This is a genomic window from Maribacter arenosus, from assembly GCF_014610845.1.
GTDB lineage: Bacteria > Bacteroidota > Bacteroidia > Flavobacteriales > Flavobacteriaceae > Maribacter_A > Maribacter_A arenosus.
Window position 1 is genome coordinate 115,343 of record NZ_JABTCG010000006.1, and the last position, 57,671, is coordinate 173,013.

The 57,671-nt window shown below is 39.8% G+C and carries 54 protein-coding genes and 1 riboswitch (2 of these 55 running past the window's edge); of the genes, 47 read left to right on the plus strand and 7 right to left on the minus strand.

The features are described from left to right. The 17 genes from HPE63_RS16405 to HPE63_RS16485 all read left to right on the plus strand — a co-directional run. Window positions 1-189: the end of a sulfate adenylyltransferase subunit 1 gene (locus HPE63_RS16405; protein WP_188315393.1), read on the plus strand. Its footprint begins 1,059 nt before the window's first position; 189 of the gene's 1,248 nt are visible here — the last part of the coding sequence; its start codon lies beyond the left edge, outside the window; it ends in the stop codon at window positions 187-189. A gap of 137 nt (window positions 190-326) precedes the next feature. Then, a complete protein-coding gene (locus HPE63_RS16410; protein WP_188315394.1) occupies window positions 327-2,417 on the plus strand; it encodes a nitrite/sulfite reductase in 2,091 nt (696 codons plus the stop codon). Then, window positions 2,410-3,240 carry a uroporphyrinogen-III C-methyltransferase gene (gene cobA, locus HPE63_RS16415; RefSeq protein WP_188315395.1) on the plus strand — a complete coding sequence of 277 codons (831 nt, stop codon included), beginning with the start codon at window positions 2,410-2,412 and terminating at the stop codon, window positions 3,238-3,240. The genes HPE63_RS16410 and cobA overlap by 8 nt, the downstream gene beginning before the upstream one ends. Before the next feature lie 95 nt (window positions 3,241-3,335). Further along, a complete protein-coding gene (locus tag HPE63_RS16420; RefSeq protein ID WP_188315396.1) occupies window positions 3,336-3,935 on the plus strand; it encodes a precorrin-2 dehydrogenase/sirohydrochlorin ferrochelatase family protein in 600 nt (199 codons plus the stop codon). 76 nt (window positions 3,936-4,011) lie between these two features. Next, window positions 4,012-4,130, plus strand: a riboswitch (SAM riboswitch). A gap of 202 nt (window positions 4,131-4,332) precedes the next feature. Next, the gene (locus HPE63_RS16425) at window positions 4,333-5,337 is read left to right on the plus strand and encodes a homocysteine S-methyltransferase family protein (protein WP_188315397.1); all 1,005 of its coding nucleotides are present in this window, start codon (window positions 4,333-4,335) and stop codon (window positions 5,335-5,337) included. A gap of 9 nt (window positions 5,338-5,346) precedes the next feature. Next, window positions 5,347-5,688: a four helix bundle protein gene (locus HPE63_RS16430; protein ID WP_188315398.1), complete on the plus strand. Its 342-nt coding sequence runs from the start codon at window positions 5,347-5,349 to the stop codon at window positions 5,686-5,688. A 66-nt stretch (window positions 5,689-5,754) separates the two neighbouring features. Beyond that, window positions 5,755-6,036: an antibiotic biosynthesis monooxygenase family protein gene (locus HPE63_RS16435; RefSeq protein WP_188315399.1), complete on the plus strand. Its 282-nt coding sequence runs from the start codon at window positions 5,755-5,757 to the stop codon at window positions 6,034-6,036. Next, window positions 6,037-8,727, plus strand: a complete 2,691-nt coding sequence (gene metH / locus HPE63_RS16440) for a methionine synthase (protein WP_188315400.1) — start codon at window positions 6,037-6,039, stop codon at window positions 8,725-8,727. Window positions 8,728-8,857: 130 nt separating this feature from the next. Further along, window positions 8,858-9,811, plus strand: coding sequence for a methylenetetrahydrofolate reductase [NAD(P)H] (gene metF / locus HPE63_RS16445; protein ID WP_188315401.1), 954 nt, complete (start codon window positions 8,858-8,860; stop codon window positions 9,809-9,811). Window positions 9,812-9,912: 101 nt separating this feature from the next. Continuing rightward, complete coding sequence (locus HPE63_RS16450; protein ID WP_188315402.1) at window positions 9,913-11,016, plus strand: acyloxyacyl hydrolase; 1,104 nt, start codon at window positions 9,913-9,915, stop codon at window positions 11,014-11,016. 16 nt (window positions 11,017-11,032) lie between these two features. Next, a complete protein-coding gene (locus HPE63_RS16455; RefSeq protein WP_188315403.1) occupies window positions 11,033-11,827 on the plus strand; it encodes a head GIN domain-containing protein in 795 nt (264 codons plus the stop codon). 39 nt (window positions 11,828-11,866) lie between these two features. After that, window positions 11,867-12,988 (plus strand): serine hydrolase domain-containing protein, encoded by a 1,122-nt coding sequence (locus HPE63_RS16460; protein WP_188315404.1) that lies wholly within the window; start codon window positions 11,867-11,869, stop codon window positions 12,986-12,988. A 291-nt stretch (window positions 12,989-13,279) separates the two neighbouring features. Further along, complete coding sequence (locus HPE63_RS16465) at window positions 13,280-14,107, plus strand: prephenate dehydratase (protein ID WP_188315446.1); 828 nt, start codon at window positions 13,280-13,282, stop codon at window positions 14,105-14,107. Then, window positions 14,104-15,249 (plus strand): pyridoxal phosphate-dependent aminotransferase, encoded by a 1,146-nt coding sequence (locus HPE63_RS16470; protein WP_188315405.1) that lies wholly within the window; start codon window positions 14,104-14,106, stop codon window positions 15,247-15,249. Before HPE63_RS16465 ends, HPE63_RS16470 begins: the two co-directional genes overlap by 4 nt. A gap of 143 nt (window positions 15,250-15,392) precedes the next feature. Next, complete coding sequence (locus HPE63_RS16475; RefSeq protein WP_188315406.1) at window positions 15,393-16,250, plus strand: prephenate dehydrogenase; 858 nt, start codon at window positions 15,393-15,395, stop codon at window positions 16,248-16,250. A 13-nt stretch (window positions 16,251-16,263) separates the two neighbouring features. Then, window positions 16,264-17,346, plus strand: a complete 1,083-nt coding sequence (locus tag HPE63_RS16480; protein ID WP_188315407.1) for a bifunctional 3-deoxy-7-phosphoheptulonate synthase/chorismate mutase type II — start codon at window positions 16,264-16,266, stop codon at window positions 17,344-17,346. A 96-nt stretch (window positions 17,347-17,442) separates the two neighbouring features. Next, complete coding sequence (locus tag HPE63_RS16485; protein ID WP_188315408.1) at window positions 17,443-18,117, plus strand: head GIN domain-containing protein; 675 nt, start codon at window positions 17,443-17,445, stop codon at window positions 18,115-18,117. A 143-nt stretch (window positions 18,118-18,260) separates the two neighbouring features. Here HPE63_RS16485 and HPE63_RS16490 read toward each other — a convergent pair whose 3' ends face one another. After that, window positions 18,261-18,701 (minus strand): hypothetical protein, encoded by a 441-nt coding sequence (locus tag HPE63_RS16490; RefSeq protein WP_188315409.1) that lies wholly within the window; start codon window positions 18,699-18,701, stop codon window positions 18,261-18,263. Between the two features lie 106 nt (window positions 18,702-18,807). Here HPE63_RS16490 and rsgA point away from each other — a divergent pair, with 106 nt between their 5' ends. The 12 genes from rsgA (at window position 18,808) to HPE63_RS16550 (ending at window position 31,817) form a co-directional block, all read left to right on the plus strand. After that, window positions 18,808-19,758, plus strand: a complete 951-nt coding sequence (gene rsgA / locus HPE63_RS16495) for a ribosome small subunit-dependent GTPase A (protein ID WP_188315410.1) — start codon at window positions 18,808-18,810, stop codon at window positions 19,756-19,758. A gap of 33 nt (window positions 19,759-19,791) precedes the next feature. Beyond that, on the plus strand, window positions 19,792-20,244 hold the full coding sequence (gene dtd, locus HPE63_RS16500; protein ID WP_188315411.1) for a D-aminoacyl-tRNA deacylase: 453 nt from the start codon (window positions 19,792-19,794) through the stop codon (window positions 20,242-20,244). Between the two features lie 81 nt (window positions 20,245-20,325). Continuing rightward, window positions 20,326-22,242 carry a DUF3857 domain-containing transglutaminase family protein gene (locus tag HPE63_RS16505; RefSeq protein WP_188315412.1) on the plus strand — a complete coding sequence of 639 codons (1,917 nt, stop codon included), beginning with the start codon at window positions 20,326-20,328 and terminating at the stop codon, window positions 22,240-22,242. Between the two features lie 13 nt (window positions 22,243-22,255). Further along, a complete protein-coding gene (locus HPE63_RS16510) occupies window positions 22,256-24,313 on the plus strand; it encodes a DUF3857 domain-containing protein (RefSeq protein WP_188315413.1) in 2,058 nt (685 codons plus the stop codon). Continuing rightward, window positions 24,279-24,605, plus strand: coding sequence for a nucleotide pyrophosphohydrolase (locus HPE63_RS16515; protein ID WP_188315414.1), 327 nt, complete (start codon window positions 24,279-24,281; stop codon window positions 24,603-24,605). The genes HPE63_RS16510 and HPE63_RS16515 overlap by 35 nt, the downstream gene beginning before the upstream one ends. Window positions 24,606-24,641: 36 nt before the next feature. Beyond that, a complete protein-coding gene (locus HPE63_RS16520; RefSeq protein ID WP_188315415.1) occupies window positions 24,642-25,871 on the plus strand; it encodes a 3-phosphoshikimate 1-carboxyvinyltransferase in 1,230 nt (409 codons plus the stop codon). Window positions 25,872-25,969: 98 nt separating this feature from the next. Continuing rightward, on the plus strand, window positions 25,970-27,019 hold the full coding sequence (gene queA / locus HPE63_RS16525; protein WP_188315416.1) for a tRNA preQ1(34) S-adenosylmethionine ribosyltransferase-isomerase QueA: 1,050 nt from the start codon (window positions 25,970-25,972) through the stop codon (window positions 27,017-27,019). A gap of 105 nt (window positions 27,020-27,124) precedes the next feature. After that, a complete protein-coding gene (gene rlmN / locus HPE63_RS16530) occupies window positions 27,125-28,171 on the plus strand; it encodes a 23S rRNA (adenine(2503)-C(2))-methyltransferase RlmN (protein WP_188315417.1) in 1,047 nt (348 codons plus the stop codon). Between the two features lie 93 nt (window positions 28,172-28,264). Further along, window positions 28,265-29,242: a polyprenyl synthetase family protein gene (locus tag HPE63_RS16535; protein WP_188315418.1), complete on the plus strand. Its 978-nt coding sequence runs from the start codon at window positions 28,265-28,267 to the stop codon at window positions 29,240-29,242. Between the two features lie 114 nt (window positions 29,243-29,356). Further along, the gene (locus tag HPE63_RS16540) at window positions 29,357-29,920 is read left to right on the plus strand and encodes an RNA polymerase sigma factor (protein ID WP_188315419.1); all 564 of its coding nucleotides are present in this window, start codon (window positions 29,357-29,359) and stop codon (window positions 29,918-29,920) included. Further along, complete coding sequence (locus tag HPE63_RS16545; RefSeq protein ID WP_188315420.1) at window positions 29,907-30,650, plus strand: hypothetical protein; 744 nt, start codon at window positions 29,907-29,909, stop codon at window positions 30,648-30,650. Before HPE63_RS16540 ends, HPE63_RS16545 begins: the two co-directional genes overlap by 14 nt. A gap of 81 nt (window positions 30,651-30,731) precedes the next feature. Beyond that, a complete protein-coding gene (locus HPE63_RS16550; protein ID WP_188315421.1) occupies window positions 30,732-31,817 on the plus strand; it encodes a porin family protein in 1,086 nt (361 codons plus the stop codon). A 59-nt stretch (window positions 31,818-31,876) separates the two neighbouring features. Here the strand turns inward: HPE63_RS16550 and HPE63_RS16555 are convergent, their stop codons facing one another. Then, window positions 31,877-32,125 carry a zinc-ribbon domain-containing protein gene (locus tag HPE63_RS16555; protein ID WP_188315422.1) on the minus strand — a complete coding sequence of 83 codons (249 nt, stop codon included), beginning with the start codon at window positions 32,123-32,125 and terminating at the stop codon, window positions 31,877-31,879. Window positions 32,126-32,191: 66 nt separating this feature from the next. Between HPE63_RS16555 and dnaG the strand changes: the two genes are divergently transcribed. Then, window positions 32,192-34,171 (plus strand): DNA primase, encoded by a 1,980-nt coding sequence (gene dnaG / locus HPE63_RS16560; RefSeq protein WP_188315447.1) that lies wholly within the window; start codon window positions 32,192-32,194, stop codon window positions 34,169-34,171. A gap of 94 nt (window positions 34,172-34,265) precedes the next feature. Here dnaG and HPE63_RS16565 read toward each other — a convergent pair whose 3' ends face one another. Continuing rightward, window positions 34,266-34,895, minus strand: a complete 630-nt coding sequence (locus HPE63_RS16565) for a response regulator (protein ID WP_188315423.1) — start codon at window positions 34,893-34,895, stop codon at window positions 34,266-34,268. Between the two features lie 157 nt (window positions 34,896-35,052). Continuing rightward, window positions 35,053-35,841, minus strand: a complete 789-nt coding sequence (gene nadE / locus HPE63_RS16570; protein ID WP_188315424.1) for an NAD(+) synthase — start codon at window positions 35,839-35,841, stop codon at window positions 35,053-35,055. 216 nt (window positions 35,842-36,057) lie between these two features. Between nadE and gldB the strand changes: the two genes are divergently transcribed. From gldB to HPE63_RS16585, 3 genes are all read left to right on the plus strand, one after another. Next, a complete protein-coding gene (gene gldB, locus HPE63_RS16575) occupies window positions 36,058-37,014 on the plus strand; it encodes a gliding motility lipoprotein GldB (RefSeq protein WP_188315425.1) in 957 nt (318 codons plus the stop codon). Next, the gene (gldC, locus tag HPE63_RS16580; protein ID WP_188315426.1) at window positions 37,015-37,350 is read left to right on the plus strand and encodes a gliding motility protein GldC; all 336 of its coding nucleotides are present in this window, start codon (window positions 37,015-37,017) and stop codon (window positions 37,348-37,350) included. Between the two features lie 200 nt (window positions 37,351-37,550). Then, window positions 37,551-38,897, plus strand: a complete 1,347-nt coding sequence (locus HPE63_RS16585) for an ATP-dependent 6-phosphofructokinase (RefSeq protein ID WP_188315427.1) — start codon at window positions 37,551-37,553, stop codon at window positions 38,895-38,897. A gap of 159 nt (window positions 38,898-39,056) precedes the next feature. On the opposite strand, the gene HPE63_RS16590 is transcribed toward HPE63_RS16585, so the two are convergent. After that, the gene (locus HPE63_RS16590; RefSeq protein ID WP_188315428.1) at window positions 39,057-40,673 is read right to left on the minus strand and encodes an alkaline phosphatase D family protein; all 1,617 of its coding nucleotides are present in this window, start codon (window positions 40,671-40,673) and stop codon (window positions 39,057-39,059) included. Between the two features lie 88 nt (window positions 40,674-40,761). On the opposite strand from HPE63_RS16590, the gene HPE63_RS16595 reads away from it, so the two are divergent. Beyond that, a complete protein-coding gene (locus HPE63_RS16595) occupies window positions 40,762-41,136 on the plus strand; it encodes a GTPase (RefSeq protein WP_188315429.1) in 375 nt (124 codons plus the stop codon). Between the two features lie 4 nt (window positions 41,137-41,140). Here HPE63_RS16595 and yihA read toward each other — a convergent pair whose 3' ends face one another. Beyond that, window positions 41,141-41,755 (minus strand): ribosome biogenesis GTP-binding protein YihA/YsxC, encoded by a 615-nt coding sequence (gene yihA / locus HPE63_RS16600; RefSeq protein WP_188315430.1) that lies wholly within the window; start codon window positions 41,753-41,755, stop codon window positions 41,141-41,143. An 11-nt stretch (window positions 41,756-41,766) separates the two neighbouring features. Then, the gene (locus tag HPE63_RS16605; RefSeq protein ID WP_188315431.1) at window positions 41,767-42,531 is read right to left on the minus strand and encodes an alpha/beta fold hydrolase; all 765 of its coding nucleotides are present in this window, start codon (window positions 42,529-42,531) and stop codon (window positions 41,767-41,769) included. A 260-nt stretch (window positions 42,532-42,791) separates the two neighbouring features. Between HPE63_RS16605 and HPE63_RS16610 the strand changes: the two genes are divergently transcribed. The 13 genes in view from HPE63_RS16610 to ftsZ are tightly spaced (at most 48 nt apart) and all read left to right on the plus strand, a layout consistent with a single transcriptional unit that may run on beyond the window. Then, entirely contained in the window at window positions 42,792-43,265 is a 474-nt protein-coding gene (locus HPE63_RS16610) for a division/cell wall cluster transcriptional repressor MraZ (RefSeq protein WP_188315432.1), read from the plus strand. Then, window positions 43,255-44,148 (plus strand): 16S rRNA (cytosine(1402)-N(4))-methyltransferase RsmH, encoded by an 894-nt coding sequence (gene rsmH, locus HPE63_RS16615; RefSeq protein WP_188315433.1) that lies wholly within the window; start codon window positions 43,255-43,257, stop codon window positions 44,146-44,148. The genes HPE63_RS16610 and rsmH overlap by 11 nt, the downstream gene beginning before the upstream one ends. Window positions 44,149-44,156: 8 nt before the next feature. After that, entirely contained in the window at window positions 44,157-44,477 is a 321-nt protein-coding gene (locus tag HPE63_RS16620; protein ID WP_188315434.1) for an FtsL-like putative cell division protein, read from the plus strand. Then, the gene (locus HPE63_RS16625; protein WP_188315435.1) at window positions 44,477-46,483 is read left to right on the plus strand and encodes a penicillin-binding protein; all 2,007 of its coding nucleotides are present in this window, start codon (window positions 44,477-44,479) and stop codon (window positions 46,481-46,483) included. Before HPE63_RS16620 ends, HPE63_RS16625 begins: the two co-directional genes overlap by 1 nt. Beyond that, on the plus strand, window positions 46,480-47,943 hold the full coding sequence (locus tag HPE63_RS16630; RefSeq protein WP_188315436.1) for a UDP-N-acetylmuramoyl-L-alanyl-D-glutamate--2,6-diaminopimelate ligase: 1,464 nt from the start codon (window positions 46,480-46,482) through the stop codon (window positions 47,941-47,943). Before HPE63_RS16625 ends, HPE63_RS16630 begins: the two co-directional genes overlap by 4 nt. A 21-nt stretch (window positions 47,944-47,964) precedes the next feature. After that, complete coding sequence (gene mraY / locus HPE63_RS16635) at window positions 47,965-49,185, plus strand: phospho-N-acetylmuramoyl-pentapeptide-transferase (RefSeq protein WP_188315437.1); 1,221 nt, start codon at window positions 47,965-47,967, stop codon at window positions 49,183-49,185. Next, complete coding sequence (gene murD, locus HPE63_RS16640) at window positions 49,186-50,520, plus strand: UDP-N-acetylmuramoyl-L-alanine--D-glutamate ligase (RefSeq protein WP_188315438.1); 1,335 nt, start codon at window positions 49,186-49,188, stop codon at window positions 50,518-50,520. A gap of 2 nt (window positions 50,521-50,522) precedes the next feature. After that, window positions 50,523-51,722: an FtsW/RodA/SpoVE family cell cycle protein gene (locus HPE63_RS16645; RefSeq protein WP_188315439.1), complete on the plus strand. Its 1,200-nt coding sequence runs from the start codon at window positions 50,523-50,525 to the stop codon at window positions 51,720-51,722. Continuing rightward, window positions 51,709-52,800 (plus strand): undecaprenyldiphospho-muramoylpentapeptide beta-N-acetylglucosaminyltransferase, encoded by a 1,092-nt coding sequence (gene murG / locus HPE63_RS16650; protein ID WP_188315440.1) that lies wholly within the window; start codon window positions 51,709-51,711, stop codon window positions 52,798-52,800. The genes HPE63_RS16645 and murG overlap by 14 nt, the downstream gene beginning before the upstream one ends. Further along, window positions 52,801-54,153: a UDP-N-acetylmuramate--L-alanine ligase gene (gene murC / locus HPE63_RS16655; protein WP_188315441.1), complete on the plus strand. Its 1,353-nt coding sequence runs from the start codon at window positions 52,801-52,803 to the stop codon at window positions 54,151-54,153. Beyond that, window positions 54,143-54,862, plus strand: coding sequence for a cell division protein FtsQ/DivIB (locus tag HPE63_RS16660; RefSeq protein WP_188315442.1), 720 nt, complete (start codon window positions 54,143-54,145; stop codon window positions 54,860-54,862). Before murC ends, HPE63_RS16660 begins: the two co-directional genes overlap by 11 nt. 6 nt (window positions 54,863-54,868) lie before the next feature. Next, the gene (gene ftsA, locus HPE63_RS16665; protein WP_188315448.1) at window positions 54,869-56,191 is read left to right on the plus strand and encodes a cell division protein FtsA; all 1,323 of its coding nucleotides are present in this window, start codon (window positions 54,869-54,871) and stop codon (window positions 56,189-56,191) included. A gap of 48 nt (window positions 56,192-56,239) precedes the next feature. Continuing rightward, window positions 56,240-57,671, plus strand: partial view of a cell division protein FtsZ gene (ftsZ, locus tag HPE63_RS16670; RefSeq protein ID WP_188315443.1) — the 5' portion only. Its footprint extends 494 nt past the window's final position; only the first 1,432 of its 1,926 coding nucleotides appear in the window; the start codon lies at window positions 56,240-56,242; its stop codon lies off the right edge, out of view.

Here is a 57,671-nt window from a genome sequence, read left to right on the forward strand (position 1 = left end):
ATAAATCCTGATTATTCAGGTATCGAGGAAGATGTCGATGCCTTGAAAATCAATGATATTGCCCAAGTATCGTTTAAATTGAACAAACCCATTTATTTTGATTCGTTCAAGGACCACCGTACCAATGGCTCTTTTATTTTAATAGATACACAATCGAACAATACGGTAGGGGCAGGTTTTATAAACTGATTTGTTGGTAGTAATCCTATAATGGGCCAAAATCCATAATATAATATTGACATAATTACCTATTAAAACTATAGGGAAAATAGATTAATAAAGTCCGGCGTTACGTTAAAATTAGAATATTCAATTAAAGAAAAGATATGCGAAGTTTTAGAACAGAAATAGAAAATCCGATAGTAGAAAAGGATATTATAGAATTGGAGGCCAAAATCCGTCAGTTCAAGGAGGGCAAAATCGATGAGGAGAAATTCAGGAGTCTTCGTTTGGCGCGTGGTGTTTATGGGCAACGCCAATTCGGCGTACAAATGATTCGCATCAAATTACCTTATGGAAAAGTGACCACCAATCAACTTCGTAGGATTTGTGATGTTTCGGATGAATATTCTACCGGGCGTTTGCATATAACCACACGTCAGGATATACAAATACATTATGTTGATTTGGATAGAACGCCTGAGCTTTGGGCCCAATTGGAAAAGGATGAGGTAACTTTGCGTGAAGCATGTGGCAACACTATAAGGAATGTGACCGCAAGTGAAACGGCCGGAATCGATGTCGACGAACCCTTTGACGTTTCCCCTTATGCCCATGCGCTTTTTCGGTATTTTTTGCGTAATCCTATTAGTCAGGAAATGGGTAGAAAATTCAAGGTATCCTTTTCATCCAGTGATATCGACACCGGATTATCCTATATGCATGACCTTGGTTTTATAGCTAAAATTGAAAACGGGATTAAGGGCTTCAAGGTAATGCTCGGGGGTGGTTTAGGATCCCAACCTAGACATGCGGATGTGTTGTTCCCTTTTCTACCAACCCATAAGATAATTCCGATGATGGACGGTGTTATCCGTGTTTTCGATCGGTATGGGGAACGTAAAAGTAGGGCAAGGGCGAGATTGAAATTTTTGCTTAAAGACATCGGCTTGGATGGATTTAAAAAATTATTGGAAGAAGAACAGAAGGCCGTTCCTATTTCGACCTTTCCCATTGATGCCGATGCCTATCCAAAACCCACTATTTCAAGTAGCGATGTGCCCGAAGTTGAAATTGCGGACCAAATGGCCTTTGAGGCCTGGAAAGCGACCAGCTTGGTACCTCAAAAACAAGAGGGTTTTGTCGCTATAGGTATCAAAGTATTGTTGGGCGATTTTTATACCGATAAAGCCCGATTGTTGGCGGCATTGGTCGAAAAATATGCAGCTGGGGAAATACGTTTGTCCCTTCGACAGAACATCTTGATACCTTATGTACGTGAAGAATCGGTTCCATTTTTTTATAACGAACTATCCAAACTTGGGTTTGCACATATCGGGTATAACAAAGCGATTGATATAACCTCTTGCCCTGGCACGGACACCTGTAATCTCGGGATTGCCAGTAGTACGGGGATCGCACGTGAATTGGAAAGGGTGATCAAAGCGGAATACCCACAATATATCAACAACCCGGATGTGCTTATAAAAATAAGTGGCTGCATGAATGCCTGCGGACAGCATAATATGGCCAACATAGGTTTCCAGGGAATGTCTATTAAAACCAAGAATAAACTTGTGGCCCCGGCATTACAAGTTTTATTGGGTGGAGGGAATTTAGGAAATGGCAGTGGAAAATTTGCCGATAAAGTGGTGAAGATACCCAGTAAAAGGGGGCCTGAGGCTTTGCGTTTGATTTTAGATGATTTTGAGTCAAATGGCAAAGGATCTTCCTATGTCACCTATTATGAGGAAAAGGGAGAACCCTATTTTTATGAGCTTCTAAAGCCTTTGGCCGCTGTTGACAATCTAACTCCTGACGATTTTATCGACTGGGAATCCGAGGAGAGATACCAAACGGCTATAGGTATTGGGGAGTGCGCAGGGGTAGTAATCGATCTAGTGGCGACATTGCTCTATGAAAGCGAGGAGAAAATACTTAATGCCATCTCTACCATTCATGAAGAAAAATGGGCGGCAAGTATCTACCATTCATATTCGGCAATGATAAATGCCGCAAAAGCCCTATTGACTGCTGAAAAAACAAAGACAAATACTCATTCCAGTATTATCACGGATTTTGATGAGGTTTTTATTGCATCAAATAAAATTGAGCTAGGACAGGGTTTTGCCGATATAGTTTTACAGATCAAAAATAATGAGCCCACCCCGGAATTCGCAAAACGGTATTTAAAAGATGCCCAGGAATTCCTTGAAAGTGTTGAGACATATAGAAAAATGGATTTGATAAATGTATAGAAAACCTAAATTAACCTTAGTTGGCGCCGGACCTGGTGATATGGAATTGATTACCGTAAAGGGGGTCAAGGCTTTGGCCAATGCCGATGTAGTTCTTTATGACGCTTTGGTTGAAGATACCTTATTGGACTATGCCCCCAATGCGGAGCACATTTTCGTAGGGAAACGTAGAGGGTGTTATGCCTATCAACAAGATCAGATCAATGAGCTGATCGTGAGTAGGGCCTTTAGTCATGGGCATGTAGTCCGTTTAAAAGGAGGTGACCCCTTTGTGTTTGGGCGAGGTGCCGAAGAAATGGACTATGCTGCAGCCCACGGTTTGGAAGTCAACTTGGTTCCTGGTATTTCATCGGCGGTTTCCGTACCTGCTACCCAATATATTCCAGTGACGAAAAGAGGGATTGCCGAAAGTTTTTGGGTAATTACAGGCACGACCAAGGAACATAAACTATCTAAGGATGTCCATTTGGCGGCAAAGTCAAATGCCACCGTAGTCATTCTTATGGGAATGGGAAAATTACCGGCGATTGTTGCTCTTTTTAAAAAAGAAGGAAAAGCCGAAACGGCAATAGCGATTATTGAAAATGGCACCCGGGAAAATGAAAAAGTTGGGATAGGTACCGTAGCTTCCATTGAAAAAGTAGTCAAAAAGAAGCAATTGAAAAATCCGGCCATCATCATCATTGGCGATGTGGTAAAACACCGGGAAAGGATTCTAGACCTAACCGGTCACCAAGAAAAAGGCCTGCAAGACGATGAACTGAGGATGCCCAATTTTGTTAACAAATCTATATTGACCACCAGCTTTTTTCAGGCAAGGTAGTCGAAACAAAAGGAGCCTACCCTTTCTGCAAGGGGTTGCCAACAAAGGAGGCGAGGCCACCTTATAGGTCTTAACCAATTAGTCAAATCATTAAAATGACAGAGCGAAACAATCTATATCCCATATTCTTGAAAACCTCGAATCTTCATATTTTGATTGTGGGCGGGGGTAATGTAGCCGAGGAAAAACTCACTTTTTTGACCAAATCAAGTCCCGATGCCAATGTCGCGATCGTATCTCCTGAGTTTGCAAAAGGCACAGTGGAATTGGCGGAAAATCACAACGTTCAATTGATTACCGATGTGTACGATAAGAAGTACCTCACAGGAATGCACATAGTGATTGCAACGACCGACAAACCCGCCGTGAACGTACAGGTATATGAGGATTGTCGGGCAATGGATAAATTGATCAATGTAGCCGATAATCCCCCATATTGTGATTTTTACATGGGAGGTATAGTAACGAAAGGTAATGTTAAGATAGCCATTTCGACTAATGGAAAATCACCGACCACGGCCAAAAGATTGCGTCAGTTTTTCGAGGAGGTCATTCCAGAGGACATAAATCAAATGGTACTCAATTTAAATTCTTACAGAAAAACATTAAAAGGAAACTTTGGCCAAAAGGTTGAAAAAATGAATGAAGTGACCCAAATGCTTTTGACAACAAAAGCAAAAATGGGTAATGAATAGCCCAAAACTAAGGATATTCCTTGTTTTAGAATAAACTGTACCGTTTATTTGCAGTGCGTTCATTAGTACGTTGACATAGTTATCAAGAAAGGCGGAGGGACTAGACCCAATGAAACCTTGGCAACCCTTTTCCAAAAGCCATCGGGGATAAAGAAGGTGCTAAATTCTATCATGCTCAGGCATGAAAGATAACCCATAAAAAGACAAATGTCTTTTCCTTTTTTCTTGATCGATTATTAATAGGGCGTTACCATTTAATAAAAAAATGGTCGGGCTTTTTGTTGTATCCCTAAAACAAGTTCAGGGGATGCCTCTGAAATATAGTATCCTGAGCGTAGTCAAAGGGGTTAACGCAAAACAATTGAACTAGTAAAGATATTTTTGCCAAACTTAATATATGAAGGACATAAAGAGCATATTAAATACTAGGATTTTGGTCTTGGACGGGGCCATGGGTACCATGTTGCAGCGGTACAAATTTACCGAAGCCGATTTCCGCGGGGAACGGTTCAAGGATTGGACCAGTCCGTTACAGGGGAACAATGATCTTTTATCCCTGACGCAGCCGAAGGCCATTTCCACTATACACGGCAAATACTTAGAAGCTGGGGCCGATATTATCGAGACCAATACATTTTCAAGCACGACCATAGCCATGGCCGATTACCACATGGAGGAATTGGTGTATGAGTTGAATTATGAATCGGCCAGGATTGCAAGAAAAGTAGCCGATGAATTTACGGCCAAAGAACCCCATAAACCAAGGTTTGTTGCGGGTAGTATCGGACCTACGAATAAAACCGCAAGTATGTCACCAGATGTCAATGACCCGGGATTTCGAGCCGTATCTTTCGATGAATTACGGTTGGCCTATAAGCAACAGGTCGAAGCGCTGATAGATGGTGGCGTCGATATGCTGTTGGTTGAAACCATCTTTGATACCCTGAACGCCAAAGCGGCACTGTTTGCCATAGAAGAGGTCAAAGAAGAGCGGCAAAAAGATATTCCGATTATGGTTAGTGGTACCATTACCGATGCGTCTGGGCGCACCTTGTCCGGACAAACGGCAGAGGCATTTTTAATATCCATATCCCACATTCCCATTCTTTCGGTCGGTTTCAATTGTGCCTTGGGGGCGAGCCAATTGGTGCCCCATTTAGAAGTTCTGTCCTCAAAAACCGATTTTGCGGTTTCGGCCCATCCGAATGCCGGTTTACCGAATGCTTTTGGCGAATACGATGAATCCCCAGCCCAAATGGCTGACCAGATAAAAGAGTATATGGAAAAGGGATTGGTGAATATTGTGGGCGGTTGTTGTGGTACCACCCCGGAACATATAAAAGCTATGGCCGAATTGGTTAGGAATTATAAACCTAGAAAGTTGATGGTTGAATGTTTATAGTTGATTGATATGGAGTATATTGAATTGGAAGTGTGGAAAGAATCCAGAGTACTGGTAAATATACTTTATAAAATTACAGGGAAATTTCCCCAAGAAGAAATGTATAGTTTAACGAACCAAATGAGGAGGTCTGCAATTTCAATACCCTCTAACATTGCAGAAGGATGCGGGCGAAGAACATCAACTGATTTACTACAATTTTTGCACATTGCTAGGGGTTCTTTATATGAGTTGGAAACACAAATATATTTGGCCTTAGATCAAGAATATTTAAATAATGAAAGTTTTGAAAACCTACAAGAACAGATAGTAATTTGTAAAAAATTGCTCAATGGATTTATCAATTATTAAAAAAACAATACTCGATGATAAATTATCAATCCAACATACCATCAACCATCAACGAGAACTAGAGGAATGGTCTTAGAAGTAGCTATATTGAATATTAAGGAAGGATTATCAAAGGAGTTTGAGCAAAGTATTGCCCACGCTTCCTCCATCATTGTTTCAATTAAGGGATATCTGTCCCATCAATTGAAAAAGTGTATCGAAGTAGAATCCCAGTACATCCGTTTAGTCAATTGGGAAACCTTGGAAGATCATGAAATAAGATTTAGAAATTCACCTGAGTATCAAAATTGGAAAAAATTGTTACATCATTTCTACGAACCTTTTCCTGAAGTATTTCATTACAAATAAATGAGTAACTCAAAACGAAAATATCTGCAATTAAGCGGACTGGAACCCTTGGTGGTAACCCCAGAAAGCAATTTCATAAACGTGGGGGAACGCACCAATGTAGCGGGTTCCAAGAAATTTCTTCGTCTTATAAAGGAGGAAAAATTTGAAGAGGCCTTGGATGTTGCCCGACATCAAGTGGAAGGAGGCGCCCAAATCATCGATATCAATATGGATGACGGTCTCATAGATGGTAAAGAGGCCATGGTTACCTTCTTGAACTTGGTCATGGCCGAACCCGATATCGCCCGAGTACCCATAATGATCGATAGTTCAAAATGGGAGATTATCGAGGCGGGGCTACAGGTGGTACAGGGAAAATCCGTAGTGAATTCCATTAGTCTTAAGGAAGGTAAAGAACAATTTGTCCACCAGGCAAAGTTGATCAGACGTTATGGTGCTGCGGTAATAGTAATGGCTTTTGACGAGAAAGGCCAGGCTGATAACTATGAACGAAGGGTGGAAATTGCCAAGCGCTCTTATGATATTTTGGTGAACGAAGTGCATTTCGCCCCCGAGGATATCATATTTGATTTAAACGTATTTCCGGTGGCGACAGGTATGGACGAGCACAGACGAAATGTGCTCGACTTTATTGAAGCCACCAAATGGGTGAGGGAAAATCTCCCTTATTGCAATGTTAGCGGAGGGGTCAGTAATGTCTCCTTTAGTTTCAGGGGCAATAATCCCGTCAGGGAGGCTATGCATTCGGTATTCCTATACCATGCCATTAAGGCGGGGATGAACATGGGTATTGTAAATCCCACCATGTTAGAGGTCTATGATGATATTCCAAAGGATTTATTGGAGCGTGTTGAGGATGTGATTCTTGACCGAAGGGATGATGCCACCGAGCGATTATTGGATTTTGCGGAATCTGTTGTCGGAAAAGCCAAAGAAAGTACAGTGGATCTCTCATGGCGGCAAGAACCGCTTCAAAATCGTATAACCAGGGCTTTGGTAAAGGGTATTGACCAATATATCGTCGAGGATGTTGAAGCTGCAAGGAAAAGTGTCAATAAGCCGATCGAGGTCATTGAAGGCCACCTGATGACCGGTATGAATGTGGTAGGAGACTTGTTCGGAAGTGGAAAGATGTTCTTGCCACAAGTCGTGAAATCGGCCCGGGTGATGAAAAAAGCGGTGGCTTATTTACTGCCGTTCATTGAGGAAGAGAAATTGTTGAATCCACAGGAGGGAGACACTAAAGGGGCGGGAAAAATTCTGATGGCCACCGTTAAGGGGGATGTACACGATATCGGTAAAAATATTGTTAGTGTGGTATTGGCCTGCAACAATTACGAGATCGTTGATTTAGGGGTGATGGTACCTCCAGAAAAAATAATAGAAGCCGCCAAGAAAGAAAAAGTCGACATCGTCGGTTTAAGTGGCTTGATCACACCATCCTTGGATGAAATGGTGTTTTTGGCGAAGGAAATGGAACGCCAAAATTTCAAGATTCCATTGTTGATCGGTGGTGCCACCACCAGCAAGGCCCATACAGCGGTGAAAATAGAGCCCCAATATCGAAATACCGTGGTTCATGTTAATGATGCTTCCAGGGCTGTAACAGTGGTTGGGGATTTATTACAAAAGGAGACCTCCGTGGAATATAAGCGGTCTATAAAACAGGATTACGAAACCTTTCGCACTAAATTCAGGAACCGGGCCCAACACAAAGAATACACTTCCATTGCAGCAGCAAGGGACAATAAATTTCAGATTGATTGGGGTACAACCGAAATCATACGACCCAATACCTTAGGTATTCAGGTTTTAGATGACCTGGACCTCAAATTATTGCTACCTTATATAGATTGGACGCCCTTTTTTCGAAGTTGGGAATTGCATGGAAAGTATCCTGATATCCTGAGCGATACGGTGGTTGGGAAACAGGCTACCGAACTTTTTTCCGATGCCCAGGAGATGTTGAAAAAAGTCGTGGAAAACAAATTATTAAGGGCAAAAGGTATCTTTGGGTTGTTTAATGCGAATACAATAAACGAAGACGATATTGAAATAGAGGTCGAAAATCAAAAGTTTGTATTCCGTACGTTACGACAACAGTTGAAAAAGAGGGAAGGAGTACCTAATTTAGCCCTGTCGGATTTTATTGCGCCTAAGGAAGAAGGACTTCAGGATTATTTGGGTTGTTTTTGTGTAAGTACGGGATTTGGTACTGCAGAATTGGCTGCTGAATACGAGAAGAACCACGACGATTACAATGCTATTTTAATCAAGGCATTGGCGGATCGTTTGGCAGAGGCATTTGCAGAGTATCTGCACAAGGAAGTACGTTTAAAACATTGGGGCTATGCAAAGGATGAGCAACTGGCAAATGGAGAACTGATCAAGGAGTCTTATATAGGAATCCGCCCAGCACCTGGTTATCCGGCGTGTCCGGACCATTTAGAGAAATTGACCATTTGGGAAGTTTTAGGGGTCAAGGAGAAAATAGGGGTTGAACTTACGGAAAGTTTGGCCATGTGGCCTGCAGCAAGTGTAAGTGGCTATTATTTTGCGAATCCCGAAGCTCGCTATTTTGGGCTTGGTAAGATAAAGGAAGACCAAGTGGAGGATTTTGCCCAACGAAAGGGAATTTCATTGGATGAGGCCACCAATTGGTTGGCTCCTAACCTTGCGGATGATTAAATTTGCGTTAGGGATAGCAGCGACATCCCCTGAACTGGTTTCAGGGATATAGCGGATAGCCCGACCCCAAAGGGTAACGCCACATTAAAAATTGAACAACACATACTGGACCAAGTTCAGCTAAGATTAGATGAAAGTAACAGAACACATAGTAAAAGCAAAAGGTGAAACCTTGTTTTCCTTTGAATTGATTCCGCCGGTAAAAGGAAGAAATATTAAGGAATTGTATGATAACATTGATCCTTTAATGGAGTTCAACCCTCCTTTTATTGATGTAACTACTTCACGGGAGGAATATGTGTATATAGATCGTGACGGGCTTTTGGATAAAAAATTGACCCGTATGCGACCAGGAACCGTGGGCATATGCGCGTCGATTCAGCACAAATACAAGGTCGATACCGTTCCACACGTCCTTTGTGGGGGATTTACTAAGGAAGAAACCGAATATGTCCTTATCGATTGTCATTATTTGGGGATACGGAATGTCATGGCGCTTCGAGGGGATGCACGGAGTGAACAGAAGTATTTTGAGCCAACTGAAGGGGGGCATTCGTATGCGGTGGACTTGGTACATCAGATCACAAACCTGAATCGTGGTAAATACCTTCATGAGGTTATCGAAACAGCAGATTGCGCTGATTTCTGTATTGGTGTTGCGGGATATCCAGAAAAGCACTTAGAGGCACCCTCTTTACAATCCGATTTAATTCGGTTAAAGGAAAAGGTGGATGCAGGTGCCGATTATGTGGTGACACAAATGTTCTTCGACAACAAAAAATTCTTTCAGTTTGTTGATGCCGCACGGAATATGGGTATTACCGTTCCTATTATTCCTGGGATAAAGCCCATTGCTGTCAAAAGACATTTACAATTGCTTCCCCAGGTCTTTAGGATTGATCTACCCCAAGATTTGATCGATGCCGTTGATAGCTGTACAAACAATAAGGCCGTACGTCAGGTAGGTATAGAATGGGCTATTGAGCAGTCAAAGGAATTGAAAGCGGCAGGGGTACCCGTGTTGCATTACTATTCTATGGGTAAATCCGATAATATCCATGCCATTGCCAAAGAAGTGTTTTAAGCCTATTTGAACAGGGGATTGATATTCATTGTACAAGGTGTAAAACAATTATATTAACTTCGCATCGTGCATAAAGCACCGTCAATTTACTTTTGCACTTCATGAACCCAAGGTTACTTCCCTTTTTTATTTTGGTATTCACCATTGGTTTATCTCAAGACCATCAGGGGGAATTGAAAAAACATACTATCGACATTAATCAATATTATGGTTCGGTATTGCTCCATAATACGGATATATCCCATCTTATTTCAGACCATCCGGCCGGCCTGATCCTAAGCTATAATCGAAAAACGTATGGGGATAAAGATTGGCAGCAAGCCTTCAATTATCCCGATATCGGGGCTTCGTTTATTTATCAGAACATGAACAATACCACCTTAGGACATAATTTTGGGCTGTATGCCCATTACAACTTCTATTTTTTCAAAAGGTTGATGCAATTTCGTATAGGCCAGGGTATTGCTTACAACTCAAATCCATATGACAAATTCGAAAATTTCAGGAATAATGCCTATGGCACCCATTTTATGAGTTCTACCTATCTGATGTTGAACTATCATAAGGAGAATGTTTTCAAGGGACTGGGTTTCAAAGCGGGCATTTCATTGATCCATTATTCAAATGCCAATGTTAAGGCTCCCAATACATCGACCAATACTTTTGCCCTGAACGCCGGTGTGATTTATGATCTGGATGGAGGGCGTGAAATTCCGTATTTGGTACGTACCGAAAAAGATAAAATAACCGAACCCATTAAATACAACTTCGTCTTTAGGGCGGGATTGAATGAGAGTGATGTTATTGATATGGGGCAATATCCATTTTATATCGTTTCGGTTTATGCCGATAAACGCTTGGGAAATAGGAGTGCGGTCCATTTTGGAACTGATGTTTATTTTTCCAGATTCTTAAAAGAATTGATTCGTTTTCAATCTATCTCATTTCCGGAGAATGGGGTTTCAGCTGATGATGATTATAAAAGGGTCGGCCTGTTTTTGGGCCATGAACTGTTTATAAATAAGATGTCGGTTATTACCCAATTAGGCTACTATGTGTATTACCCATTCGATTTTGAGGGCAGAATGTACAATAGAGTCGGATTGAAACGTTATTTCAGTGACAGGTTATTTGGTGCAATTACGCTTAAATCGCATGGAGCCAAGGCGGAAGCCGTTGAATTTGGCATTGGTGTAAGATTATAAAAACACGAAGTAGAAAATGAGAGCTTCTATATGCAATAATAAGTTATTTCCTTTGACGGCCGTCAAGGGTTTCTTGGTTGTGTTCGTAGTCCTTATTTATTCCTGCAACAGCGAGAATGCCCCGGATTGCTTTCAGGATGCCGGTGAAATATCACGAACGGAAATCGATGTGGATCAATTCTCTAAGATTACGGTGTTTGAAAAAATTAGCCTGATCCTGAAACAGGGCGAAACCCAAAAGGTGGAAATCGAAACAGGGGAATATCTTCTCAATGATATCGTTGCGGAAGTCCTGGATGATCGATTGATCCTAAGGAATGGTAATGGCTGTAATTTCTTTAGAGCGTACGGATTGACCAAGGTGTATATTACTTCACCCAACATTTCCGAAATTAGAAGTAGTACCGGTCTACCCATCAAAAGTGATGGGGCGCTCGGGTATACCTCATTACTTTTGTTCTCGGAAAGTTTTACCGATCCCCAGGCCGAGACCACAGATGGGGAATTTGATTTGGAATTGGATACAGGGAGTCTTGCCATTGTGGTCAATGGTATTGCCTATTTTAGATTAAAAGGGAATACCGAGAACCTAAACATCAATATTGCTGCCGGAGATTCAAGGATTGATGCTGAAAACTTATTGGCCAATGTCGTAAGTCTTAACCATAGAGGTACCAATGACATTCAAATTAATCCACAACAATCACTTTCCGGGGTAATCAGGGGTACTGGGGATGTTATCAGTTATAACCAGCCATCAATTCTAGAGATCGAGGAATTATATACTGGGAAGCTTATTTTTAGGGATTGATATTAAATCGCCTTTATAGTGTCTGATAATTGATTATATATGAAATTGAAATCCATCAGATCATACCTTAAAAGCCTGTTTGCCACCAAGGACAAGGCTAAGGAACAAATTCAGGTAAAAGAATTGGTCCATATCGATGAGCTATTGAATTCCCTTATTAAGGAAAAAAAAATTCCTGGTTTAGCCATTACGGTCTTTAAAAAAGAAAAGGTTTTTTTTCAAAAAGGATATGGATATGCAGATTTGGAGGCTGGAATTAAAGTAGATCCAAAAAAAACAATTTTTAGGATTGCCAGTATATCCAAGAATATAGCGGCAACTGCACTGGCCCAAATGGTGAAGGATAGGATTATAGATCTGGATGGTTCGTTTTATCATTATGTCCCATATTTCCCAAAGAAAAAGCATGATTTCACAATTCGGCAATTGGCTAGCCATACGGCCGGAATTCGCAGCTATAAAGGAAAGGAATACGGATTGAACAAACCGTATTCCATTAAGGATAGCCTGCATATTTTTAAGGATGACGCCTTACTTTTTGAGCCCGGAACGGATTATCACTACAATAGTTATGATTGGGTCTTGATTTCCTTGGCAATGCAGGAAGCCTGTGGCGTGCCATTCGAGGAATATGTACAGGAAAAAGTGTTAACCCCCTTAGATTTACAAAACACCTTTCCGGAAAATGTCCCATCGAGCGCACCTAGCTTGCCGGCAGACAGGGTCGAGACCATAGAAAAGCATGATCACGACTTTGCCACATTTTATTCCAAGAACAGATTGGGTTTTCGAAAGGCCATTCCTGTCAATAACCGATACAAATTGGCGGGGGGCGGATATGTATCAACTTCCGAGGATATTGCCAAATTCGGTCAAGCCTATTTGAACAAGGGGATTATAAATGATGATGTCATTGCTCAATTTATTTCCTCTGTCAAGATAAATGGAAATCCTACTTATTACGGTTTGGGCTGGCAAGTGAGTGAGGATAAGAGTGGGAGACCTTATTTCGGGCATATAGGTAATGGGGTAGGGGGGTATTCCAATCTTTTTATTTATCCTCAAGAACAGATGGTCTTCTCCATTTTAATCAATTGTACGAACCCTGGAATTCAGGAAGATTTAAATGAATGTGTCATAGGAATTCTCAATAATTCGTAATAAACGGTTCATTTTTAATAGAATCATGCAATGAAATTCACTTTACTCGAAAAAAACAAAAAAAGTCAGGTATAAAATTTGATTTTTAAATTTAATAATTACCTTAGCCACAGATTTAAGCACAGAATGAGAAAGCAGTATTTCTATAACGGTTTTTATTTTTTCTTCTTTTACAAAAGAGAAACGGGACTGTTGTAGTGTATTGTAAACTAAAAATATAACATTGAGTCCCGTGAAAAACGGGACTTTTTTTGTTAATAATAGCCGTGGATGAAAGCCACGAACATAATAATGGATTTAAAGATAGCCATACAGGGAATCAGGGGATCTAACCACCACCAAGTGGCCCTTGAGTATTTTAACGACCAAATTGATCTCGTAGAATGCATGTCTTTTCATAATTTAGTCGACTGTGTGGTTGATGGAACTGCGGACAAAGGAATAATGGCCATCGAAAATTCGATAGTGGGGTCGATAATTCCGAACTATGCATTGATTTATGAGAAGAATTTACACATCATAGGGGAGCACTATTTGAACATACATCATCACCTTATGGCGCTCGCTGGCCAGTCAATTGACGATATTTTCGAAGTGCGATCACACCCCATGGCATTATTGCAATGTAGGGAGTTTCTAAAGACCAAACCTCATATTAAAATGGTCGAAGATGTCGATACAGCAGAGACAGCAAGGCAGATACATGACAAACAATTACAAGGAATTGCCGCTATAGCACCGAAAGTTGCGGCCGAATTATACGATTTGAGCATTATTGCCTCAGAGATACAGACGATAAAAAACAATGCGACCCGCTTCATAATCGTAAAAACAAAGAATAAGGAATTGCCTAAAAGCGAGATCAATAAAGCTTCATTACGCTTTGTAACCGATCATAAAAGAGGTAGTCTGGCAACGGTTTTGAATGTGATGAGCGATTGTAATTTGAATTTGACCAAGATACAGTCATTGCCTATTATCGAAACTCCGTGGAAATATGCTTTTTTCGTTGATGTTACCTTCGATGAATATGATAATTTTGCCAAGGCCAAATCGCTTTTGGATATCATGTCGGATGATTTTAGGGTTTTGGGAGAATATAAAAATGCCAGATTATGATTACTATCGCGGATAGATTAAAAAAAGTGGAAGAGTACTACTTCTCAAAAAAGTTGCGAGAGGTGCGAGGACTTATTTCAGAGGGGAAACCCATTATCAATATGGGTATTGGCAGTCCTGATTTGGCACCTTCCCAAGAGGTTATTAGTGCTATCAAGGATGCAATGACCGAGGTTGGGGCCCATCAATATCAAAGTTACCAAGGTTTGCCAGAACTTCGGAAAGCTATCGCCGATTTTTATAAGGCAAAATTCGGAGTGACAGCCGACCCCAATACAGAGATTTTACCTTTAATGGGTTCTAAGGAAGGTATCATGCATATTAGTATGGCGTTCTTGAACATTGGTGATGAGGTTTTAATACCTAATCCTGGTTATCCTACCTATACATCGGTTACTAAATTAGTAGGCGGGGAGCCAAAACTTTATGATCTATATGAAGAAAACGGTTGGTTTCCCGATTTAGGGGCTTTACAGCAACAAGATTTATCCAAAGTGAAATTAATGTGGGTCAGTTATCCACATATGCCCACAGGGGCTATGGCCAATCGGGAACAATTGACCCAGTTGGTTGAATTTGCAAAAAGGAACAATATCCTATTGGTGAATGACAACCCGTACAGTTTTGTACTCAGTAATGGACCATTGAGTATTTTAGGCATCCCTGGGGCGAACGATGTTGCCTTGGAACTGAATTCATTGAGCAAGACCTTTAATATGGCAGGCTGGCGTGTTGGTATGGTTTTAGGAAATGCTTCGTATTTAGATGCTGTTTTAAAGGTGAAAAGCAATATGGATTCCGGTATGTTCTATGGTATTCAAAAGGGGGCTATTGAAGCTTTAAAGAGTGGTGAGGAATGGTTCAAATCTTTGGATAAAATCTACCAAAATCGAAGGGAACTGATGTTTGAAATTGCCGATAAATTGAATTGTACCTATGACACGAATGCCGTTGGGATGTTTGTTTGGGCGAAACTGCCCAAAAATTCCCTACCATCCGAGGTTTTTATTGATAAGGTGCTTTATGAAAAGAATATCTTTATAGCCCCCGGTACAATTTTCGGTAGTAATGGCGAGGGTTATATTCGATTTTCACTTTGTGTCAAAGAAGGAAAAATCAGGGAGGCATTGGGTAGATTTTAAAAAGGTGGGACAACCATGGAAATAAGTGCAAACGGTTATTACACAGTATAAGATTGATGTAATACACTATATGAGCACAAAGTGAAACAAGAAAAATAAGAACTTTTAGTGTCTAAGTGCTAGATTCTATTATTAAGAAAGGAATGAATGTATTTGTAATCGGTATTGGTTTGATCGGGGGTTCTATGGCCAAGGATATAAAAAGGCTGAATCCTAATGCCAATATATTTGGTATAGATAACAATGCATCACATCTTGAGGAGGCATTGACATTGAATTTGATCGACAGTAAAGCAAGCTATGATGATCTTCAATCAGCCGAAATCGTTATTGTGAGTATTCCGGTCGATGCAATGTTGTCCGAGCTGCCACGAATATTGAATCATGTCAATGATGATTGTGTGGTGTTCGATGCCGGTTCAACCAAGGCAACCTTATGCAAAAATTTGGACGACCACCCAAAGCGAAGAAATTTTTTGGCTTGCCACCCTATTGCAGGAACTGAATTTTCAGGGCCCTCTGCGGCTATAGATGGTTTATACCAAGGCAAGACCAATATTATCTGTGAGGTCGAAAAAACAGCTTTTAAGCTTCAGGAAAAAGCCCTGGAACTTTTCCAACAATTGGGAATGCGGATTAGATATATGAATCCCGAGGCCCATGATAAGCATATTGCCTATGTCTCCCATTTATCGCACATAAGCTCGTTTATGCTGGGGAAAACGGTTATTGAGAAGGAGAAAAATGAACGGGATATCTTTGATATGGCCGGTAGTGGATTTGAAAGTACCGTGCGCTTGGCTAAGAGTTCCCCTGCGATGTGGACACCCATTTTTGAGCAGAATAAAGAAAATGTTGTGGAGACCTTGGAAGAGTATATCCAAAATCTTGAAGCCTTTAAACAATTGTTGCTGAAAAATGATTATGAAGGTATTTATGATCAAATGAACAATACGAATAAAATAAAAGAAATATTAAAAGGAATACCTTTGAACAAATAAAGAGGAAGTAAAAATGGAGAATTCAAAACAAATGAGAACATGGTTGGATGATTTGGGATTAGATCATCCATTGGTAATTGCAGGGCCATGTAGTGCTGAAACAGAAGAACAAGTCTTGAAAATCGCACATGAGCTAAAAGATACCGATGTCAACTATTACCGGGCAGGTATTTGGAAACCAAGAACTCGTCCAGGCAACTTTGAGGGTGTCGGTGCATTGGGTCTTAAATGGTTGCAGAAAGTTAAGGAAGAAACAGGATTGAAAACGGCTACCGAAGTGGCGAATAAAGCCCATGTAGAATTGGCATTGGAACACGATATCGACTTGTTATGGGTTGGGGCCCGCTCTACGGTAAGTCCATTTATCGTGCAGGAAATCGCTGATGCGCTGGAAGGTACCGATAAAATTGTCTTGATCAAAAACCCCGTAAATCCTGATTTATCATTATGGTTGGGTGCCGTAGAGAGATTATACAGTTCCAATATCAAAAAATTGGGGGTCATTCATAGGGGTTTTTCGACCTATGAGAAAACCAAATACAGAAACATTCCTGAATGGCAGTTGGCCATAGAATTACAGACGAAGTTTCCTGATTTGCCTTTGATCAATGATCCATCACATATAACGGGTAATAGGAATTTGATCTTTGATGTATCGCAAACCGCATTGGACCTGAATTTTGATGGATTAATGATAGAGACCCATCACGATCCGGATAATGCATGGAGCGATGCTGCGCAACAAGTGACCCCAAAAACCCTGGTGCAGATCATGAAAGATCTGCGCATTAGAAAGGAAACCAATGAAGAGGCCGAATTCAACAGCAAGCTTAGTAACCTTAGGGCACAGATCGATGTCATAGATAATCAATTGATAAGTATTCTTGGTAAGCGAATGAAGATTGCCGATGGAATCGGTACCCTAAAAAAACAAAAGAATGTTGCCATTCTGCAAAGCACCAGATGGAATTCCATTCTGGGCAGTATGATTCTTGAAGGAGAGTCAAAAGGATTGAGTGAGGAGTTTATTCTTAGAATGTTCAAGGCCATTCACCAAGAATCCATCAACCATCAAGAGAAGATAATGCAATCTTAATAACAAATCCCGATTTTTAATCGGGATTTTTTTTTGGCAAACTGTAACATTTGCATAAGTCTTACATCTTTTAATAAACCAAAAAAAAGAACAATAATGAAAAAAATACTTTTCCTTCTGGCATTGTCGGTTTCTATGGCTGCTTCGGCCCAAAGAATGATAGATAAAGAAGTTGGTGACTTCAATAAGATCAAGGTTTTCGATTTAATAGAAGTAAACCTTATTAAATCGGATGAGAACAGGATTACGATAAAGGGAGAGAATGTGTATGACATCAAGGTTGTGAATACGGATGGCACCTTGAAATTAAGGATGCAATTGGATAAGAAATTTACCGGGGAAGACACCTTTATAGAAGTCTTTTATAAACATTTGGATGTCATTGATGGCAATGAGGGTGCAAAGATTGTCTGTAATGAATTGATAAAACAAGACCATCTTGAAATCCGTTCCCAAGAAGGGGCGCACATCAAGGCAGGATTGGATATTGTTGATTTGGAAGTCAAGGCCGTAACAGGCGGTATAGTAGAGGTATCCGGTTTGGCGGAAAGTCAATGGATTGTTTTGAATACAGGAGGTATTTTCGAGGGCCGGGAGCTAAAGACTTCTAATACCGATGTGAAAATTACCGCAGCAGGCGAGGCCGAGATCTATGCATCGGACAAAGTGGATATCAATGTGAAAGCCGGGGGAGATGTTTATGTCTATGGTAACCCAAGAGATATCAATAAAAAAACCCTGGCTGGTGGTCGGGTTTATATACAGGATTAAAGATAAAAGAGGGTGACTAAGTCCATCAATGTCCCTGGCGGTAAGAAGCAATTTCCGAACTTTTGATTATCAAAGACCAGAATACTTCACTACGTTCGTAATGACAATTTTATTTTTGTCTTATAGACACCCTCTTTATATTGTTAGCGCTTAAAAATATAGCGAGTAATGAAAATACCTTGACCATCGCCCTTACCGCCATCACTTTCAACGGCACTGGTCACAAATGCCAGCTCCCAACCTTCGGCTACCATTGTATTGATCTTTGAGGAAATAAGGGCGTCATTCGCAGCGATATTCTGAAAACGAATCCCCCCGATATTAAAGAAGTTCAATAGTTTGGTCTCTTCAAAATTCTTTACCCGAATTTCATCCCTTTTTGATTTGTTACGGGTATTGTCTTCCTCGGATTGTACACTTGTGAATTCCTGATAATCCTTTTGTTCTAGGTTACTGATTAATCGAGATCTTCCCAACCCACTTGAAACAATAGACTCCACGCTTGTAATAACCGTGTATTCTTGGGCATTGAGTTCAAATGAAATTAAACTTAAAAGGCATGCAAATACAATGATTTTTTTCATGTGATTGGTTTTATTTAGTTACTAATAACGTAAAGATAAAATAAATGTTATCCAGAAAAATTGTTATTTTGTGAGATTACCCACTATTAATGATTTTTTTGTCTAAATGAAAGGTATAGTATATAAATCAACGGGAAGTTGGTATACTGTGAAATCGACCGAGGGGGATTTTTATGAATGTCGCATTAAGGGTAAATTTAGGATAAAAGGTATAAAAAGCACCAATCCTACTGCGGTTGGTGACCATGTAGTTTTTGAAATAGAGAAAATTGGTGACGAGACCATTGGGATAATCACAAAGATCGAAGATCGAAAGAACTACATTATCAGGAAATCGGTAAAGCTTTCCAAACAGGTCCATATCATTGCTTCGAACCTCGACCAAGTATTCTTAATTGTTACCGTTAAAAACCCCAAGACCTACACTATTTTTATGGACCGCTTTTTAGCCACGGCCGAAGCTTATGATATCCCTGCGGTTCTACTTTTCAATAAAATAGATACCTATGATGAGGAAGAGTTGTTAGAGGTCAAGTATCTCGCGGCCTTGTATAGGGAAATAGGCTACACCTGTATCGGTATTTCGGCAACCACTGGTAAGAATGTTGATAAGGTAAAAGAAATGATGGTTGGGAAAACCAGTATGTTCTCTGGTAATTCGGGTGTGGGAAAATCCACTTTGATCAACGCCCTTGAACCTTCCTTGGATATAAAGACGACCGAAATTTCCGAACAACACCTGCAAGGGCAGCATACTACGACCTTCGCTGAAATGTTCGATCTAAGTTTTGACGCTCGAATAATCGATACCCCAGGAATAAGGGGCTTTGGTATTTTTGATATGGAAAAGGATGAAATCGGGGATTATTTTCCCGAGTTTTTCAAACTTAAGAGTGAATGCAAGTTCAATAATTGTCTTCATTTGGATGAACCCAGTTGTGCCGTTAAAAAAGCACTTGAAAATAATGAAGTGGCCTGGAGTAGGTATAAGAGCTATGTTCAAATGGTAACAGGGGAGGATGACACCTATAGAATCGATGATTTTGAAAAAGAGTAAAGTTGCATTTTACCAAAATAAAGCGAAATTATTATGAAGGCGGTTGTTCAAAGAGTCTCCAAGGCAAGTGTCACCGTTGATGGGAAAATCATCTCGACCATAGCAGATGGTCTGCTCGTATTATTGGGTATTGAAAATCAAGATAACAAATCGGACATTGATTGGCTTTCACGTAAGATTGTGAATCTGCGGATTTTTAATGATGAAAATGGAGTGATGAATACGTCTTTGATCGAAAAAGGGGGTGAAGCCATAGTAGTGAGTCAGTTTACCTTGCATGCTTCGACCAAAAAGGGAAATAGACCGTCTTACCTTAAAGCCGCCAAACCGGAAGTATCTATCCCTTTGTATGAGGAATTTGTGCAACGGTTAGAGCATGATCTAGGAAAAAAAGTAGGTACGGGTATTTTTGGGGCAGATATGAAAGTCGATCTGGTAAACGATGGTCCGGTAACGATTATAATTGATACCCAAAATAGGGAATAGTAAGATTTTTTATTTTTTTCCATATTAATTGTAAGAAAAATAGGTAAATTGACGTTGTAGTTATTCAACCATACCTGACCAATGCGCTTACCTTTAATTACCATTTGTGCCATTTTGGTACTTACCTCACTTTACCCCCAAGAAAATAGTTTCCAAGCTTTAGCCCTAGATCCAATTTTGACCAAGAATGCGAATGCCATAGTTCGTTTGGATGAGATGAAGATCGATGTTGCCTCCCACAAATCCATAACATATACTGTGAAACAAGTAGTTACAGTACTCAATAAATTGGGAAATAGCTCAGCAAGAACCCAATTGTATTACGATAAGGAAAAGAAAATCAAGAATATCGATATTTTGATCTATGATCAATTGGGTAAGGAAATAAAACACATTAAGAGAAAGGATTTTCAGGACCTAAGTACGGCCGACGGTTTTTCATTGTATAATGATGATCGATTACTATATCACCGTTATACCCCGATACAGTACCCGTATACGTTGGAGTTTACTTATGAAGTAGAATCAAGTGATACTGGTTTTTTCCCTCCATGGTATTTCATTTCGGGCTATTTAGTAAGTGTAGAAAAAAGCCATTATGAGATCAATTTTGCAGATGAAACCTTAAAACCCGAAATAAAAGAATATAACCTTGATGGTATCACATATGATAAAAAGGAAACTTCCAATAGCATTCTATATAGTGCCGAAAATATTCCAGCATTAAAACAGGAGTATTTGAGTCCTGATTTTTTAGATATCGTACCTAGACTAAAAGTACGAATGAAACATTTCAATCTAAAAGGGGTAGATGCTTCCGTAGCTGATTGGAATGATTTAGGAGCATGGATTGACAATGAATTATTAAAGAATAGGGATGACCTCACGGAAGAAACCAAAATGACAGTCCATGAGCTTGTCAAAGGCACTGATGATACGTTAGAAAAGGCAAGGATAATATACCAGTATGTTCAGGATAACACACGTTATATCAGCGTGCAAATCGGCATTGGTGGATGGCAACCTATTAGTGCAATTGACGTTGATAAAGTTAAATATGGTGATTGCAAAGGGCTATCAAATTATACAAAGGCCCTTTTAAAAGAGGTAGGTGTAGAATCCTATTATGTTGTTGTACACGCAGGGAATGCAAAAATAGATTTTGACAAGGATTTTTCAATACTTCAAGGAAACCATGCGATTCTGGCAATCCCCTATAATGATGAATACTATTGGGTAGATTGTACTTCCCAAGTGAACCCGTTTGGGTATATCGGTGATTTTACAGACGACAGGGATGTATTGGTAGTAAAACCAAATGGCGGGGAAATAGTTAGGACCAGGTCGTATCTCAATGGGCAAAATAAGCAACTTACCACAGCTTCATTTAAGGTCTCAGATAAGGGTACGCTTACTGGGGAAGTCGAAATTTCAACTACAGGCGTACAATATTCCAACAGGCTGCATTTAGAAAATGAAACCACAGAGGATGTAGTGAAATATTATAAAAAATTTTGGCACAATATTAATAACCTGAATATTGGTTCTTTCAATTTTTTAAATGATAAAAATGCAATTTCGATGAAAGAAACGGTTTCCTTGGAAGCCAATAATTATGCGTCTACAAGCCAGGACCGTATTTTATTTGGACTTAATCCTTTCAATAAAATCGAGCATGTCCCAAAAAGGTATCGCGTACGAAAAAGACCTTTTGAAATACTTCGTGGATTTTTGGATATAGATGAGTATGAAATTAATATCCCTTCTGGTTATAGTATAGAGGCATTACCTGCCACACAAAATATTAAGACTGAATTTGGCGAATATGCAATGTCCATTGAATTAAAAGATGGGCAAATCATTCGCTACAATAAATCATTCGCTTTGAATGCAGGAACCTATCCTCCGGAAAAATATAAGGAGTATAGGGATTTCAGGAAAAAAGTGGCTAAACAAGAAAATGCAAAAGTCGTCTTGACAAAAAATAAAGTAAATTAAATATTTGATAAGTATGCGTACCAAATGCAATGTACTCCTGTTGTTTTTTATAACACTGAACCTATTCGCCCAAGATTTTAAATTCGGTAAAATCTCCAAAGAAGAACTCACGCAAAAAGAATATACCCAAGATCCTTCTGCGGCGGCAGCTGTTCTTTTCAGGGAAGTAACGATAAACTATAACTATGTAAAAAATGAGGGATTCATGGTAGAGACCAATGTACATGAACGAGTAAAGATCTACAATGCCGATGGATTCAAATTCGGAACTATTTCCGAAAGTCTCTATCAAAGTGGAAACACCGCGGAATCGTTAAGTGGGATAAAGGCCTTTACCTATAATTTGAAAGACGGAAAAATCGTGGAGACCAAATTGAGTAAAAATGATATTTTCAATGAAGAGGTGAACAAATATAGACTTCGAAAAAAATTCACTATGCCCAATTTACAGGAAGGTAGTGTTATTGAGTACCAATATAAAATACAGTCTCCTTTTAGCAGTAATATTGATGAAATCATATTACAATATGATATCCCCATTGTCAAGCAGGAGATCAAGGTGGTCATACCGGAGTACTACACTTTTAATGAACGCACCAAAGGGTATTTAATGTTTGATATAAAGAAGTCAAGTCTACATGGACAAATAAATTTCACTTCGAATGCCAGGACAAATCGAAATACTCGTGTTGTTTCGGCAAGTAAGGTTTCGAGTTCATCCCTTAAATATCGCAATAATGTATCATCAATTACCATGGACAATGTTCCTGCACTAAAAGAAGAGCCTTTTGTAAACAATATGGACAATTATAGAAGCGCTTTGAAATTTGAACTCCAGTTTACTAAATTCCCGAATTCGACCATTGAGACATATACCACCAGTTGGGAAAAGGTGGTCAAGAAAATCTACGATTTTGAAGGTTTTGGGGGACAACTCGACAAGACTAGGTATTTCATGGACGACCTACCCATAGTGCTTCAGGGGAAAGTATCGGAAGAGGAGAAAACAAGTGCTATTTATCACTTTGTAAAAGATCGAATGCATTGGAATGGTATGTATGGCTATACTTCAGATGAAGGTGTAAAAAAAGCCTATGACCTTAAGACAGGTAATATAGCGGATATAAATTTGATTTTAGTAGGTATGCTGCGAGCCGCGAATCTAAAGGCGAATCCGGTATTGATAAGTACTAGAAGTAATGGTGTTCCCTTGTTCCCAACAATGGAAGGCTTCAATTATGTGGCCGCGTCCGTAATAATTGGCGATGGTTATGTTTTTCTTGACGCTACCAACAAATATACCAAGCCTAATCTTTTACCCACAAGGGCATTGAATTGGTCGGGTAGGGTAGTTAAAGAAAACGGGACCTCAACTGAATTCTCCCTAATGCCCACTTTAAAATCAGAAAATACCGTTCTATTGAGTGCTGAAATTTCTAATACAGGTGAATTGGAAGGAAAAATAAGAAGGTCATTCGTTGATTATGGTGCTTATACATTCAGGAATAATTATGACGTCTTGGATGAAGATACCTATCTTGAAAAATTAGAAGAACAATTTGGGGAAATCGAGATTTCAGAATATGGAATAAAGAATAAACTAGCGGTAGGAAAACCGGTTATGGAAAATTTTGCGTTCTATACCGAAGATCTTGTTGAGTTTATTGATGACAAAATTTACATATCGCCCTTACTTTGGTTTTCGGAAGAGGAAAATCCTTTTAAACTGGAAAAGCGCGATTACCCAATTGACTTTATTTACCCCAGAAAGAACAGGTATCTCATTACCTTGAAAATTCCAGAGGGCTATCGCGTTGAGTTTCTTCCTGAAGATATGCTCTTGTCTTTGCCCGAAAATCAGGGAAGTTTTAAATATAAGCTTGGTGTTATAGGGGGGAAGAGCTTACAGATAGCCGTTGAAGAACATATTAATGTGGCTGTTTTTTCATCCTTGAATTATCCATTGTTAAAGGAATATTACAAAACTATTGTTCAAAAACAATTGGAAAAAGTAGTTTTGTCTAAAACTAACGACAATGGGAATACAGAAAGCGCAACAGGAGGTCGATAATTGGATTAAAGAGCATGGGGTTCGTTATTTCAATGAACTTACCAATATGGCCCAACTTACCGAAGAGGTCGGTGAGGTGGCTAGGATTATCGCCCGTAGGTATGGGGAGCAAAGTGAAAAAGAATCGGACAAGGACAAAGACCTAGCGGAGGAGCTCGCCGATGTCCTTTTTGTAGTACTTTGTTTGGCCAATCAAACAGGAATAGATTTGGAGGCGGCCTTCGATAAAAGAATGAACCTAAAATCAAAAAGGGACCATGATAGGCATCAACAAAATGAAAAACTCAAATAGTGGTATATTTGGGCGTTCGTTTTAAACCTATGTAACTTGAAGCTACACCTTTCTGGTCCATCGGATCATAATTTAAAATCCGCCATACAAATCACCGGTTCTAAAAGCGAGACGAACCGATCTTTGCTTTTACAAGCGCTATTTCCAAATATTGCAATACGAAATCGATCTAATTCCGATGATGCCGATGCCATGAAAAAAGGACTTGGGGTTCGTAGTGATATGGTCGATATTCATCATGCAGGTACTGCCATGCGCTTTTTAACGGCCTATTTTGCTTCACAGGAGGGTAAAGATGTGGTATTGACTGGTTCCCAACGTATGACGGAAAGACCGATTAAAGTACTGGTAGAGGCCTTGAAAACACTTGGTGCAGATATTGAATACGTTAATAATGAAGGCTACCCACCTATCAGAATACATGGGAAAAAGTTGGCAAAGAACAAAGTAAGTCTGCCAGCGAACATCAGCAGTCAATATATTTCGGCTTTGTTGCTGATAGCACCCACCTTTGAAAATGGCTTGGAATTGGAATTGATAGGTAAGATTACCTCCGTGCCTTATATAAAAATGACCCTGGGTTTACTAAACCAGATCGGGGCCAAAACTTCATTTGGGAAGAATACGATAAAGGTTTCAACAGTAGGGCATGTGTCACCAATGGAAATGGTAATTGAATCGGACTGGAGTTCAGCTTCCTATTTTTACAGTATTGTCGCTTTAAGTGACATAGGTTCTGAAATTAAACTGGGTTCTTATAAGAAGGATAGCTTACAAGGCGATAGTGTCATTTCGGAACTTTATAAAGATTTTGGTGTAGAAACCATATTCCTATCCAATGAAATCGTATTGAAAAAGGTACAGGATGCTAAACAGGGAATCTTCGAATGCGATTTATCGAACGCCCCGGATATAGCCCAGACCATTGCCGTTACCTGTCTAGGATTGAGGCTTGGCTGTAATCTGACCGGTTTACATACCCTTAAGATCAAAGAAACCGATAGATTGGAGGCCATGCGGGCGGAACTCTCCAAGTTCGGTGCAGAAGTTAAAGTAACCGATAAATCGCTACATATGGCACCTTTATCCGATTTAGTACCTGAAGTAGCTATAGCGACCTATAATGACCATAGAATGGCTATGGCATTTGCCCCATTGGCCTTAAGGACTTCTTTTAAGATCAATGATGCCGAAGTGGTTTCAAAATCATATCCTGATTTTTGGAAAGACCTTAAAACGTTGGGTTTTCAACTTCAGGAACTATAATTTTCATTTAATCATCGTTTTACTTGACAACCCCTATGCCGAGGTCGTATATTTGCAGCCGCAAAAATTGCTAACAAAAATCACTAGATATACTCTATATGAAATTATCACACTTCAATTTTGAACTTCCAAAAGAATTGCTCGCCGAGTACCCTGCTGAAAACAGGGATGAATCGAAATTAATGGTCATACATAGGGAGACCGGAAAAATTGAGCATAAAATGTTCAAAGATTTGATCAACTATTTTGATGAAGGAGATGTGATGGTTTTGAACAACACAAAGGTTTTTCCTGCAAGGTTATATGGTAACAAGGAAAAAACAGGAGCACGTATTGAGGTATTTCTACTTAGGGAACTCAATGAAGAACAACGTCTTTGGGATGTGCTCGTTGATCCCGCACGTAAAATACGGATCGGTAATAAGCTTTATTTCGGTGAAGATGAAAGCTTGGTTGCCGAGGTCATTGACAATACGACTTCAAGGGGTAGAACACTTCGTTTTTTATATGATGGATCGTATTCCGATTTTAGAAGAAAACTTCGCGAATTGGGGCAGACACCCTTACCAAAATATATCAAAAGGGACGTTGAGCCAGAAGATGAAAACCGTTACCAAACGATTTATGCCAAGCATGAAGGGGCTGTTGCAGCACCTACGGCCGGACTCCATTTTTCCAAGCATTTGTTAAAACGACTGGAAATAAAGGGTATCGATTTCGCTGAAGTGACCTTACATGTAGGTTTAGGGACTTTCAATCCGGTTGAGGTAGAGGATTTATCCAAACATAAAATGGATAGTGAGGAACTAATCATCGATGAGAAAGCCACTGAAATTGTCAATACGGCAAAAACAAATAAACGCAAGGTATGTGCCGTTGGCACTACGGCCATGCGTGGCTTGGAAAGTGCTGTTTCCTCTGAACAAACATTGAATACTTTTAATGGGTGGACGAATAAGTTTATATTTCCACCTTACGAATTCAGTATTGCAACATGTATGGTGACCAATTTTCACTTACCAAAATCTACTTTACTGATGATGGTATCCGCATTTATTGGTCATGATTTAATGAAGAAAGCATATAAAGAAGCAATTATGGAAGGCTATAAGTTCTATTCTTATGGTGATGCCATGTTGATTTTATAATCAGATCCATAGTTTCGCTAGGGCGGAAATCTTGAATATACCGAAAGGTAAAATCCCACTTTATCGATATAAATTGAAGGTGGGATTTTTTTTGATGTACATGAAATGGAGGAAAAAAAAGTAAAGAAGGATATCAGGGCATTGACCTTGGAACAATTGCGCGAATTTTTTGCCGAAAGTGGTGATAAGGCATTTCGGGGCAATCAGGTCTATGAATGGCTCTGGCAGAAATCTGCCCATTCCTTTGATGTGATGACCAATATTTCAAAAGAAACCCGAGAGTTGCTGACTTCCCATTTTGTGATCAATCATATCAAAGTGGATCAAATGCAACGCAGTTCGGACGGTACCATAAAGAATGCCGTTCGTTTGCACGATGATTTGGTGGTTGAGTCTGTACTCATTCCGACTAAAACTAGAACAACGGCCTGCGTGTCAAGTCAAGTAGGCTGTAGTTTAGACTGTAAGTTCTGCGCCACCGCCAGGTTAAAACGCATGAGGAATCTAAATCCGGATGAAATATACGATCAAGTTGTCGCCATAGACAATGAAAGTCGGTTGTATTTTAACCGACCCCTTAGCAATATTGTTTTTATGGGCATGGGTGAACCTTTGATGAACTATAACAATGTATTGAAGGCCATTGAAAAAATCACATCTCCGAACGGTTTAGGCATGTCTCCCAAAAGAATTACGGTTTCAACTTCAGGGGTACCTAAAATCATTAAAAAAATGGCCGATGACGGGGTTAAGTTCAAGCTTGCGGTTTCCTTGCATTCTGCCATAGATGAAATACGCACATCGATAATGCCTTTCAATGCAACCATGAATTTGGCTGAACTTCGGGAAGCCTTGCAGTATTGGTACAATAAGACCGGAAGTAGAATTACCTATGAATATGTGGTTTGGAAAGGGATAAATGATACCCAAAAGGATGTGGATGCCTTGGTACAATTCTGTCGTTTCGCTCCCTCTAAGGTAAATTTAATTGAATACAACCCCATTGATGATAGTGATTTTCAACAAGCCAATGACAAGGCCATCGCTATGTACGTGAACACGTTGGAACGAAAGGGGATTACGGTTACAGTACGCCGCTCTCGAGGCAAGGATATCGATGCCGCCTGTGGTCAATTGGCAAATAAATCGTGATAATTCTGTATTCCGGATTCTATATTCTGAATTAGACCCTTTATTTTCCCTAAATTTAACGACTAAAGCATATAAGGCAATAAACCTCTATACTTGAAAGTTGTAGCTCAAATAAAGGATCCTGTAAATCGGGAAATGGAACTTTTTGAAACCAAGTTCCGCGATTCCATGTCTTCCAAGGTTGCCTTATTGAACCGTATTACCTATTACATTGTAAACCGAAAAGGGAAACAAATGCGCCCCATGTTCGTGTTTCTTACAGCCAAGTTATTGAACAATGGTGAGGTCAACGAACGAACCTATAGAGGGGCTTCTGTTATAGAACTCATCCATACGGCAACATTGGTGCATGACGATGTGGTTGACGAAAGCAATAAACGGCGTGGTTTTTTCTCAATAAATGCATTGTGGAAAAATAAAATTGCTGTCCTGGTGGGTGACTATCTACTTTCCAAAGGGTTGCTTTTGTCTATTGACAATGGTGATTTTGATTTACTTCGAATAATCTCCGTTGCCGTCCGTGAAATGAGTGAAGGTGAATTATTACAGATTGAGAAAGCCAGACGATTGGACATTACAGAAGAAGTCTATTATGATATTATCCGCCAAAAAACGGCAACGTTGATCGCTGCCTGTTGCAGTATGGGTGCCTGTTCTGTAAAGCCAGAATCTGCGGAAGTGGAGACTTTTAGAAAGTTTGGGGAATACTGCGGTATGGCTTTTCAAATAAAGGATGATCTTTTCGACTATGGGGAACAAAAAATAGGGAAACCCACGGGAATAGATATCAAGGAACAAAAAATGACACTGCCCTTGATATATGCGCTGAATACTTGTACAAAAGCGGAAAAAAAATGGTTGATCAATTCGGTGAAAAATCATAACCGGGATAAAAAAAGGGTGAAAGAGGTTATTGCATTCGTTAAGGATCAAGGAGGGCTTTTCTATGCCGAATCAAAAATGCACGAATTTAAAAGATTGGCGTTGGATATTTTACTTACCTACCCCCAAACCAATTATCGGGACTCACTAGAACTTATGGTCAATTATGTGGTCGACCGGAAAAAATAGGTTTTAGACGATTGAAAACCAGTATAATATAATAATCCAAAACTTTTTTTCAATTCTTAGGCAACTATCTTCCCTAGTTTTGCGTCTATCTTTATAGAAGCCAATCAAATCATTTTGAAGATCATTACAATCTACAATAACGAAAAACAGCTTATAAAAAAAGCGACTACAGGGAATCCGGAAGCGCAGAAACATATTTATGGGAAATTCGCGCCAAAAATGCTTGGGGTTTGTAGGCAGTATATTAAGGATCTGCATTTTGCGGAAGACGTAATGATCAGTGGTTTTCTTAAGGTATTTGAAAACTTGGGAACATTTAGGTTCCAAGGTAGTTTCGAGGGTTGGGTTCGCAGGATTATGATACATGAAAGTATTTCCTATATCAGAAAGCAACAGTTTGTAGTCTTTGACGATGAAATATATGAACGAAATGAGGTCGAAACCAATCCTATTTCCTCGGATATGGATGTAGAGCATATTCAAATGTTGATCGATGTCTTGCCCCAAGGGTATAAAATGGTTTTTGTGCTCTATGTGATCGAAGGCTATAAACATCATGAAATTGCCGAACTATTACAGATATCGGAAAGTACGTCAAAATCGCAATTGTTCAAGGCACGGAGGATGTTACAGGAAAAATTGCAGCAACAAAATATTATAGGTTATGGAAGTCGATAAAGTTGAGAAACATATTAAGCAACAATTGAACAAAAGGGAAATAGCCCCGTCGGAGGCCGCATGGGAAAAATTGTCCGGTCAATTGCCAAAAGCAGATAAAAGGAATTCAACTAAGTTCATTTGGTATAGTGTAGCTGCCAGTTTTATAGGCATATTGCTTATCACAACAATTTATTTTGCGAATCAAGATAAACTTGAAAATGCTGGAATTGAGGTGGTTATTGAGCCAAAAGAACCAGTTACTATTCCCAAATCAGAAGAAGTTTTGTCCGAAAAAAATAATGTGGAAGAACGGTTGGTTGAAGCAGAAAAACCAGTTATTGCGACCAAAGAAACTTTCTGGGAAAGGCAGGGTCCTTCAACAATTAAGGATAAATCCCAATTCGTTGTGGTGCAAAAAACAGACAAAATGGACATTGAATCCAAAGCCGTACAAACAAAGACGGAAGAACTTATCGATGCCAAAATAGCAGAATTGGTACGACAGGTTGATAGTATGGAAGATAATAATCTGCAGGTTACAGATGTGGAAGTAGATTCATTATTACGAAATGCAGGGCAAGAGATTCTCTCTGAAAAATTGAAAGCTCATGGAGGAAAGATAAACGCCATGGCATTATTGGATCAAGTCGAAAGTGAGCTAGACCAAACGTTCAGAGAGCAGATTTTCGAATCTTTAAAAGAGGGTTTTCTAAAAGTTAGAACGGCGGTCGCTGATCGCAACAATTAATATTCATCAATCAAATATCAAACTTCTTGTTCCTGCCTCCTATAACCGGAGGTGGGGGGCAAGATTAAAAATCAAATCAATATGAGAGTCATTATCATTTATTTAATCGTTGTATTAATTTCATTCGCAGTTCAACAATCATCCGCCCAGACAGATGAAGATTATAGGGGTAAAGTTGAATTATTGAAAAAGCAAAAGGATCAAATTGCGGAACAGGAAAAGGAAGCCCTAAAAATAGAAGTAGAGGAAATAAACAAACGATATGAAAAGAACCAAATCAGTTTTGAAGAAGCCAAGGATTTGAAAGAATCCGCAGCAAAAAAAAGAGCACTTAATATTGAAAATAGAATTGCCATTGTTGAAAATGAAATCCTTCTTTTAGAACGGAATAATGGAAATGTTTTGAAAGCGGAAGCCTTAGACAGCACCGGCTATAGGGCCTTGGAAATAAATTTGGACCTTATAAGGAAAGACGGGTCTTCAGTGTTGTGGGAAGGCAAAAGAAGAATGAAGAAAGAATTGAAATACGACAGACGCACCTACTCTGATTTTGTTTTGGCCGTTGGCTTGAACAACGCCTTGATCGATGGACAATCAATAAACGAATCACCGTATAAAATTGGGGGAAGTAGGTTTTTCGAAATGGGATGGTCGTGGCGCACGCGGGTTTTTGAGAACACAAATTTTGTTCGTTTAAATTATGGGTTTTCATTCCAATTCAATGGACTGAAACCAAAAGACAATCAATATTTCGTTGTTGAAAATAATCAGGTTGAATTGCAGGAATTTGAATATGACCTTAAGAAATCAAAGTTAAGAATGGATAACTTGGTATTCCCGATACATTTGGAATTTGGGCCGTCAAAGCTGCACAAAACCGAAAAGACCATGCGATATTCCTTGACCAATCAGTTTCGTGTGGGCATAGGGGCCTATGGAGGTTTCAACTTGGGTACCCGCCAAAAATTAAAGTACGACCGTAATGGTGAAAATGTAAAGGACAAATTAAACCGGGGATATAATACAAATGATCTTATTTATGGGCTAAGCGCTTATGTTGGGTTTGACGGTGTACTCTTATATGCCAAATATGATCTTAACCCAATTTTCCAGGACGCGGCCATAGAACAACACAATATCTCGCTTGGACTTCGGTTTGATCTGTAAACCATTGTTCCTCCGCTTATAAGGGGAGGTGTCTTGGCAAAGCCAAGGCGGGGGTTTATTTATATCGATCTTTCTAAAGCACGCCGCATTTCCTTGCTAAATTCTTCTTGGTAATACACCCGTTTGCAATAGGAGCATTCCGCTATCACATTTGTTGAAATCTTGAAGAGTTTGATCCAAAATAGATGAAAGTAACTGGAGCTGGTCGATGCGGTCAGTGTATTTTTTTGATTGCAGTAGGTGCATGAAACACCTTCTAAGTTTTTTAAATGGATCTTTCCGGGCCGCGTACCTAAGAATAGTATCATGGATGTGTTTTTACAATCCTAAGATAAATAAAATTGCTATTTTTATTCGCTATTCTTATTTCCAATATGATTTCAAAATCGACCATAGACAAAGTATACGAAACTGCCCGCTTAGAGGAGGTTATTGGTGATTTTGTACAATTGAAAAAATCAGGCTCCAATTTCAAGGGTTTAAGCCCTTTTACCGATGAACGCACACCTAGTTTTATGGTATCGCCTGTAAAACAGATCTGGAAAGACTTTAGTAGTGGCAAAGGAGGCAATGTGGTGGCTTTTTTAATGGAGCATGAGCATTTTACTTATCCGGAAGCCATTAAATACTTGGCAAAAAAGTATAATATCGAGGTTGAGGAAACCGAACGTACCGATGAGCAAAAGCAGGAAGCCAATGAACGTGAGAGTATGTATCTGGTTTCAGAATTCGCCAAAGACCATTTCTCCCAAATGCTTTGGGAATCCGAATTGGGAAAGGCTATAGGCATGACCTATTTTAAGGAAAGGGGTTTTACCGATGAGACCATTAAAAAATTTGACCTTGGTTACTGCTTGGACCAATGGGATGGGTTTACCACGGCTGCTTTGGATAAGGGCTATAAACTCCAATATCTTCAAAAAACGGGACTTACCATTGTAAAAGAGGATGCGAATAATCCGAACAGCCCTAAAAAGTTCGATAGGTTCAAAGGGCGGGTCATGTTCCCGATCCACTCTATGAGCGGAAGGGTTTTAGGCTTTGGGGGGCGTATTCTGACCAATGACAAAAAGGCGGCCAAATATGTAAATTCCCCTGAAAGTGATATTTATCATAAGAGCAAGGTACTTTACGGTATTTATTTTGCCAAACAGGCTATTGCGAAAGAGGACAATTGTTATTTGGTCGAAGGGTATACCGATGTAATCCAATTATATCAAAGGGGCATCCATAACGTCGTAGCTTCCAGTGGTACGGCTTTGACCTCGGAACAGATTCGACTTATAGATCGGTTGACCAAAAATATCACGGTTTTGTTCGACGGTGATGCGGCAGGACTTAGGGCATCGCTCCGTGGAATCGATTTGATTTTGGAACAGGGAATGAATGTTAAGGTATGTACGTTTCCCGAAGGGGAAGACCCGGATAGTTTCGCCAAAAACAACGATTTAGAGGATATTGTCGAATATCTGAACGGGAATTCAAAGGATTTTATTCAATTCAAGGCTTCTTTGTTGGTAAAGGAGGCCGCTAATGATCCTATAAAAAGGGCCGATACGGTTCGGGATATTGTACATAGCATAGCCAAGATTCCCGATCGAATAAAAAAAGAAATCTATATTCAGGAATGTGCCCAGATCATGAACATTTCAGAAGCGGTGCTTTTCAATACGTTGGCCCAGATCAGTAAAAAGGATTTTTCTGATGCTTCTAAAAGAGTCAATCAGGAGCAAAAGGCTTTCGATGTCGTGAAAAATGATCCTTTGCCCGAAAAGGTCGATGTACAATATGAGCTGGAACGAAAGATTATTGAACTTTTATTGTTGTATGGTAATAAAAAAGAGCACTTTGAGGATTTGGTGTTGAAAGAGAATGAAGAGGGCGATCTGATTTTGGAACCTGAATCCCTTGAAGTAAAAGTGTATGAAAAAATATACTTAGATCTTCAGGATGATGAAATTGAGCTCACAAATCCGTATTTCAAAAGCATTTACTATAAGTTGATCGACGTATTGAATCAAACGGAAGATTTTACGATCAATACCTTTATTGCCGATTTGGACCAGGAAATGGTAGCGGAAATATCCTCTATTTTAATGGAAGAGGAGAAGTATACCCTTCATAAATGGGAAAACAAGGATATTTATCCTAAGGATAAAAGAATCGGTGTATCACAGTTGGTAAGCGAGACCATTTTAACATTGCGTTGTTATCTGATTAAAAAAAGAATGGAGGCGTTACAGCATAGTACGGAAGAAAGCACTACAGATCATAGCGAGACCCTCGAAGAAATTATGAACTACCTGCAACTGAACAAGTTGTTGAATAAAAAATTGAACAGGGTACTCTCATAGGTTGGGCTTTGTTTAAAAATGCCGTGCAACACAAAGGAAAATAAAAAGCCCTGACAGTAGTGTCAGGGCTTTATATATCACTTAAATTCTTTATTTAGTACAACTCCAAAGCTTTGGCTTGTTGTAATAAATCAACCATATTGTCCACATTTAATTTTTTCATTAAACGTGCTTTATAGGTGCTGACCGTTTTCTCGTTCAAGTTAAGTCCGAGAGCGACATCCTTATTTCGTTTTCCGCTAGCTAATAGTTTTAGAACCTCAACTTCCCTTGTAGATAATTTTCTAAAGAATCTTCGCGGTTTCTGCGTTCCTTCATCAAACGCCAATCGTTGTGCAAGCTCATTTGTTATGAACATGTTTCCTTCAGCCACTTTCTTTACGGCAGAGATGATATAGTCGATATCCGATGCTTTAGAGAGGTAACCAAAAGCTCCAGCCCTAATGGTACTTAGTGCGTAGACATCTTCAGATTGTCCACTGTACATTAACACCCTCACATCAGGGTATTCCTTTTTTATCCTCCTTAAAGTGGCAATACCATTAATTTCCGGAATGTCCATTTCCAACATTACCACATCTGGGGAAGTCGTCTCGAGCTTTTCAAAAAGCTCGGAAGTAGTTGAAACATCATCTACAACTTCAAATCCACTTGCATTGTTCAATACCTGTCTAACTCCCATTCTAATGATAGGATGGTTGTCCGCAATTAGCACTTTAATCATTTTGTTAATTTTTTCTAGAATTTTTACTAACCTCACCGTCTTTAAAAACTGACATACAATGTAAGGGTAAAATATCTAATTACATTGGCAAATTTCAGTTAAATCGGGATATTATGGCATTATACTCGTCTTATGTACTTGATTACTAGTTGAGCGGTTACTTTAACTCCCTAGGAATATGACATATAGGTATGGGAACCATTTTATGTTGGTTCGCCGAATTCAATCTTTTAAAGATAGTAAAAACTTGCTTCTCCCTGCCAGAAAAATCATCAATTGATTTGCCCTCCTCGTTTTTTTGCATAGCCCATTCCAATTCAGGATAAGATGCCCCAATTTGGTCTTCATCTGTACGGTCATCACCCCAAAGTCCATCGGTTGGAGGGGCAACCACGATTTCATGGTTGATTCCAAGGAATTTGGCGATCTCATAAACCTCGGTTTTCAAAAGATCGGCAATAGGACTTAGATCTACACCCCCATCACCGTACTTTGTATAGAATCCCACACCAAAATCCTCGACCTTATTCCCTGTACCGGCAACCAAATAACCGTTTAAGGCGGCAAAATAGTATAACGTGGTCATACGCAATCTTGCCCTTGTATTGGCAAGCGACATAAAACGGTCTTCCTCATTGTCAACAACCGGCATGGCTTCAATAAAACTATCAAAAACAGGGGTAAGTTCTACGGCCTGTCTTTTGACATTATCAAAATTCTTAAGTAACCAATTAATATGGTTTGTCGCCCTTGTTTCCTGGTTTTTGGCTTGGTGAATAGGCATTTCCAAACAGAGCAGGTCAAGACCGGTTTTAGCACACAAGGTAGATGTAACGGCAGAATCTATTCCACCGGAAATACCTATAACAAATCCCTTCATACCAGCATTCGTTGCATAGTTCTTAAGCCAGGTAACTATATGATCGATTACTTTTTCGGTTTTCATGGAAGATTTTATTTGGTTAAAACAGTTAACTTTGCCCGATAAAAATAAAACCTTATAGGTTAAGATTAAAATTTAAAGGGTATTTCTTTAAATGATATGAACATTCCGAAATGTAACCTTTTTATCTACAAAAGGGAATGTTTAAGGTTAATAATAAAAGGGCATGGCACTAAATATAATCTCATTTTTTTTAAATAATTATAAAGATATATACGGATGATAAAGCCTATTTATGTACTACTTGTATTTGTCTTGGTCGTTATGGGATGTCAAAATGAGGACAAAGTAGCATCCGAAGTGAATAAAATAAAATTGGATGTAAAGGTTTCGAGATTCGATGAGGAATTTGCAAAAGCCTCACCTGCTGATATTCCTAGTCTAAGAAAGGATTACCCTTACTTATTCCCCGCACCCGATAGTATATGGGTGGCCAAACTAAAAGATTCACTCCAGATCGAGTTGCGAAGGGAGGTTCTGTTAGAATTCAAGGATTTTGATAAGGAATTGGTCGATATCGAATTGCTTTTCAAGTATATTAAATATTACTTTCCGAAGTTTTCGCCCCCACGAATAATCACAGTAACCAATGATGTCGATTATGACAATCGTATTATACTAACAGATAGTTTATTACTTGTCGGTTTAGATAATTATTTGGGTGAAGGGCATAAATACTATCAAGGCATGCAAAAGTATATCGCCGAAGGAAGGAAAAGGGAATTCATGGTAAGCGATATAGCGAATGCATTTGCAAATAAAATTGTTCCAAAACCTGAAGGCCGTACCTTTTTGGCCCAAATTATCTATTACGGTAAGATATTGTACCTTAAAGACAGAATAATGCCCTTTCAAAGCGATGCACAGAAGATCAACTATTCGGAAGATGAGTTGGCGTGGGCCCAAGTTAATGAAGAGCCCATGTGGAGGCATTTTATAGAAAGGGAACTACTTTACAGTACGGATAATAAACTGGCATTACGATTTCTGGACCCGGCCCCTTTCTCCAAATTCGGATTGGAGCTTGATAATGAATCCCCAGGACGACTAGGTCGTTATGTGGGTTGGCAAATCGTGCGCTCTTTTATGGATAATAATGAAGTTTCCTTGCAACAGCTTATAAATTTTTCCGCGGAGGAAATATTTAAAAAATCCAATTACAAACCAAATAAATAAATGGAGAAATTACATACATCAGAGATACGATTAAAAGTGGGGTTGGATGAAAATCGCGTTCCTGAAAAGCTAACATGGTCGGCCGAAGACGGCGGAATCAAAAATGAAGAGGCCAAGGCAATGTTGCTTTCTGTTTGGGATAGCAAGAATCAGGAATCGTTGAAGATCGATCTATGGACCAAGGATATGCCTGTTGATGAAATGAAAGTGTTTTTTCATCAGACTTTGGTGGCGATGTCCGATACGTTTATGAAAGCTACCCAGGATGAGAAAATGACGGCTTCAATGAAGGATTTTTGTGACTATTTTGCTGAAAAGTTAGAATTGAAAAAATAGCTTCTTAGCTTTTATAAGATTCTTCCAATATGTAAAAATTAGTTCTTATTGTGTTTTTCTTTACATATTTCAATAAATACAATGCGCTTTTTCACAATATATAATTTATTCGGTTTTTGCGCCCTTATTAATATCCTATATTACGGATATGTAGTATTTTTGGGGCTAGTTTTAACGGACTCAAATAAATGAAAAATAAAATGAAAAGCGGAGAAAAGTTAGATGTTGGGGAAATTTATGGGATTAATGTTTTAGGAAAAGCAACATATGATTCTCCTTTACGATTAAGTAAAAAGCGTGGGGATGATATTTTCAACTTTGTTAAAGAGGATGATAAAATATTGCAAGATATCTCACTTAGAGAATTTAAGAAGTGTTTGGCAGACAACAAGGAGCCTTTTGCTATGGAAAGGGCGGGTCCACGGGAAAAGATATACTTCAATGTAAAAAAGACCAAAGCTGCCATAGTAACCTGTGGGGGATTATGTCCTGGTATTAACAATGTGATCCGAAGTTTGGTCATGGGGCTCACTTATTTTTATGGGGTTAAGGAAATCCTTGGGGTTAGGTATGGTTTTGAAGGACTGAATCCTGCATACGGTCATGGATTTGTCGATTTAACTCCTGCTTTTGTGAAAGACATCCATCAATTTGGCGGTACAATTCTAGGTTCGTCAAGAGGAGGTCAGGATGTTGGTGTTATGGTCGATACCTTATATGAAAACGGGGTTGATCTATTGTTCACCATCGGAGGCGATGGAACTTTAAAAGGAGCGGACGCCATTGGTGAAGAAATTAAAAAACGCGGGGTAGATATTTCAGTCATAGGAATTCCTAAAACAATAGACAATGATGTCAACCTTATCGACAAGACTTTTGGTTTTGAAACGGCCTATCATGTCGCGAATCCAATTATTAGAGATGCCCATAATGAGGCTACTGGTGCTTATAATGGCATTGCCATCGTAAAACTTATGGGTCGTGATAGTGGCTTTATTGCCGCCTCTGCCGCAATATCCATGTCCGTGGTGAACTTTGTTTTGGTTCCAGAAATGCATTTTGAACTCGAAGGGGAGAACGGATTCTTGGAAGTGCTGAAAAAACGTTTGGACACCAAACACCATGCGGTAATAGTCGTCGCCGAAGGTGCAGGCCAGAATCTTTTCAAGAAGGATAAAAAAGAACAGGAGACCGATGCTTCCGGGAATATCAAACATGGTGATATTGGTTTATTATTAAAAACAGAGATTGCTGAATACTTCAAGAAGAATGATCGGCAGGTGACCATAAAATATATAGACCCTAGCTATATTATCAGAAGTGCGCCTGCTAACCCTGGGGACAGCATATTCTGCAATGGTTTGGCTTATCATGCAGTTCATGGGGCAATGACAGGAAGAACAAGATTTGTAGTTGGGAGGGTCAACAACCGATATGTTTATCTACCGATTTCCGCTGTAACCAATAAAAGAAAGAAAATCAACATGGAAGGTGGCTTCTGGTATACCGTTCTTGAAAGTACCGGACAACCATTTGAAATGCGTTAATCAAAATGTATTCCCCTAGGTTCTTCTGCCTTGGGGAATTCTTTTGGTCTAAATGCATATATTGTACTCGACGGCATAAGAATGCCTTCTATACCCGCCAGCCGAAGGAGCGGCGGCTCTGTCCTTAGGATGGTTCATTTCATTAATTGTATTTATTTCCTATTCCATGGATATGGTCATTGGCCATCCTTCAAATTGTTGGGCATCTGGAAGTGAGACATCTACATACCGTGGCCAGCATTCAAAAGTTACTTCTTTTGAGGTAGTGTTGAGACGAATGAGCCCGTATCCCCCGCCATTCGAATGGCTTTCAGGGTTGGCATAAGCGTACATACTAATTTTGTTGTTGAACCCATCTAAGTAATCACCGGTCCAAGGTAATGTTGTATTGGTATTGGGATTTGCCCCAGCTTTTTCATTTTCAGGCCACCACCATCGACTGTAGTAATCGTTTACAATGGCTGGCACAATAAAGGCCCATGGTCCGTCCCTGAATTCATGTATGCCATGTTTGATCACTGTAGCCAAATGTTGATCTCCTGCTATGTGAATGGCATTCGCCCTTTTAATAAGTTCCAGTGCTTTATTGCGACCGGATTGGGGCCAACCGTTTGAGTCTAGATCAGCATGTAATCGATTCTCTTTTTGCCCATGAATATGGGCGCCACCACAGAATCCGGTTTGTGAAAGCACCACTTTTAAAGTATTGGGATTTTTTTGTCCCCAATCTTGCAAAAAGTGGAGTTGACGATCGCCTAAAAGGGTAAGCCCTTCTAAATCTATAGATTCCGGATCATATTCAGGATTTCGAATATGGTCTGGCCGTGGGCCTTGCTGTGGGATTTTTCCTTTGGGTCCCGATTTGAATTTACGATCTTCCAAAATCGCAAAGTCAATACCTCCAAGTATGAGATTGGTGTAATAGACACCAATCCCTTGTTCTACTGGAGTGGGGTCGTAAGGATCGGGTAAATGTGCTGTTTGGCAGCGCTCGACCATTTTAATATATTCAGGATGGTAAGTATAACCACCATCAGAACTGCCTTCAGCATTCGATACTTTGCCATTTTCACCCCATAGGTTGCCCTGTCCTATATCATGGTCATCGGGTATGGTAATACATGGTCGGTTTCTGAAGGTTTCTTTGAACTGTAGTCCAAATTTTAACCAAGCGGCTGTATGTTCGGTATGGTCATATGATTGGTCGCCGGCAAAGAAGATCAAATCGGGATCTTGGTGGTTTATATTGCGAACATAATTTTCCCTTAAACCGCGATCTTTATTTGAGTTACATGACAGAGCAGCAATAACAATCTCTTTTTTATCTTTGGGGTCTTTACGTATAAGGCCTTTAAAAAGTGAGTTTTCGCCATGCCTTAATCTATAATTATAATTTTTAGTGTCATCCCAACCTTCAATCCGAAATAAGGCCGACCAACCTAAATCATTCACTTCCTGGGTTTTAATCTCTTTCCATTTCCCATTTACTTCGATTTCTAATCGAACCAAACGGGATTCTTCAGGATATAAAGGATATAATTGCGCGCTAAGTTTTAACGTCTCGTTAGACACTGTATATAGACCGAATGCGACTACGCTGTCCCTACTTATCTTTAAATCCAAAATAGGATTATCCTGTCTATTCCACCAATCGTTGATTGCCAGAGTATCGAGATTTACGAATGGTGCAATAGTAAGGGGCGTTCTCTCTTTCGGTTGCTCGTTACAACCTAAAAAGCAAATAAAGGATATGGAAATTAGCAGTGCTTTTTTCATGAATATAGGTTATGCATCGAACTTGTGTAAGTATTTTTAAATAAAAGAGACCTAATAACAACTAAATATAAACCTTTAGGAATCATAGATGGCTGAAATAAGCACCAAAAAATTGATTTTTGTATATAACGCGAATGCTGGTATTCATAATACGGTGTTGGATGGTGCCCATAAAATCCTAAGTCCCAAAACCTACAAATGTAGCCTTTGTGATATTACCTATGGGACGTTCGTAGAGAAAAGGAATTGGAAGAAATTCAGGGAAAAATTCACTTACAAAATGGAGTTTTTACACAAGGATGAATTCAAAAAGCAATATGCTTCAAAATTTGGCTATAAATTTGATTTCCCTGTAGTATTGGGGACATCCAATGGAAATTTTGAGATTTTTATTACGAAAAATGAATTGAATGGGTTGGCCAATGCGGATGAATTGATCCGTTTGATACAATCAAGGGTCTAGGCAATTATTGGTTTTCTTTGTAGAATTGTTGGTTAATAAGATCAATATATGAAAGCAGTTCATCCCTTCCGATATTTTTAGAGGATGAAGTAATGAAATGCCTAGGGGCCTCTTCCCACGCTCCAAGTAGCAATTCTTTTAGATAGACAGCCACATTTTTTTCAATGGTTTTTGCATTTAGCTTATCGGCTTTTGTGAATACAATGCTGAAGGGAATCCTATTTTCCCCTAAATATTCCATAAACTCAAGATCGATCTTCTGGGGTGTATGGCGAATATCCACCAGTACAAAGGCGCTCACCAATTGTGTGCGCTTAACAAAGTAATCCGTTATGTATTTTTGAAAGGTTTTTTTGTTTTTCTTGGAAACACGGGCATAACCATATCCGGGCAAGTCCACCAAAAACCAATTCCCGTTGATCTTAAAATGGTTTATCAGTTGCGTTTTACCGGGTCGGCCCGAAATTTTGGCCAAACTTTTACGTTCGGTCAACATATTAATAAGCGATGATTTGCCAACATTGGATCGTCCAATAAACGCATATTCGGGTAAAGGCTCATTGGGGCATTTGGCAACATCGGAATTACTCATCACAAAGTCGGCCGACTTGATTTTCATATCGAGGAAATTTAGAAATTCCGCTTTTCCAACCAAGCATCGAGAATTTCATTAAATTGCTCTGGATGCTCCATCATGGGAGCATGCCCACATTTCTTTATCCAGAATAATTCAGAATCAGGCAGTAAATCATGAAATTCCTTGGCTACGTTTGGAGGGGTTACAGAGTCGTTTTCTCCCCAAATAATACATGTTGGTGTTTTCATTTTAGGTAGGTCTTTGGACATGTTATGCCGTATAGCGCTTTTGGCAATGGCCAACGTTTTTACCAATTTAATCCTGTCATTGACCGTTGCATAAACCTCATCAACTATTTCTTTTGTGGCAACCGCAGGATCATAAAATACGTCCTGGGCTTTTTTCTTGATAAACTCATAGTCACCACGTTTTGGGTAGCCATCGCCCATAGCGCTTTCATAGAGGCCAGAACTCCCCGTAATGACCAAGGCCTTTACCATTTCGGGATATAACTTGGTGTGTAGTAAACCAATATGGCCCCCTAGGGAATTGCCCAAAAGGATAACATCCTTAATGCCTTTGAATTCGATAAATCTTTCTAGGTAGTTGGCAAAACTTTTTACGTTGGTCTTCAGCAAGGGCATGGAATAAATGGGTAGTTCCGGTATCAATACTTTGTACCCTTTTTTAGGAAAATGTTCGGAGACACCTTTGAAATTGCTTAACCCCCCCATAAGACCATGCAAAATAATTATCGGTGTGCCCTCTCCCTTCTCAATATATCGATATTTACCCTCTTTTATAATCTTTTCTTCCATTCAGAACGCTTCTGGTCTTAAGTCGCAAATATAGGCAATTCCGTAAAATACCTATCTATTGCTTCGATTAGTAATTGGCATGTAGGGGCTCACAGTGCCATTTGCACTTTTTCATGTGATGCAAACTATTGCTTAAGCTAAAGTTTAAGTCAAATGTAGGTCAAAATCAAACGAATTTATCAACAAAGTGGTAAATTGTGGTAAAATGTGGTAATAATTTCTATATATTTGAGTTTTAAATAAAAGACCAACCCTTCGAAGTGATAAATTTTAACGAAGCATATTATTGTAAAGCCGATGCCAAAGGTAGGGTAATGTTACCATCTGCCCTTAAAAATAGGCTATTACCTGTGCTAGCAGAAGGCTTTGTCATAAAGCGTTCGGTCAGCGGCGCCTGTTTGGAGTTATGGCCCATGTCCCAATGGGAAGATATGATGCTTAAAATCAAAAAACTAAATCGCTTCGTTAAAAAAAACAATGACTTCATTCGCATTTTTATGGCGGGTGTTAAGGAAGTGGAAATTGATAGTGCGGGAAGGTTGTTGATTCCGAAAAACTTAATGCCGATAGCCGGTATCGTAAAGGAAATTGCCTTGAGCCCATCTGTCGATATTATTGAAATATGGGATAAGGACAGTTATGAAGCGGCCATTGAAATAACCGATGAGGAGTTCGAGGTTTTGGCAGAGGATGTAATGGGGGACCTTGGTGAAAATACCCCCGATGTATCATAATCCTGTACTTCTAAAAGAGGCTGTTGATGGTCTGGCCATCAAAGATGACGGGGTTTATGTCGATGTTACATTTGGAGGTGGGGGGCACTCAAAGGAAATATTGAAAAGACTTGGTCCCAAAGGAAAATTGTTTGCATTTGATCAGGATGAGGATGCGCTTGCGAACAAATTGGATGATGAACGATTTACGTTGATCAATGAAAACTTTAGGTATATAAAGCAGTTTTTAAAGTTCTATGGCATTCAAAAAGTAGATGGTATCCTCGCTGATTTTGGGGTTTCATCACATCAGTTCGACAAGGCGGAACGCGGTTTTTCCACACGTTTCGAAGCTGACTTGGATATGCGAATGAGCAAGAAAAGTCCTGTTTCGGCCTATGAGGTGGTGAATTCCTATCGCTACGATGATTTGAGAAGGGTTTTGTTTCAATATGGTGATTTGCGAAATGCAAATGCAATGGCCAATACAATTATCGACAGTAGACAAGCGGCCCCGATAAAGACCTCGACCCAATTGAAAGAGGTTTTACGTCGGTTTTTGCCGAAACACAAAGAACACAAGATCCTAGCCCAGGTGTACCAGGCCATTCGTATCGAGGTAAACCAAGAGATTGAGGTGATCAAGGAGTTTCTGATACAGGTTCCCGAACTGTTGAACCTCGAAGGTAGATTAAGTGTGATCAGTTATCACTCCTTAGAAGATCGTTTGGTGAAACGCTTTATAAGATCAGGGATGTTTGAAGGGGAGCCTGAAAAGGATTTTTATGGGAATATCAATGTTCCCTTGAAAAAAGTCGGAGGTTTAATAGTGCCGTCAAAAGAAGAAATAGCAATGAACAATAGGGCGCGAAGTGCAAAGTTGCGCATAGCGAAACGAATCTGATAACATAAATGAAAAAGGGGATTCTAGATGTACTCAGGGGTAAATTTTTGGTGAGTGGTGATGCTCCCAAGAACTGGTTGTTTATAATTTTTGTTTCGTTTTTAGCAACGGTTATGATCGGCAGTTCCCATAGTGCGGATAAAAAGGTACATCAGATTGCCGCTTTGAACGAGGAAGTGAAAGAGTTGCGAAGCGAATTTGTGGATCTGCGTTCAGACGTACAACGTTTAAAGTTGGAATCCACCATAACCAGAACGGTTGAAAGTAAAGGTTTGTTTCCTTCAGAAACACCACCAAATAAAATAAAGGTTAAATCAAGTCGGGATTAATGGCAGTTACCGAAAAAGGGATATTGAACAGATTGTATGTTGTGGCAGGGTTTCTTTTCCTGTTTGCAATAGCCGTGCTCTTTAAATTGGTGAGCATACAAATGGTTCATGGTGATAAATATCGTGATTTGGCATTAAAACGAACCGAGAAAATGTTCACCATTGCCCCCAACAGGGGTAATTTGTATTCCGATGATGGTAGTCTGTTGGCTACCTCTGTGTCAAAATTTACGATACGCTTTGATGCCGTTACCGTAAGTGATACCGATTTTAAGACCAATGTGAAACCCCTTTCCCAAGCGCTATCCAAACTTACGGGAAAGTCATCCTCCTACTATCAACAACTTTTACGTAAGGCCAAAGCCAATAAAAATAGGTATGCACTTTTGGCTAGAAACCTTGATTATTCCGATTATATAGCCGTTAAGGAATTTCCTTTATTGAATAAAGGGCCAAATAAAGGAGGATTGATCGTTGAACAAAAAACAGTTCGGGAACATCCATTGGGGAAAATCGCGGAACGTAGCGTGGGCTATGAACGGAGAGATGAAAACGGATATTATACCCGTGTTGGCCTTGAAGGTGCTTTTGGGCAATATTTACGAGGTGTAGAAGGTAAACGACTAAAACAGAAAATTGCCAAAGGACAATGGAAGCCCATAGGCATGGACAATATAGTAGAGCCCAAAGATGGTTATGACGTAGTATCGACCATAGACATCAACATCCAGGATATAGCCCATCATGCCCTATTACGGCAATTGGAACATTATAAGGCGGATCATGGAACCGTAATCGTAATGGAAGCTCAAACAGGTGAGGTAAAGGCAATTTCCAATTTGGGCATGACCAAGGAAGGAAAATATTATGAGCGATTGAATTATGCCGTAGGGGAATCCCACGAACCGGGATCTACTTTTAAATTGATGAGCTTGGTTGCCGCTTTGGAAGATAAGGTCATAGACACCAGTTCGGTCATTGATACTGAAAAAGGGTATTGGAAGATTTACAATCATCGGGTAAGGGATGCCAAGCATGGAGGTTATGGAAAAATATCAATGGCAAAAGCTTTTGAGGTGTCATCAAATACCGCTTTTGCAAAAACGATTCATAATGGGTATAAGGAAAAGCCTTCGAAATACGTAAACCGCCTTATGGCCATGGGTATAGGCACGGAAATTGGCCTACCTATCAAAGGCGAAGGTAAGCCGGTATTGCGTTTACCTGGCGATAAAGGATGGTCAGGCCTTTCATTGGCGCAAATGGCGTATGGCTATGAGGTTTCAATGACCCCCTTACAGATACTTACTTTTTACAACGCTATTGCCAATGATGGTGAAATGGTAAAACCTAGACTGATCAAAGAGGTGAAAGAATGGAACAGGACTGTTTTGAAATTTGAAAAGGAAGTGATCAATCCAGCAATCTGCTCTAAAAAAACGGTTGCCCAAGTGCAGCAATTATTGAAGAACGTTGTTGAGAAAAAACACGGTACAGGGCATAAGTTGTACTCGCCTAATTTTTCCATGGCCGGAAAGACCGGTACTGCACAGAAAAACTATGTTTCCAAGGATCCTGATAAGCTGAGGTACATATCAACCTTTGCAGGATACTTTCCAGCAGAAAACCCGAAATACTCTTGTATTGTGGTCATCCATGAACCCGATAAAAGTGTTGGTTATTATGGGGCAGACGTTTCGGGCCCTGTTTTTAAATCCATTGCCCAAAAGGTTTATGCTACCAATCCCTTGATCGATGAAGTTGAAATATTGGGAACAGGCAATCAAAAATTGGATGACACCTATCAAAGTTATTATGCGGAAGCGCAGAAAAAATATAATAAAGTACCTAATGTCAAAGGGATGAGCGGAATGGATGCCATTTCAATTCTTGAAAACCTGGGCATTAAAGTAGAGGTGCATGGGAATGGTAAAGTTAAAAAACAATCTATTTCCCAAGGGACGGACATAAACAAGGTGGTTAAAATAGTGTTGGAACTTTCATGAAGTTACTCAAGGACATATTATATGGAGTTGGACTTACGGCCGTAAGCGGATCGACCAATGTCAAGATGAACAAACTGTGTTTCGATTCGCGAAATGTTGGTCTAGATGATGTTTTTGTGGCTGTAAGAGGAACCTTGGTAGACGGTCATGATTATATTGACAAAGCCATCGCTTCTGGAGCCATAGGAATTATATGTGAATCTATTCCTAAGCAACTGGTCAACGAAGTTACCTATGTTGAGGTTGAAAATGGAAACAAAGCTTTGGCCATAATGGCTTCCAATTTTTATGGAAATCCATCAAGGAATCTCAAATTGATCGGTATCACCGGGACTAACGGAAAGACTACCATAAGTAGTCTATTGTACCAATTGTTTAAAAAGGCGGGATTTAAAGTTGGATTGTTATCCACAATTAAAATAATGGTCGATGACAAAGAATATGCCACTAGCCATACAACCCCAGATGCCTTGACCATAAATAAGCACCTTAGCCTAATGAATGAAGAAGGTGTTGAGTTTTGTTTTATGGAGGTTAGTTCTCACGGCATTCATCAAAAAAGAACCGAAGGCTTGGTCTTTGAAGGTGCTGTCTTCACAAACCTTACACATGATCATTTAGATTACCACAAGAGTTTTGCCGAATATCGTGACACAAAGAAATCATTATTCGACAATTTGTCCAAGAAAGCATTTGCATTGACCAATGTAGATGATAAAAACGGACTGGTAATGCTACAGAATACCAAGGCCAAAAAGTATACCTATGCATTGAAGTCCTATGCGGATTACAGGGCTAATATCTTGGAAAATCGATTCGATGGTCAACTCTTGAAGATTGGGGATGATGAATTATGGACAAAGCTTATAGGGCATTTTAATGCTTATAATGTTTTAGCCATCTATGCCACAGCCGATTTATTGGGATTGGAGAAATTGGAGATCCTTCGTTTGTTGAGTGAATTGGAAAATGTTGACGGAAGGTTTCAATATTACATATCAAAAGAAAAAATTACGGCTATAGTTGATTATGCCCATACGCCGGACGCTCTAAAAAATGTACTCGAGACAATCGGTACATTGAGGACTGGAAATGAAAACGTCATCACCGTTGTGGGGTGTGGTGGCGATAGAGACAAGTCTAAGCGTCCGGTAATGGGCAATATCGCCTCACAAATGAGTGACAAAGCGATCTTTACTTCGGATAATCCACGTACTGAAACCCCTTCAGTGATTATTGAAGAAATGGAAGCGGGTGTTCAGCCGCAGAATGTAAGGAAGGTATTATCAATTGAAAATCGAAAACAAGCGATCAAAACGGCATGCCAGTTGGCTATGGCCAAAGACATTATCCTTATTGCAGGAAAAGGGCATGAATCCTATCAGGAAACCAATGGCAAACGGGTCGATTTTGATGATTTTAAAATAGTAAAGGAAGTACTGAAAAGTTTGGATAAATAACGAAAATAAGAAGATCAAGGGATGTTATATTATCTTTTTGAATACTTAGAAAATGAATACCAGGTACCTGGAGCTAGCCTCTTTGGTTTCACAACATTTCGTGCGGCCATGGCCATCCTTCTTTCATTGATTATTGCCACAGTCTATGGCAAAAAGGTAATCCTTTTGCTTCAACGAAAACAAATTGGGGAAAGAATCCGTGATTTAGGCCTAGAGGGTCAGGAGCAAAAAGCCGGCACCCCAACCATGGGCGGTTTGATCATCATTATGTCCACCTTGATTCCGGTCCTGTTGTTTGCCGATATATTGAACATTTATATCATCCTATTAATAGTAACCATCCTTTGGATGGGGACAATTGGTTTTATAGATGATTATATCAAGATATTCAAAAAAGATAAAAAAGGGCTTAAAGGTAGGTTTAAAATATTAGGGCAAGTCGTTTTGGGCCTTATCGTTGGTGCCACTTTGTACTTTCATCCAGAAGTGACCATGCGCGATCATGATAAAAGCACGATTACCGCACGATTTACTGTTGAACAGGTGAAAGGCAAGGATATTAAATCCACGATGACCACGGTTCCTTTTATAAAAAACAATGAGTTCGATTATGGTGATCTTATAGCTTGGGCAGGTGATGGCGCTAAGGATTATGTCTGGTTGATATTCATTCCCATGATCATTTTGATCGTTACTGCGGTTTCCAATGGTGCCAACCTAACCGATGGGATCGATGGCCTGGCCGCAGGAACATCAGCGATAATCGTATTCACCTTGGGTATTTTTTCCTGGGTATCGGGTAATATCATTTTTTCAGATTATTTAGATATTATGTACATCACAGGGGTAGGTGAATTGCTGGTGTTTGTGACTGCTTTCGTAGGGGCCTTGGTAGGTTTTTTATGGTACAACGCATTCCCTGCGACAGTATTTATGGGCGATACAGGTAGTTTAACAATTGGTGGTGTAATCGCTGTTATCGCTATAATCATTCGAAAGGAACTATTGATACCCATCTTATGTGGAATCTTCTTTGCTGAGTCCATTTCTGTAATGTTACAGGTCGGGTATTTTAAATATACTAAGAAAAGATTGGGGGAAGGCAAACGGATATTCTTAATGGCACCCTTGCATCACCACTATCAAAAAAAAGGATACCACGAAAGTAAAATCGTAACCCGTTTTTGGATTGTAGGAATCCTTTTGGCGATTATAACGGTTGTGACCCTCAAAGTTCGATAGATGAAAAGGTTGGTCATCCTTGGTGGAGGGGAGAGTGGTATAGGAACCGCAATATTAGGATTAAGGAATGGATATGAAGTCTTTGTTTCGGACAAAGGGGAAATAAAGAAGGAGTATAAAAACGTTCTTGGAAATTTTGGGATTAATTGGGAAGAAAACAACCATTCTGAGGATAAGGTCCTCAATGCGGATGTGGTAATGAAAAGCCCTGGAATACCTGACTCGATTCCCTTGATTGTTGCAATAAGAAAGAAAGGGATACCGGTAATCTCCGAGATTGAATTCGCATCAAAATATACCGATGCAAGAATCATAGGAATAACCGGGAGTAATGGCAAAACGACCACCACCATGCTTACCAACCACATTTTGGTCGAAGGCGGATTAAGTGTGGGAATGGCTGGAAATATTGGGGATAGTTTCGCCAAGATGGTGGCCGAAAATGATTTTGAAAACTATGTTTTGGAAATAAGCAGTTTTCAGTTGGATGGTATTGTTGATTTTAAACCACATATAGCGATCATAACTAATATTACCCCGGACCATCTAGATCGGTACGATTACAAATTTGAAAGGTATGTAGCTTCTAAGTTTCGGATTGCAGAGAACCAATCTGCTGAAGATTACCTCATTTATGATGCCGATGATACCGTAATCGTGGATTGGTTGGAAAAGCACCCGGTTAAATCCCAGTTAATGCCATTTTCAATTCAACAGGAATTGGAGCAAGGGGCATTCTTGAAGAACAATAAAATAATAATAAAGATTAATAACGAGACCATAGAAATGACAACAAGCGCACTGGCACTGGAAGGAAAACATAATTTAAAGAATACTATGGCCGCTTCAACTGCGGCAAAGCTCATTGGAATTCGAAAGGAAACCATACGGGAAAGTATTGCCAATTTCCAGGGGGCCGAACATCGGTTAGAAAAAGTGTTGAAGATTCAACATGTGCTCTATGTTAACGATTCAAAAGCCACAAATGTGAATGCCACGTATTATGCGCTTGATAGCATGAGCGCACCAACGGTATGGATTGTTGGGGGTGTTGATAAGGGGAATAATTACAAGGAATTGATGCCTTTGGTTCGCGAAAAGGTAAAGGCTATTATTTGTTTGGGAACAGATAATTCAAAGATTGTCGATGCCTTTGGAAATGTCGTCGACTTGCTGGTTGAAACTTATGCTATGGAAGAAGCGGTTAAGGTGGCATACAAAATTGCCGAACGTGGCGATATCGTTTTGCTCTCGCCTGCATGCGCAAGTTTTGACCTTTTCAAGAATTATGAAGACAGGGGAAATCAATTTAAAGAAGCGATTAAAAATTTATAGAAGTGTTGAATTTCTTTAAAAATATCGAAGGGGATAAAGCCATTTGGGCCGTTGTGGCACTTTTGGCCTTGTTTTCGTTTTTGCCGGTGTATAGCGCCAGTAGTAATTTGGTGTATGTAGTGGGCCATGGCACTACAAGCGGACATTTGGTAAAACATGCCTTTCTATTGTTTTTAGGGTTCGGCATCATTTACGGGGTACATAAAATCCCGGTCCATTTTTTTAAGGGCTTATCCTTGATAGCGATGCCCATTGTATTGGTATTGCTAATATTCACACTTGCCCAAGGTACCACCGTTGATGGCGCCAATGCCAGTAGATGGATTCGTCTTCCATTGGTCGGTATCACCTTTCAAACGTCCAATTTGGCGGCAGTGGTATTGATGATCTATGTTGCAAGATATTTAACAAAGATAAAAGACGATGACATAACCTTCAAAGAAAGTATTCTGCCACTTTGGATGCCCGTATTTTTTGTGATCGTACTTATACTACCTGCTAACTTTTCAACGGCGGCTATCATATTTTCAATGGTATTGTTGCTCTGTTTTTTAGGAGGATATCCCATAAAATATTTGTTGGGCATTGTGGGGACGGGATTATTGTGTCTTACGTTGTTCGTGTTAACTGCCAAGGCTGCACCAGATCTATTCCCCAATAGAGTGGATACATGGATCAGCCGCATAGAAAATTTCGCTAACCCTGAAGATACAGAGGCCGATTACCAAATAGAACGGGCTAAAATAGCAGTCGTTTCTGGGGGTATAGTTGGGAAGGGAGCCGGGAAAAGTGTTCAAAAGAACTTTTTGCCCCAGAGTTCATCCGATTTCATCTATGCCATAATCGTTGAGGAATATGGGTTGGTCGGCGGCTTTGTGCTTATGTTTTTCTATCTGTTACTGTTGTTCCGTATTGTGGTAGTAGCCAATGGTAGTCGAAGCGTATTCGGTAAACTATTGGTGTTGGGTGTGGGTTTGCCTATTGTTTTTCAAGCCTTGATAAATATGGCAGTGGCTGTTGAGTTGTTCCCTGTTACGGGCCAAACCTTACCATTGATCAGTAGTGGAGGTACCTCAAGCTGGATGACCTGTTTGGCAATTGGGATTATTTTGAGCGCCAGCCGAAAGAGTGAAATTTTGAAGAAAAATGAGCATGAAATTGATGATACGAATCCATTAGAAGTATTGAGTGGGCAATTATAGGTTTATACTATCTGGGGGTGGCACTGGAGGACATATTTATCCAGCGATCGCCATAGCGAACGAATTGAAAAAAAGACATCCGAATGCTGAGTTTCTTTTTGTCGGTGCCAAAGATAGGATGGAGATGGAGAAAGTTCCACAGGCTGGGTATAAGATTGAAGGATTATGGATTTCAGGGTTACAAAGGAAACTTACCCTTAAAAATTTATTGTTTCCGATTAAACTGATAAGTAGTTTGTTAAAAGCCGGTAAAATAGTGTCAAAGTTCAAACCCCATGCGGTCATAGGTACAGGGGGGTTCGCTAGTGGGCCGTTATTAAGGATGGCTTCTGGTAGGGGTATACCCTGTGTGTTACAAGAACAAAACTCCTATGCCGGGATAACGAATAAATTATTAAAGGACAGGGTGGCCAAAATATGTGTGGCCTATGATGGTATGGAGGCTTTTTTCCCATTGGATAAAATAGTTAAAACAGGCAATCCTGTTCGCGGGGATTTGGTGACCATGGGGGCTGATAAAAATGTGGCTTTAGACTTTTTTGGGTTGAGTACAAACAAGCCAACACTATTGGTGTTGGGCGGAAGCCTGGGAGCTCGAAGAATCAACCAATTGATTGAGGAAAAATTGGGTTATTTCAAAGGTCATGGTATTCAACTCATTTGGCAATGTGGGAAACTCTATTTTGAGGAATATAAAAAGTACGATTCAAAAGAGGTGAAAGTCCTTGATTTCTTGAACAGAATGGATTATGCCTATACGGCAAGTGATTTAATTATATCACGGGCAGGTGCGAGTTCGGTATCTGAACTTTGCATTGTGGGGAAACCGGTAATTTTCATACCATCGCCCAATGTGGCCGAAGACCATCAAACAAAAAATGCCATGGCATTGGTGAAAGAAAATGCCGCTTTAATGGTCAAGGAAAAAGATCTGGATAATGACTTTGAAAAGATTTTCACAAAGGTATTCCAATCCGAGGCAAATCAAAATCAACTGGCTATGAACATCAAGAAATTGGCCATGCCAAATGCCACCGTGGCCATTGTTGACGAAATTGAAAAATTATTATCAAAATAAATGAATATCAAGGACATACATAACGTTTATTTCATTGGCATCGGCGGTATAGGTATGTCCGCCCTTGCACGTTATTTTAAGTTCATTGATAAAAATGTAGCTGGGTATGATAAAACACCTACTCCCCTTACCGAGGAACTGGCCGAAATGGGAATAGATATTCATTATGTAGATGATATTAAGGCAATTGAAAGTGTTTTTATGAATTCCCGGAATACCTTAGTGGTGTACACCCCTGCCGTACCAAAAAGTCATTCTGAATACCAATATTTTGAACAGCACGGATTTGAGGTAAAAAAACGCTCGGAGGTACTGGGAATCGTTACTAAGGACTCCTTCTGTTTTGCAGTTGCTGGTACCCATGGCAAAACCACTACGTCAAGTATCCTAGCGCATTTGCTCAATGAGACTGGCACTCCACTTACTGCATTCCTAGGGGGTATCTCTGAAGATTTCAATAGTAACTTTTTGTTCAAGGGTGACGCATTTTCGGTGGTCGAAGCCGATGAATATGACCGTTCCTTTTTACGACTTTACCCTAATGTGGCCTGTATAACTTCAATGGATGCCGATCATTTGGATATTTACGGTACCGACGATGAATTGGTAAAGTCATTCAAGGAATTTGCAAATAAGTTGCAGCCTGATGGAAAACTATTTATACGCAATGGTTTGCCCCTACAAGGAATAACTTATGGCATTGAAGATGATTCGGATTTTTGCATTCAAAACCTGGAAATCGAGAAAGGCACCTATATTTTTGATTTGTGTACGCCTAAAACAACCCTAAAAGGGGTTAGGTTCAATAAGCCAGGTAAGCACAACTTACTCAACGGACTGGTCGCTTTTGCCATGGCGATAGAAGCTGGTTCCCCTCTTGATCACCTGGTTAAAGGCTTGGAAACTTTTAAGGGGGTAGAGCGAAGATTCTCTTATATGATCAAGAACGACAATTTAGTGTTCATTGATGACTATGCACATCATCCTACTGAAATAAATGCGGTTTTTGATGCCATTTCGGAAATGTATCCCAATAAAAAGGTGCTGGCCGTTTTTCAACCCCATCTATTTTCGAGGACTAGGGATTTTGCCGGTGCATTTGCGAAAAGTTTATCAAATTTCGATAGTGTGGTATTGTTGGATATCTATCCTGCGAGGGAAGAACCAATAGAAGGAATCACTTCTTCATGGTTGCTCGATATGATCGATAACCCGAATAAAAAAATAGTCGATAAATCGAACCTTATTCATGAGATCAAAGCACAAGCCCCTGACGTTTTAGTGACTATGGGTGCTGGGGATATTGGTTTAGAAGTATCAAAAATTAAAAAAGAACTGGAACATGCGAATTAATTGGAATTATTTAAAGTTGCTAGCCCTATTATTGGTGATTTCAGGGCTGTATGCATTTTCTAACCATAGAAGTGAACGTAAATCGGTCAACGGTCTTAATATAGAATTCGTTGGGGACCAGAATCTTTACATCACACAAAGCATGGTTAATAAATTGTTAATACAAAATTATGGTCCCCTAACAAATGTGCCTAAAGAAAAATTAGTTTTGAATACTATAGAGAAGGTCATTGAGGCCAATGAAATGGTGAAAAGTGCCCAAGTATATCTTACTGTAAACGGAGAGCTTACGTCGAAAATCGTTCAACGTAAGCCAATCGGACGAATTGAGGGGAATTCTAAGTTTTATCTTGATGAAGATGGAAAACGCATGCCATTTTCAATGAGTCATTCTGCCAGGGTTCCAATAATCACGGGCAAGGTTACGGGTAAAAGTCTTGAGGATGTTTATGAAATATTAAAGTACATAAACAAAGATGATTTCTTGCGGAAAAACGTGATCGGTATTCATATCGAGGATGTAGATAAATACCAATTGAAGTTTAGAATGGAACAGTTTGTTGTGTATTTGGGCGGGGCAGATAATTTGGAGAAGAAATTCAACAATTTTAAGGCATTTTATACAAAGGCGAACAAGGATGAAACCTTGGAACAATATAATGTTGTTAGCCTAGAATTTAATAATCAAGTAGTGTGCACCAAAATATAATTAATGATGGAACAAGGTAAATATTCAGTTGGTTTAGATATTGGAACTACCAAGATAGTGGCCATAATCGGTAAGGAAAACGAATATGGAAAGATTGAAATATTGGGTATCGGTCGATCAAAAAGTTTGGGTGTGCACAGGGGTGTGGTCAATAATATTACACAAACGATAAAGTCGATCCAACAAGCGGTTGAAGAGGCCGAGATCAATTCGGGTTTAAAGATCGGTTCCGTTGTAGTCGGCATTGCCGGGCAGCACATCCGTAGTCTACAGCATAGCGATTATATCACAAGGGCTGATGCCGAGGAAGTAATCAATGAGGATGATCTCGACAGACTTTGTAATCAAGTTTACAAATTGGTAATGCTTCCTGGGGAGGAAATAATCCACGTACTACCTCAGGAGTATAAGGTAGACGGACAGGCCGAGATCAAAGAGCCCATAGGAATGTATGGCGGAAGATTGGAGGCCAATTTTCATGTCGTAGTTGGTCAGGTTTCCTCGATTAAGAATGTTGGGAGGTGTATTAAGAGTGCCGGATTGGATTTAGGCAAAATCACACTGGAACCTTTGGCATCCTCCGATGCCGTTTTGAGTCAGGAAGAAAAAGAAGCCGGGGTTGCATTGATCGATATAGGTGGGGGCACCACGGATTTGGCAATTTTCAAGGATGGCATCATTAGGCATACTGCGGTCATCCCTTTTGGTGGAGGTGTAATAACCGACGACATAAAAGAAGGTTGTTCCATAATCGAAAAACAGGCGGAGTTATTGAAAATCAAATTTGGATCGGCTTGGCCTGGAGAGAATAAGGACAATGAGATTGTATCCATTCCCGGTTTAAGAGGTCGTGAACCCAAGGAAATCAGCCTAAAAAACCTTTCTAAGATCATACATGCGAGGGTTGTGGAGATTATTGAACAGGTGTATGTTGAAATTAAAAACTATGGGCACGAAGAGCAAAAGAAAAAATTGATCGCAGGTATTGTTCTTACAGGAGGAGGTAGTCAGTTAAAGCACTTAAAACAATTGGTGGAATACATAACCGGAATGGATACCAGAATAGGATATCCCAATGAACATTTGGCTGGAGATTCCGATGAGGAGGTTGCAAGTCCTTTATATGCAACAGCTGTTGGATTGCTCATGAATGCCGTTAAGAATAGCAGTAAGGAAGTAGTGACCCAGAAAGCGGAAGCACATGAAGAAATGGCGTATGCAGAACATGACGAATTTAAGTCAGGTACCAAGGTCCAAAAAAGAGAGCGAAAATCAGTATTTGATAAATGGTCCGAAAAATTGAAGGATTTCTTGGATAACGCCGAATAGATAGCGCATAAAATATAAACACGTATAAGAACCAGTAATTTAAACAGTATGAGCAAGAACAGTGAAATGGAAAGTATCGCCTTTGATTTACCTAAAAACCAAAGCAATGTAATTAAAGTCATTGGTGTTGGTGGAGGGGGTAGCAACGCCATAAACCACATGTTCCAAGCCGGCATAAACGGAGTTGATTTCGTTATCTGTAATACAGACGCCCAGGCTTTGGACAATAGTCCGGTTCCCAATAAAATACAACTTGGTGTTTCCCTGACCGAAGGCCTTGGGGCAGGGGCGAATCCAGAAGTTGGAGAACAGGCAGCCATCGAAAGCATGGAAGATTTAAAAGCCATGTTGGATTCTACCACCAAGATGATATTCATTACTGCGGGCATGGGAGGGGGAACAGGAACTGGTGCTGCCCCTGTTATCGCAAAGCAAGCCAAGGAAATGGATGTTCTTACGGTAGGTATAGTGACCATGCCTTTCCAATTTGAAGGTAAAATGCGTTGCGATCAGGCCCTTAAGGGTATTGAAAAACTTCGCGCCAATGTTGACTCGCTCATCGTCATCAATAATAATAAATTAAGGGAAGTATACGGAAATTTAGGATTTAAGGCCGGATTTTCAAAAGCGGATGAAGTATTGGCAACTGCAGCACGTGGTATTGCGGAGGTCATTACACACCACTATACGCAAAATATAGATTTACGGGACGCCAAAACCGTACTTTCAAACAGTGGTACTGCCATCATGGGCTCTGCAGAGGCATCTGGTTCTACAAGGGCCAATGAAGCCATTATGAAGGCTTTGGATTCGCCATTATTAAACGATAATAAAATTTCTGGGGCAAAAAACGTATTGTTATTGATCGTTTCTGGATCACAGGAAATCACTATAGATGAAATTGGAGAGATAAATGATCATATTCAGGCTGAGGCAGGACATGGTGCCAATATCATCATGGGTGTGGGTGAAGATGATACCTTAGGGGAGGCAATTGCTGTTACTGTTATCGCTACGGGATTCAATATGGACCAACAAGATGATATCGTGAATACGGAGTCAAAAAAAATAATCCATACCCTTGAAGACGAACAAAAGGCCGAAAAGGATTTAACACCTCAAAATATCGTTCATCAGTTAGACTTGGATGAGGTAGTAAGCGAAAAGCCTATTATTAAAACAGTAGAGGAGGAATTCGATGGCTTGGATTTGATTCCTACAACAAATTATATCAGGAATTTCAATGTTTTTTATGAGGAAGTCATAGCAGAAGATGTTTCCGAAGATGATTTTGTAATTTTTGAAGCTAAAGAGGATGTCAATGACATTGAGGTTGTTGAACCAGAGGTAGTTTCATCGAAAGAAGTTGAGCAAGACCAATTTGCCATTAGTTTTGATATGCCTTTGAACGAACCTATCGAGGAAAAGGAAAATGCGAATGTCATTACTTTTAATTTGGATGATGAAGTTAAGGATATGG

What these genes read in the sequence shown, in the direction of transcription:
- HPE63_RS16410 (WP_188315394.1), top strand. Translation starts at nt 327, where the DNA reads ATGCGAAGTTTTAGAACAGAAATAGAAAATCCGATAGTAGAAAAGGAT.
- cobA (WP_188315395.1), top strand. Translation starts at nt 2,410, where the DNA reads ATGTATAGAAAACCTAAATTAACCTTAGTTGGCGCCGGACCTGGTGAT.
- HPE63_RS16420 (WP_188315396.1), top strand. Translation starts at nt 3,336, where the DNA reads ATGACAGAGCGAAACAATCTATATCCCATATTCTTGAAAACCTCGAAT.
- HPE63_RS16425 (WP_188315397.1), top strand. Translation starts at nt 4,333, where the DNA reads ATGAAGGACATAAAGAGCATATTAAATACTAGGATTTTGGTCTTGGAC.
- HPE63_RS16430 (WP_188315398.1), top strand. Translation starts at nt 5,347, where the DNA reads ATGGAGTATATTGAATTGGAAGTGTGGAAAGAATCCAGAGTACTGGTA.
- HPE63_RS16435 (WP_188315399.1), top strand. Translation starts at nt 5,755, where the DNA reads ATGGTCTTAGAAGTAGCTATATTGAATATTAAGGAAGGATTATCAAAG.
- metH (WP_188315400.1), top strand. Translation starts at nt 6,037, where the DNA reads ATGAGTAACTCAAAACGAAAATATCTGCAATTAAGCGGACTGGAACCC.
- metF (WP_188315401.1), top strand. Translation starts at nt 8,858, where the DNA reads ATGAAAGTAACAGAACACATAGTAAAAGCAAAAGGTGAAACCTTGTTT.
- HPE63_RS16450 (WP_188315402.1), top strand. Translation starts at nt 9,913, where the DNA reads ATGAACCCAAGGTTACTTCCCTTTTTTATTTTGGTATTCACCATTGGT.
- HPE63_RS16455 (WP_188315403.1), top strand. Translation starts at nt 11,033, where the DNA reads ATGAGAGCTTCTATATGCAATAATAAGTTATTTCCTTTGACGGCCGTC.
- HPE63_RS16460 (WP_188315404.1), top strand. Translation starts at nt 11,867, where the DNA reads ATGAAATTGAAATCCATCAGATCATACCTTAAAAGCCTGTTTGCCACC.
- HPE63_RS16465 (WP_188315446.1), top strand. Translation starts at nt 13,280, where the DNA reads ATGGATTTAAAGATAGCCATACAGGGAATCAGGGGATCTAACCACCAC.
- HPE63_RS16470 (WP_188315405.1), top strand. Translation starts at nt 14,104, where the DNA reads ATGATTACTATCGCGGATAGATTAAAAAAAGTGGAAGAGTACTACTTC.
- HPE63_RS16475 (WP_188315406.1), top strand. Translation starts at nt 15,393, where the DNA reads ATGAATGTATTTGTAATCGGTATTGGTTTGATCGGGGGTTCTATGGCC.
- HPE63_RS16480 (WP_188315407.1), top strand. Translation starts at nt 16,264, where the DNA reads ATGGAGAATTCAAAACAAATGAGAACATGGTTGGATGATTTGGGATTA.
- HPE63_RS16485 (WP_188315408.1), top strand. Translation starts at nt 17,443, where the DNA reads ATGAAAAAAATACTTTTCCTTCTGGCATTGTCGGTTTCTATGGCTGCT.
- HPE63_RS16490 (WP_188315409.1), bottom strand. Translation starts at nt 18,701, where the DNA reads ATGAAAAAAATCATTGTATTTGCATGCCTTTTAAGTTTAATTTCATTT.
- rsgA (WP_188315410.1), top strand. Translation starts at nt 18,808, where the DNA reads ATGAAAGGTATAGTATATAAATCAACGGGAAGTTGGTATACTGTGAAA.
- dtd (WP_188315411.1), top strand. Translation starts at nt 19,792, where the DNA reads ATGAAGGCGGTTGTTCAAAGAGTCTCCAAGGCAAGTGTCACCGTTGAT.
- HPE63_RS16505 (WP_188315412.1), top strand. Translation starts at nt 20,326, where the DNA reads ATGCGCTTACCTTTAATTACCATTTGTGCCATTTTGGTACTTACCTCA.
- HPE63_RS16510 (WP_188315413.1), top strand. Translation starts at nt 22,256, where the DNA reads ATGCGTACCAAATGCAATGTACTCCTGTTGTTTTTTATAACACTGAAC.
- HPE63_RS16515 (WP_188315414.1), top strand. Translation starts at nt 24,279, where the DNA reads ATGGGAATACAGAAAGCGCAACAGGAGGTCGATAATTGGATTAAAGAG.
- queA (WP_188315416.1), top strand. Translation starts at nt 25,970, where the DNA reads ATGAAATTATCACACTTCAATTTTGAACTTCCAAAAGAATTGCTCGCC.
- rlmN (WP_188315417.1), top strand. Translation starts at nt 27,125, where the DNA reads ATGGAGGAAAAAAAAGTAAAGAAGGATATCAGGGCATTGACCTTGGAA.
- HPE63_RS16545 (WP_188315420.1), top strand. Translation starts at nt 29,907, where the DNA reads ATGGAAGTCGATAAAGTTGAGAAACATATTAAGCAACAATTGAACAAA.
- HPE63_RS16550 (WP_188315421.1), top strand. Translation starts at nt 30,732, where the DNA reads ATGAGAGTCATTATCATTTATTTAATCGTTGTATTAATTTCATTCGCA.
- HPE63_RS16555 (WP_188315422.1), bottom strand. Translation starts at nt 32,125, where the DNA reads ATGATACTATTCTTAGGTACGCGGCCCGGAAAGATCCATTTAAAAAAC.
- dnaG (WP_188315447.1), top strand. Translation starts at nt 32,192, where the DNA reads ATGATTTCAAAATCGACCATAGACAAAGTATACGAAACTGCCCGCTTA.
- HPE63_RS16565 (WP_188315423.1), bottom strand. Translation starts at nt 34,895, where the DNA reads ATGATTAAAGTGCTAATTGCGGACAACCATCCTATCATTAGAATGGGA.
- nadE (WP_188315424.1), bottom strand. Translation starts at nt 35,841, where the DNA reads ATGAAAACCGAAAAAGTAATCGATCATATAGTTACCTGGCTTAAGAAC.
- gldB (WP_188315425.1), top strand. Translation starts at nt 36,058, where the DNA reads ATGATAAAGCCTATTTATGTACTACTTGTATTTGTCTTGGTCGTTATG.
- gldC (WP_188315426.1), top strand. Translation starts at nt 37,015, where the DNA reads ATGGAGAAATTACATACATCAGAGATACGATTAAAAGTGGGGTTGGAT.
- HPE63_RS16585 (WP_188315427.1), top strand. Translation starts at nt 37,551, where the DNA reads ATGAAAAGCGGAGAAAAGTTAGATGTTGGGGAAATTTATGGGATTAAT.
- HPE63_RS16590 (WP_188315428.1), bottom strand. Translation starts at nt 40,673, where the DNA reads ATGAAAAAAGCACTGCTAATTTCCATATCCTTTATTTGCTTTTTAGGT.
- HPE63_RS16595 (WP_188315429.1), top strand. Translation starts at nt 40,762, where the DNA reads ATGGCTGAAATAAGCACCAAAAAATTGATTTTTGTATATAACGCGAAT.
- yihA (WP_188315430.1), bottom strand. Translation starts at nt 41,755, where the DNA reads ATGAAAATCAAGTCGGCCGACTTTGTGATGAGTAATTCCGATGTTGCC.
- HPE63_RS16605 (WP_188315431.1), bottom strand. Translation starts at nt 42,531, where the DNA reads ATGGAAGAAAAGATTATAAAAGAGGGTAAATATCGATATATTGAGAAG.
- rsmH (WP_188315433.1), top strand. Translation starts at nt 43,255, where the DNA reads ATGTATCATAATCCTGTACTTCTAAAAGAGGCTGTTGATGGTCTGGCC.
- HPE63_RS16620 (WP_188315434.1), top strand. Translation starts at nt 44,157, where the DNA reads ATGAAAAAGGGGATTCTAGATGTACTCAGGGGTAAATTTTTGGTGAGT.
- HPE63_RS16625 (WP_188315435.1), top strand. Translation starts at nt 44,477, where the DNA reads ATGGCAGTTACCGAAAAAGGGATATTGAACAGATTGTATGTTGTGGCA.
- HPE63_RS16630 (WP_188315436.1), top strand. Translation starts at nt 46,480, where the DNA reads ATGAAGTTACTCAAGGACATATTATATGGAGTTGGACTTACGGCCGTA.
- mraY (WP_188315437.1), top strand. Translation starts at nt 47,965, where the DNA reads ATGTTATATTATCTTTTTGAATACTTAGAAAATGAATACCAGGTACCT.
- murD (WP_188315438.1), top strand. Translation starts at nt 49,186, where the DNA reads ATGAAAAGGTTGGTCATCCTTGGTGGAGGGGAGAGTGGTATAGGAACC.
- murC (WP_188315441.1), top strand. Translation starts at nt 52,801, where the DNA reads ATGAATATCAAGGACATACATAACGTTTATTTCATTGGCATCGGCGGT.
- HPE63_RS16660 (WP_188315442.1), top strand. Translation starts at nt 54,143, where the DNA reads ATGCGAATTAATTGGAATTATTTAAAGTTGCTAGCCCTATTATTGGTG.
- ftsA (WP_188315448.1), top strand. Translation starts at nt 54,869, where the DNA reads ATGGAACAAGGTAAATATTCAGTTGGTTTAGATATTGGAACTACCAAG.